This window comes from Streptomyces sp. NPDC058637 (assembly GCF_042717325.1).
GTDB lineage: Bacteria > Actinomycetota > Actinomycetes > Streptomycetales > Streptomycetaceae > Streptomyces.
In genome coordinates this window covers 77,274-133,663 of record NZ_JBHXRD010000012.1, presented here as the reverse complement: position 1 = coordinate 133,663, position 56,390 = coordinate 77,274, and the positions used below count along the sequence as shown (strand labels likewise).

51 protein-coding genes and 1 pseudogene (1 of these 52 only partly in view) are annotated in these 56,390 nt (G+C 72.1%); 19 read left to right on the top strand and 33 right to left on the bottom strand.

Going from position 1 to position 56,390, the window contains the following annotated elements:
- The 4 genes from ACFWVP_RS14865 to ACFWVP_RS14850 form a co-directional block, all read right to left on the bottom strand.
- On the bottom strand, positions 1-181 hold the 5' portion of the coding sequence (locus tag ACFWVP_RS14865; RefSeq protein WP_384496706.1) for a hypothetical protein. 179 nt of this gene lie to the left of the window's left edge; only the first 181 of its 360 coding nucleotides appear in the window; it begins with the start codon at positions 179-181; its stop codon lies off the left edge, out of view.
- Entirely contained in the window at positions 178-546 is a 369-nt protein-coding gene (locus ACFWVP_RS14860; protein ID WP_056794033.1) for a WhiB family transcriptional regulator, read from the bottom strand. The genes ACFWVP_RS14865 and ACFWVP_RS14860 overlap by 4 nt, the downstream gene beginning before the upstream one ends.
- 172 nt (positions 547-718) lie before the next feature.
- Entirely contained in the window at positions 719-1,042 is a 324-nt protein-coding gene (locus ACFWVP_RS14855) for a hypothetical protein (RefSeq protein ID WP_384496704.1), read from the bottom strand.
- Between the two features lie 168 nt (positions 1,043-1,210).
- Entirely contained in the window at positions 1,211-3,439 is a 2,229-nt protein-coding gene (locus ACFWVP_RS14850) for an ATP-dependent DNA helicase UvrD2 (RefSeq protein WP_384496703.1), read from the bottom strand.
- 249 nt (positions 3,440-3,688) lie between these two features.
- Here ACFWVP_RS14850 and ACFWVP_RS14845 point away from each other — a divergent pair, with 249 nt between their 5' ends.
- Positions 3,689-3,931, top strand: a complete 243-nt coding sequence (locus ACFWVP_RS14845) for a mycoredoxin (protein WP_014154194.1) — start codon at positions 3,689-3,691, stop codon at positions 3,929-3,931.
- A gap of 264 nt (positions 3,932-4,195) precedes the next feature.
- Here ACFWVP_RS14845 and ACFWVP_RS14840 read toward each other — a convergent pair whose 3' ends face one another.
- From ACFWVP_RS14840 to ACFWVP_RS14815, 6 genes are all read right to left on the bottom strand, one after another.
- Positions 4,196-5,023 (bottom strand): hypothetical protein, encoded by an 828-nt coding sequence (locus ACFWVP_RS14840; protein ID WP_384496701.1) that lies wholly within the window; start codon positions 5,021-5,023, stop codon positions 4,196-4,198.
- A 70-nt stretch (positions 5,024-5,093) separates the two neighbouring features.
- Entirely contained in the window at positions 5,094-6,041 is a 948-nt protein-coding gene (gene nudC, locus ACFWVP_RS14835) for an NAD(+) diphosphatase (protein ID WP_384496699.1), read from the bottom strand.
- 46 nt (positions 6,042-6,087) lie between these two features.
- A complete protein-coding gene (locus tag ACFWVP_RS14830; protein WP_384496698.1) occupies positions 6,088-7,482 on the bottom strand; it encodes a dipeptidase in 1,395 nt (464 codons plus the stop codon).
- 10 nt (positions 7,483-7,492) lie between these two features.
- The gene (locus tag ACFWVP_RS14825; protein WP_384496696.1) at positions 7,493-11,014 is read right to left on the bottom strand and encodes a UvrD-helicase domain-containing protein; all 3,522 of its coding nucleotides are present in this window, start codon (positions 11,012-11,014) and stop codon (positions 7,493-7,495) included.
- A 146-nt stretch (positions 11,015-11,160) separates the two neighbouring features.
- The gene (locus ACFWVP_RS14820) at positions 11,161-14,619 is read right to left on the bottom strand and encodes an ATP-dependent helicase (RefSeq protein WP_384496695.1); all 3,459 of its coding nucleotides are present in this window, start codon (positions 14,617-14,619) and stop codon (positions 11,161-11,163) included.
- 294 nt (positions 14,620-14,913) lie between these two features.
- The gene (locus ACFWVP_RS14815; protein WP_384496694.1) at positions 14,914-15,327 is read right to left on the bottom strand and encodes an MGMT family protein; all 414 of its coding nucleotides are present in this window, start codon (positions 15,325-15,327) and stop codon (positions 14,914-14,916) included.
- 221 nt (positions 15,328-15,548) lie between these two features.
- Between ACFWVP_RS14815 and ACFWVP_RS14810 the strand changes: the two genes are divergently transcribed.
- From ACFWVP_RS14810 to ACFWVP_RS14800, 3 genes are all read left to right on the top strand, one after another.
- A complete protein-coding gene (locus ACFWVP_RS14810; protein WP_384496692.1) occupies positions 15,549-18,278 on the top strand; it encodes a YbhN family protein in 2,730 nt (909 codons plus the stop codon).
- A gap of 80 nt (positions 18,279-18,358) precedes the next feature.
- A complete protein-coding gene (locus tag ACFWVP_RS14805) occupies positions 18,359-19,957 on the top strand; it encodes an alpha/beta hydrolase (RefSeq protein WP_384496691.1) in 1,599 nt (532 codons plus the stop codon).
- 136 nt (positions 19,958-20,093) lie between these two features.
- Positions 20,094-21,596, top strand: coding sequence for an alpha/beta hydrolase (locus ACFWVP_RS14800; protein ID WP_384496690.1), 1,503 nt, complete (start codon positions 20,094-20,096; stop codon positions 21,594-21,596).
- An 87-nt stretch (positions 21,597-21,683) separates the two neighbouring features.
- On the opposite strand, the gene moeZ is transcribed toward ACFWVP_RS14800, so the two are convergent.
- From moeZ to ACFWVP_RS14760, 8 genes and pseudogenes are all read right to left on the bottom strand, one after another.
- Complete coding sequence (gene moeZ / locus ACFWVP_RS14795) at positions 21,684-22,862, bottom strand: adenylyltransferase/sulfurtransferase MoeZ (RefSeq protein ID WP_384496689.1); 1,179 nt, start codon at positions 22,860-22,862, stop codon at positions 21,684-21,686.
- Positions 22,863-22,946: 84 nt separating this feature from the next.
- Positions 22,947-23,774 (bottom strand): spherulation-specific family 4 protein, encoded by an 828-nt coding sequence (locus ACFWVP_RS14790; protein WP_384496688.1) that lies wholly within the window; start codon positions 23,772-23,774, stop codon positions 22,947-22,949.
- Positions 23,762-24,727 carry an NAD-dependent epimerase/dehydratase family protein gene (locus ACFWVP_RS14785; RefSeq protein WP_384496687.1) on the bottom strand — a complete coding sequence of 322 codons (966 nt, stop codon included), beginning with the start codon at positions 24,725-24,727 and terminating at the stop codon, positions 23,762-23,764. Before ACFWVP_RS14785 ends, ACFWVP_RS14790 begins: the two co-directional genes overlap by 13 nt.
- 136 nt (positions 24,728-24,863) lie before the next feature.
- Positions 24,864-26,132 carry a hypothetical protein gene (locus ACFWVP_RS14780; protein ID WP_384496686.1) on the bottom strand — a complete coding sequence of 423 codons (1,269 nt, stop codon included), beginning with the start codon at positions 26,130-26,132 and terminating at the stop codon, positions 24,864-24,866.
- 34 nt (positions 26,133-26,166) lie between these two features.
- The gene (locus tag ACFWVP_RS14775) at positions 26,167-27,933 is read right to left on the bottom strand and encodes a DUF3492 domain-containing protein (RefSeq protein ID WP_384496685.1); all 1,767 of its coding nucleotides are present in this window, start codon (positions 27,931-27,933) and stop codon (positions 26,167-26,169) included.
- A gap of 190 nt (positions 27,934-28,123) precedes the next feature.
- A pseudogene (locus ACFWVP_RS14770) lies at positions 28,124-28,628 on the bottom strand (ATP-binding cassette domain-containing protein); the annotation flags it as partial.
- Between the two features lie 100 nt (positions 28,629-28,728).
- Positions 28,729-30,066 (bottom strand): DUF3152 domain-containing protein, encoded by a 1,338-nt coding sequence (locus ACFWVP_RS14765; protein WP_384496684.1) that lies wholly within the window; start codon positions 30,064-30,066, stop codon positions 28,729-28,731.
- Positions 30,067-30,074: 8 nt separating this feature from the next.
- Positions 30,075-31,040, bottom strand: a complete 966-nt coding sequence (locus ACFWVP_RS14760; RefSeq protein ID WP_384496682.1) for an alpha/beta fold hydrolase — start codon at positions 31,038-31,040, stop codon at positions 30,075-30,077.
- Positions 31,041-31,150: 110 nt separating this feature from the next.
- On the opposite strand from ACFWVP_RS14760, the gene ACFWVP_RS14755 reads away from it, so the two are divergent.
- The 4 genes from ACFWVP_RS14755 to ACFWVP_RS14740 all read left to right on the top strand — a co-directional run bounded on the left by ACFWVP_RS14755 (position 31,151) and on the right by ACFWVP_RS14740 (position 33,016).
- The gene (locus ACFWVP_RS14755; RefSeq protein ID WP_384496680.1) at positions 31,151-31,375 is read left to right on the top strand and encodes a hypothetical protein; all 225 of its coding nucleotides are present in this window, start codon (positions 31,151-31,153) and stop codon (positions 31,373-31,375) included.
- 168 nt (positions 31,376-31,543) lie between these two features.
- Positions 31,544-32,185 (top strand): TetR/AcrR family transcriptional regulator, encoded by a 642-nt coding sequence (locus ACFWVP_RS14750; protein ID WP_384496679.1) that lies wholly within the window; start codon positions 31,544-31,546, stop codon positions 32,183-32,185.
- A 147-nt stretch (positions 32,186-32,332) separates the two neighbouring features.
- Positions 32,333-32,560: a DUF3107 domain-containing protein gene (locus ACFWVP_RS14745; RefSeq protein WP_167526138.1), complete on the top strand. Its 228-nt coding sequence runs from the start codon at positions 32,333-32,335 to the stop codon at positions 32,558-32,560.
- A 183-nt stretch (positions 32,561-32,743) separates the two neighbouring features.
- Positions 32,744-33,016 carry a hypothetical protein gene (locus ACFWVP_RS14740; protein ID WP_384496677.1) on the top strand — a complete coding sequence of 91 codons (273 nt, stop codon included), beginning with the start codon at positions 32,744-32,746 and terminating at the stop codon, positions 33,014-33,016.
- A 9-nt stretch (positions 33,017-33,025) separates the two neighbouring features.
- Here the strand turns inward: ACFWVP_RS14740 and ACFWVP_RS14735 are convergent, their stop codons facing one another.
- Positions 33,026-33,781, bottom strand: coding sequence for a ferritin-like fold-containing protein (locus ACFWVP_RS14735; protein ID WP_384496852.1), 756 nt, complete (start codon positions 33,779-33,781; stop codon positions 33,026-33,028).
- Between the two features lie 442 nt (positions 33,782-34,223).
- Between ACFWVP_RS14735 and ACFWVP_RS14730 the strand changes: the two genes are divergently transcribed.
- Together ACFWVP_RS14730 and ACFWVP_RS14725 are read left to right on the top strand one after the other, a co-directional pair.
- On the top strand, positions 34,224-36,233 hold the full coding sequence (locus tag ACFWVP_RS14730; RefSeq protein WP_384496676.1) for a DEAD/DEAH box helicase: 2,010 nt from the start codon (positions 34,224-34,226) through the stop codon (positions 36,231-36,233).
- Positions 36,234-36,340: 107 nt separating this feature from the next.
- Complete coding sequence (locus ACFWVP_RS14725; protein ID WP_384496674.1) at positions 36,341-37,192, top strand: alpha/beta fold hydrolase; 852 nt, start codon at positions 36,341-36,343, stop codon at positions 37,190-37,192.
- A 10-nt stretch (positions 37,193-37,202) separates the two neighbouring features.
- On the opposite strand, the gene ACFWVP_RS14720 is transcribed toward ACFWVP_RS14725, so the two are convergent.
- Positions 37,203-38,114, bottom strand: coding sequence for an NYN domain-containing protein (locus tag ACFWVP_RS14720; RefSeq protein ID WP_384496672.1), 912 nt, complete (start codon positions 38,112-38,114; stop codon positions 37,203-37,205).
- 211 nt (positions 38,115-38,325) lie between these two features.
- Between ACFWVP_RS14720 and ACFWVP_RS14715 the strand changes: the two genes are divergently transcribed.
- On the top strand, positions 38,326-38,478 hold the full coding sequence (locus ACFWVP_RS14715) for a hypothetical protein (RefSeq protein ID WP_384496671.1): 153 nt from the start codon (positions 38,326-38,328) through the stop codon (positions 38,476-38,478).
- An 80-nt stretch (positions 38,479-38,558) separates the two neighbouring features.
- Here the strand turns inward: ACFWVP_RS14715 and ACFWVP_RS14710 are convergent, their stop codons facing one another.
- The 4 genes from ACFWVP_RS14710 to ACFWVP_RS14695 all read right to left on the bottom strand — a co-directional run bounded on the left by ACFWVP_RS14710 (position 38,559) and on the right by ACFWVP_RS14695 (position 41,597).
- A complete protein-coding gene (locus ACFWVP_RS14710) occupies positions 38,559-39,164 on the bottom strand; it encodes a MarC family protein (protein WP_384496669.1) in 606 nt (201 codons plus the stop codon).
- A 117-nt stretch (positions 39,165-39,281) separates the two neighbouring features.
- Positions 39,282-40,148, bottom strand: coding sequence for a PHP domain-containing protein (locus tag ACFWVP_RS14705; RefSeq protein ID WP_384496668.1), 867 nt, complete (start codon positions 40,146-40,148; stop codon positions 39,282-39,284).
- Between the two features lie 141 nt (positions 40,149-40,289).
- On the bottom strand, positions 40,290-40,934 hold the full coding sequence (locus ACFWVP_RS14700) for a DUF6758 family protein (RefSeq protein WP_384496666.1): 645 nt from the start codon (positions 40,932-40,934) through the stop codon (positions 40,290-40,292).
- Between the two features lie 78 nt (positions 40,935-41,012).
- On the bottom strand, positions 41,013-41,597 hold the full coding sequence (locus ACFWVP_RS14695; protein ID WP_384496664.1) for a suppressor of fused domain protein: 585 nt from the start codon (positions 41,595-41,597) through the stop codon (positions 41,013-41,015).
- Between the two features lie 407 nt (positions 41,598-42,004).
- On the opposite strand from ACFWVP_RS14695, the gene ACFWVP_RS14690 reads away from it, so the two are divergent.
- Both ACFWVP_RS14690 and ACFWVP_RS14685 read left to right on the top strand, forming a co-directional pair.
- Complete coding sequence (locus tag ACFWVP_RS14690; protein ID WP_384496662.1) at positions 42,005-43,120, top strand: magnesium and cobalt transport protein CorA; 1,116 nt, start codon at positions 42,005-42,007, stop codon at positions 43,118-43,120.
- Between the two features lie 12 nt (positions 43,121-43,132).
- The gene (locus ACFWVP_RS14685; protein ID WP_384496660.1) at positions 43,133-43,651 is read left to right on the top strand and encodes a hypothetical protein; all 519 of its coding nucleotides are present in this window, start codon (positions 43,133-43,135) and stop codon (positions 43,649-43,651) included.
- Between the two features lie 13 nt (positions 43,652-43,664).
- Here ACFWVP_RS14685 and ACFWVP_RS14680 read toward each other — a convergent pair whose 3' ends face one another.
- Entirely contained in the window at positions 43,665-44,435 is a 771-nt protein-coding gene (locus ACFWVP_RS14680) for a hypothetical protein (protein WP_384496658.1), read from the bottom strand.
- A 172-nt stretch (positions 44,436-44,607) separates the two neighbouring features.
- Here ACFWVP_RS14680 and ACFWVP_RS14675 point away from each other — a divergent pair, with 172 nt between their 5' ends.
- From ACFWVP_RS14675 to ACFWVP_RS14665, 3 genes are read left to right on the top strand one after another with little or no spacing between them, the layout of a single operon-like run.
- Positions 44,608-45,882: a magnesium transporter MgtE N-terminal domain-containing protein gene (locus ACFWVP_RS14675; protein ID WP_384496656.1), complete on the top strand. Its 1,275-nt coding sequence runs from the start codon at positions 44,608-44,610 to the stop codon at positions 45,880-45,882.
- On the top strand, positions 45,872-46,432 hold the full coding sequence (locus ACFWVP_RS14670) for a DUF1003 domain-containing protein (protein ID WP_384496654.1): 561 nt from the start codon (positions 45,872-45,874) through the stop codon (positions 46,430-46,432). Before ACFWVP_RS14675 ends, ACFWVP_RS14670 begins: the two co-directional genes overlap by 11 nt.
- Positions 46,433-46,475: 43 nt before the next feature.
- A complete protein-coding gene (locus ACFWVP_RS14665; protein ID WP_384496652.1) occupies positions 46,476-47,609 on the top strand; it encodes an Mrp/NBP35 family ATP-binding protein in 1,134 nt (377 codons plus the stop codon).
- A 56-nt stretch (positions 47,610-47,665) separates the two neighbouring features.
- Here the strand turns inward: ACFWVP_RS14665 and ACFWVP_RS14660 are convergent, their stop codons facing one another.
- The 5 genes from ACFWVP_RS14660 to sigE all read right to left on the bottom strand — a co-directional run bounded on the left by ACFWVP_RS14660 (position 47,666) and on the right by sigE (position 52,653).
- A complete protein-coding gene (locus ACFWVP_RS14660) occupies positions 47,666-48,328 on the bottom strand; it encodes a hypothetical protein (protein ID WP_384496650.1) in 663 nt (220 codons plus the stop codon).
- Between the two features lie 124 nt (positions 48,329-48,452).
- Entirely contained in the window at positions 48,453-48,905 is a 453-nt protein-coding gene (locus tag ACFWVP_RS14655) for a sec-independent translocase (RefSeq protein WP_384496648.1), read from the bottom strand.
- A gap of 119 nt (positions 48,906-49,024) precedes the next feature.
- Entirely contained in the window at positions 49,025-50,830 is a 1,806-nt protein-coding gene (locus tag ACFWVP_RS14650; protein WP_384496647.1) for a trypsin-like peptidase domain-containing protein, read from the bottom strand.
- Between the two features lie 90 nt (positions 50,831-50,920).
- Positions 50,921-51,895 carry an anti-sigma factor family protein gene (locus ACFWVP_RS14645; RefSeq protein ID WP_384496646.1) on the bottom strand — a complete coding sequence of 325 codons (975 nt, stop codon included), beginning with the start codon at positions 51,893-51,895 and terminating at the stop codon, positions 50,921-50,923.
- Positions 51,892-52,653, bottom strand: coding sequence for an RNA polymerase sigma factor SigE (gene sigE, locus ACFWVP_RS14640; RefSeq protein ID WP_384496644.1), 762 nt, complete (start codon positions 52,651-52,653; stop codon positions 51,892-51,894). The genes ACFWVP_RS14645 and sigE overlap by 4 nt, the downstream gene beginning before the upstream one ends.
- A 178-nt stretch (positions 52,654-52,831) precedes the next feature.
- Between sigE and ACFWVP_RS14635 the strand changes: the two genes are divergently transcribed.
- Positions 52,832-53,497: an O-methyltransferase gene (locus ACFWVP_RS14635; RefSeq protein WP_384496643.1), complete on the top strand. Its 666-nt coding sequence runs from the start codon at positions 52,832-52,834 to the stop codon at positions 53,495-53,497.
- A gap of 74 nt (positions 53,498-53,571) precedes the next feature.
- Here the strand turns inward: ACFWVP_RS14635 and ACFWVP_RS14630 are convergent, their stop codons facing one another.
- A complete protein-coding gene (locus ACFWVP_RS14630) occupies positions 53,572-53,739 on the bottom strand; it encodes a DUF3117 domain-containing protein (RefSeq protein ID WP_003966491.1) in 168 nt (55 codons plus the stop codon).
- Between the two features lie 335 nt (positions 53,740-54,074).
- Here ACFWVP_RS14630 and ACFWVP_RS14625 point away from each other — a divergent pair, with 335 nt between their 5' ends.
- Positions 54,075-54,875 carry an enoyl-CoA hydratase/isomerase family protein gene (locus ACFWVP_RS14625; protein ID WP_384496851.1) on the top strand — a complete coding sequence of 267 codons (801 nt, stop codon included), beginning with the start codon at positions 54,075-54,077 and terminating at the stop codon, positions 54,873-54,875.
- 18 nt (positions 54,876-54,893) lie between these two features.
- On the opposite strand, the gene ACFWVP_RS14620 is transcribed toward ACFWVP_RS14625, so the two are convergent.
- Together ACFWVP_RS14620 and ACFWVP_RS14615 are read right to left on the bottom strand one after the other, a co-directional pair.
- Positions 54,894-55,472, bottom strand: coding sequence for a DNA-3-methyladenine glycosylase I (locus tag ACFWVP_RS14620; RefSeq protein WP_384496641.1), 579 nt, complete (start codon positions 55,470-55,472; stop codon positions 54,894-54,896).
- Positions 55,469-55,861, bottom strand: a complete 393-nt coding sequence (locus ACFWVP_RS14615) for a cell division protein DivIVA (protein WP_384496639.1) — start codon at positions 55,859-55,861, stop codon at positions 55,469-55,471. Before ACFWVP_RS14615 ends, ACFWVP_RS14620 begins: the two co-directional genes overlap by 4 nt.
- A 92-nt stretch (positions 55,862-55,953) precedes the next feature.
- On the opposite strand from ACFWVP_RS14615, the gene ACFWVP_RS14610 reads away from it, so the two are divergent.
- On the top strand, positions 55,954-56,390 hold a 437-nt coding region (locus ACFWVP_RS14610), incomplete at its 3' end, for a dihydropteroate synthase (RefSeq protein ID WP_384496637.1).

Here is a 56,390-nt window from a genome sequence, read left to right as displayed (position 1 = left end):
TCCTGTTCTGGCGCGAGTCGTTCGCGCCGATGATGGTGACGTCCGGGGTCGCGGAGCCGACGGGCTCCCTCGTGGGCGTGGTCATTGGTGCCTGATTCCGGGGGTCATGGGTCTGGGGACGGTCGATGGTTCCGATGCGCTTCGTCCGTGTGGGGGACATGACCCCCAGGCCGGCGGTCACGCCGCGACCGGGTTCTTGCGCGGGCGGCCACGCGGGCGCTTCCGGGCCACGACGACGCCTTGGACGAAGAGCTCGCCGCCCCAGACTCCCCACGGCTCTCGCCGCTCCTTGGCGCCGGCGAGGCAGGCCTCGACGAGCGGGCAGGTACGGCAGAGGGACTTGGCGTACTCGACGTCGGCGGGCGACTCGGCGAAGAAGACCTCCGGGTCGTACGAGCGGCAGGGGACGGGCACACCGAGGTTCTCGATGGCGTCGTCGAGCGCGGTGAGCGCGGTGAGGGGGATCAAGGTGGAGTCCTCCGTGAGACCGGGCGGGGAGATCGTGTCGGAAAGCGGTACGGACGGGGCGTGCGTCTCGAGTTGCACGGTGGTGTTGTCCTCGTCTGGTCGTGCCGGCCTGTTGGCCGGTTGGCGGCTGGTACCAGGTCCTGCTTGTCCCGAGGCTCCTTCGTCTCGTCTCATCCGTTCGGACAAAACAAAAGGGCCGCGGATCCCGAGTGGGGTTCCGCGGCCCTGAAGGCGCCGGCCTGATTCTGGATCAGGCTGGATCGCTCCAGGGTTCAGGCCCACGGAAGGCCCACATCGTGTGATGCTGCGTCGCGTGCTTCTTGGCTCCGGCACCGGCTGCCGTAAAGGCATAGGCCTGGGCCTGTGCCTTCGCTACTGCTGCTGCCGGTGCCTCGGTCGGTCGCTCATTGCGTTCCCGCACGGGCAGGCTCGCCAGGGACAGCGGGCTGACGGCGCGGACGCCGGACACACCGGTGCCACGAAGCGAAAGATCCGAAGAGCAGGTGAGACCGCGCGAGTAGGCGGAGACGACCGAGAGATCGGTCATTTTGGTGGTCTGAATGATGCTGATCACTGGAATCGCCTCCTCTCGGCGTCTCGGGGGGACCGGCCGGGACCGGTCCTGCGGTATTCGGATAAGTACAGCACGGAGTCAGGGCTTCAGAGAAGTCGCTGTTCCCGTGGTTAAGAACCTATGGTGATGACTGCTGCGGGCGCAAACTATTTTTTCGACGAGTTTTTCTCACACGTCGCCGTCGCCCTCCGCGGAGCCCCTGCCCAGCGTCCGACCTGCACAGATGGCCAGCACATCGGCCCCGAACCGGGTCAGTTTCCGGTTGCCGACACCGGCGATGACGACGAGCTCGCCCTCGGTGTCCGGCACCGTCTCGGCGATCGCCATCAGGGTCTTGTCGGTGAACACGCAGTAGGCGGGCTGGCTGATCTCCTTCGCCCGGTCCGCCCGCCACTCGCGCAGCCGCTCGTAGAGCCCTTCGTCCATGTCCGAGGGGCAGTCCTCGCAGCGCATCAGCTTCATCTCGCCGGCCTCGGTGAGGGTCTTGCGGCAGACCCTGCACAGCACCGGGCCACGGCGCCGGCCGGCCGCCGCCGGTCCCGCGCTGCCTCCGCGCGTGCCCGTGCCCGTGCCGGAACCTCGGTCGATTCCGCCGCCTCCACCCGCGCCGCCCCGGGCGCCGAGCGCGGTCGAGCCGGGCCGCAGCCCGTTCAGGAAGCGGGTAGGGCGACGGCCTCCGCGGCCGCCGGGCGAGCGGGACAGGGACCAGGACAGTGACAGGTGGAAGCGGGCCCGGGTCACACCGACGTACAGGAGCCGGCGCTCCTCCTCGACCTGTTCGTCGGTCTTGGCGTAGGCGATCGGCATCATGCCTTCGGTGAGCCCGACCAGGAACGCGGCGTCCCACTCCAGGCCCTTCGCGGAGTGCAACGAGGCCAGCGTGACGCCCTGGACGGTGGGGGCGTGCTGGGCGGCGGCCCGTTCGTCGAGCTCGGCCACGAGGTCGGAGAGTGTCGCACCCGGCTTGGCCTGTTCGAAGTCCTCGGCCAGACGCACGAGGGCGGCCAGCGATTCCCAGCGGTCCCGAACCGCCCCGGAGCCGGCGGGCGGCTTGGACGTCCAGCCCTTGGTGGAGAGCACCGCCCGCACCTCGGAGGGCAGGTCGTCGGCGCCGTCGAGCAGTGAGTCGTTGCCCCCGGCGCGGGCCGCGCCGCGCAGGGCGACACCGGCCTCCCGCACCTCGGCGCGGTCGAAGAAGCGCTCCGCGCCGCGCAGCTGGTAGGGCACGCCCGCGTCCGCGAGGGCCTGCTCGTAGACCTCGGACTGGGAATTGACCCGGTACAGCACGGCGATCTCCCCGGCCGGGACACCCGCGGCGATCAGGTCGCGGATCCGCCGGGCGGTGCCCTCGGCCTCCGCGGGCTCGTCCGCGTATTCCGCGTAGACGGGCTCGGGGCCCTTGGCACGCTGCGAGACCAGCTCGAGCCGGTGCTCGGCCGCCCGGCCGCGGGCCTGGCTCAGCAGTTCGTTGGCCAGGTGGACGACCTGGGGTGTGGAGCGGTAGTCCCGCACCAGCTTGACCACGGTCGCCTGGGGGTGACGCGTGCGGAAATTCAGCAGGTGGTCGGGGGTGGCCCCGGTGAAGGAGTAGATCGTCTGGCTGGCGTCGCCGACGACGCAGAGATTGTCCCGGTCACCGAGCCAGAGGTCGAGAAGCCGCTGCTGGAGCGGGCTGACGTCCTGGTACTCGTCGACGACGAAGTGCTGGTACTGGCGGCGTACGTGATCGGCGATGTCGTGGCGGTCCTGGAGTATGCCGACGGTGAGGAGCAGCACGTCCTCGAAGTCGATCACGGAGCGGTCGCGCTTGAGCTGCTCGTACATCGCGTAGATCTGCGAGAGCTCGGCCGGGTCGCGCGGGACGTCCCGCTGGGTCTTGGCCACCGCGGCGGGGTAGTCGGCGGGGACGGTCTGGGTGACCTTGGCCCATTCGATCTCGCTCGTGGCGTCCCGCAGCTCGTTGCGGTCGAGCCGGATCCCGCAGCGGGCCGCCGCCTCGGAGACCAGCTGGACCTTGCGCTCCACCAGCCTCGGCAGCTCACCACCGACGGCTTTCGGCCAGAAGTACTGGAGCTGGCGCAGGGCGGCGGAGTGGAAGGTCCGCGCCTGCACGCCGGTCACGCCGAGCTGCCGGAGCCGCCCCCGCATCTCGCCCGCCGCCCGGTTGGTGAAGGTGACGGCGAGCACCGTCGCCGGCTGGAGGATGCCTGCCCGCACCCCGTAGGCGATGCGGTGCGTGATGGCACGCGTCTTCCCCGTACCGGCTCCGGCCAGCACACACACAGGTCCGCTCAGGGCCACCGCGACCTCGCGCTGCTCCGGGTCGAGCCCGTCGAGCACGGCGTCCGCGGACTCGGGGACCTGTGGGAAGAGGGTGGAATGCGTTGCTGCTGTCACCCCGCCATGCTGCCAGGTCGCAGGGGGCTGATGCGGAGGTTGTCCACAGGGGGTGCCGTTCGTCATACCGGCCGGACGGCTAAGGGGAATGGTGGCCACGTCCCGGACGTTCCCCCCATGCGGGAGCGTCCCTCCATGCGGGAGCGGACGTTTCCAGGCGGGAACGGACGTTCCCTCCGGGCGGGAGCGTACGGATGCGTGCGGTTCCTTCACCCAGCGAGACGGACGAGACAAGGGAGCACCAGCGACATGCCGGGCACTGTGACGATGTACAGCACCACGTGGTGCGGCTACTGCCGTCGGCTCAAGGGCCAGATGGACCGCGAAGGCATCGCGTACACCGAGGTCAACATCGAGCACGACCCGGACTCGGCAGCGTTTGTCGAGAAGGCGAATGGCGGAAATCAGACGGTTCCGACCGTGCTCTTCCCCGACGGTTCGACGCTGACGAACCCCTCGCTGGCCCAGGTCAAGCAGAAGATCGGCGCCTGACACGGACACGAACGGCGATGGTGACGGCCCCGGGCGGAAGCCCGGGGCCGTCACCATGTCCGGCCGTCACCATGTCCGGCCGTCACCATGTCCGGCCGTCACCATGTCCGGCCGGCAGACCGCCCGGCAGACCGTTCCGTAGAGACGTTCGGTCGACAGTTCGGTGGAGGCGTACAGCAGGCCGCTCGACAGAAGGGCCCTGGGCGGGCACGCGGCCCCCCGAGCAGGAGGCCCGAACGGCCCCAGGCACCCGGGCGGCGGCGGTCAGCGGTTGCGGGGCTTCCTCCGCCACCAGCTCGTGCGTCGTTCCGCCTCCCGGTCCGGGCCCGCCTCCGTCACCGAATGCGAGAACGGTTCCCGCTCCGGTCCGCCCGCCGACGCGGCTTCCCGTATCCCGCTCCTGACGCGGTCGAAGGTCGCTATCCGGTTCTGCTTCTCACCGGGCAGGACGAGTCCGACGCAGATCAGCTTGCACCGTCCGCCGCCGAGGTCCTCCCCCACGAAGACCGGACCACCGGCGCAACCCTCGGGCACGGTGGTGCCCCAGTGCACGTGGCCGTCGTCGCCGCGTGCCACCTGGCCGACGATGACGGCCAGCGGTCTCTCCCCGTCCGTCTCCCCCACGTCGTGGCCCAGGACGTAGGCGGGCCGGGGCTCGGTACCGATCCGGGCGATGTCGTCGTCGTGCGCGGCCAGACCGGCGGTGATCTCGTCGGTCGCCCAGCTCCAGCCCTTGCGCGTGCCGTGGGCGTGCAGCCCGGCCGTGGGCATCACGGCGACGCCCGAGTCGCCGAGGACGGTCCACCCGTCGGCGAAGTCCGTCATGAGGAGCTTGTCCGCGCTCATCGCGGGTGCGCACAGTTCGGGACGCAGCGTCAGCTCGCCCAGGTCGTAGCGCGTCACCTCCGCCGCTGTCACGAGGTACTGGCTGATGACCTCCGCGCCGGGAGTGGAGTCGACCAGGTCGTTGAACCAGAAGGCCGTTCCGTGCCGTTCGTCCCTGTTCGCCTGTTTGAAGGCCAGGGTCGAGCGGCCTGCGTTGGCCATGACGGCGTTGATGATCGCGTCGTGGCCGACGCTCGCTTCGGACATGGTCGCGGACTCTACCCAGGCATCCCGGCACACAGCCGCCCAGGGGTGCCCCGGCGGCCCCGCCCCGCCGTCAGCCGGCGCTGCCCGGCCTGGGGAGCGGCTTGCCGTACCAGAGCTCGATGAGGCGTGCCGCGATCGAGACGCCGAACGGGGGCAGGACCTCACCCGATTCGAAGGCCGCCGCCAGGTCCTCGCGGGAGAACCAGCGGGCCTCCTCGATCTCCTCGCCGTCCACGTTGATCTCCGAGGACGTGGCCCGCGCCATGAATCCGAGCATCAGGCTGGACGGGAACGGCCAGGGCTGGCTGGCGATGTACTCGACCTCGCCGACGGTGACGCCCGCCTCCTCGAACACCTCGCGGGCCACGGACTGCTCGATCGACTCCCCGGGCTCGACGAAGCCGGCGAGCGTCGAGAAGCGGCCCTCCGGCCAGTGCACCTGGCGCCCCAGCAGGGCCCGGTCCTGGTCGTCCGTGACCAGCATGATCACGGCGGGGTCGGTCCGCGGGTAGTGCTCGGCCCCGCAGGCCTGGCAGCGCCGGATGTGACCGGCCGCGGCGATGACGGTGCGGTCGCCGCAGCGTGAGCAGAAGCGGTGCAGCCGCTGCCAGTTCTCCAGAGCCACGGCGTGCACCATCAGACCGGCGTCGCGCGGGCCGAGGAGCAGTCCGGCCTCGCGCAGGCCGGCGGGGCGCGCGGACTGGTCCATGCGGCCCGGGAGGGAGTCCTTCTGGAGCGCGAAGTAGCGCACCCCGTCCTCGTCGGTACCGAGGAAGTAGCGGTGGGTCTCGGTGAGCGGCGCCTCGAAGGACGGCGTCATGACGAGTACGGTGCCGTCCTCAGGGGTGTCGTCGATGAGCGCCTGACCGCCGGAGACGACGAAGACCCTGGTGGTCGGGTGGCTCCAGGCCGCGGCGAGCCAGGCCTCGTCGAGCCGGTGGTGCGCGGCACGGTCGATGCCGCTGGGCGCGGTGAGACCGATCGGACGGTCTGCGGTGGCGTTGTCGAAGGTGCTCACAGGTGCTTCCCACTCCCCCGGGGGATGGATCGGGTGTTCACAGGATTCAGCGAAGTGCCGCGGACAGCTCGCCCCACAGATGGGCGGTGGTCTCCACGCCCTTCAGGAGGAGGTCGAGCTCGACCTTCTCGTTCGGGCCGTGCCAGCCGTCGGACGGTACGGAGATGCCCAGGAAGAGGACGGGTGCGCCGAGCACGTCCTGAAGGTCGGCGGCGGGGCCCGAGCCTCCTTCACGGGTGAAGAGGATCTTCTTCCCGAAGGCCTTTCCCATGGCGCGGGCGACCGCCTGGAGGGCGGGGTGGTCCAGCGGGGTCAGGCAGGGGCGGGTGGCCGGCGCGAAGGTGATCCGGTGGCGGATTCCGGCCGGGACCTGCTTCTCGGCCCAGGTGCGGACCGCGTCCTGGATCCGGTCGGGGTCCTGGCCGGCGACCAGCCGGAAGCTCAGCTTCACCAGGGCGGACGCGGGGATGACCGTCTTGCTGCCCGCGCCCTGGTAGCCGCCGCCGATGCCGTTCACCTCGGCGGTGGGGCGGGCCCAGACGCGCTCCAGCGTGGAGTAGCCGGCCTCGCCCGCGGTGGCCCGCGAGCCGGCGGTGCGCAGCCAGGCGGTCTCGTCGAAGGGCAGTGCGGCGAAGAGGGCCCGCTCGGTGTCGGTGAGTTCGGCCACGTCGTCGTAGAAGCCGGGGACCGTGACCCTGCCCTCCGTGTCGTGGAGTGCGGCGACGAGGCGGGCGAGGGCCGTCGCGGGGTTGGGGACGGCTCCGCCGAACGACCCGGAGTGGATGTCCTGGCCGGGGCCGTGCAGCTCGATCTCGCATTCGGCGAGGCCGCGCATGCCGGTGCAGACGGTCGGGGTGTTCTCGTCCCACATGCCGGTGTCGGAGACGATCACCACGTCGGCGGCGAGGCGGTCGGCCCGCTGTTCGGCCAGCTCACGGAAGTGCGGGGAGCCGGACTCCTCCTCGCCCTCGACGAGGAGCTTGAGGTGCACGGCCGGGGTGCCGCGGCCGGTCGCGGCGAGGTGGGCCCGGACGCCCAGGGTGTGGAAGAAAACCTGGCCCTTGTCGTCGGCGGCGCCGCGTCCGTACATCCGGCCGTCGCGGATCACCGGTTCGAAGGGGTCGGTGTCCCAGCCGTCCTCGCGGGCCGCGGGCTGCACGTCGTGGTGGCCGTAGACGAGGACGACCGGTGCGTCCGGATCGTCGGACGGCCACTCGGCGAAGACCGCCGGGGCGCCCGGTGTCCCCCAGATCTCGGTGACCGGGAAACCGGTCTCGGCGAGCTTGGCGGACAGCCACTCGGCACTCTTCCGTACGTCCCCGTCGTGCTCCGGCTGAGCGGATACGGACGGGATGCGCAGCCACTCGGCGAGGTCGTCGAGGAAGGCCGTGCGGTGCTGCTCGATGTACGTACGGACGGCGCTGTCCGGGGTGTCGCTCATGCTCCTGAGCCTATCGGCCCCGCGGAGCCGGCTCGTCCAGCAGGAGCTTTTCGAGCTCCGGCCGGCCGGGCAGGGCGGTGGGCCGGGCGGTCTCCCCGGTGCGTACGTAGAGGAAGGTGGCGGTGACCGCCTCCAGTGGCAGCTCGTTCAGTTCCGCCCAGGCCAGACGGTAGACGGCGAGCTGGAGCGGGTCGGCCGTGCGGTGCCGGCTGGTCTTCCAGTCGACGATCTCGTAGGTGTCGCCCGTGCGGTACACCGCGTCGATCCGGCCCCTGATCACCCGGCCCGCGAGGGTGATCTGGAAGGGCGTCTCGACGCGGTACGGAGTGCGCCGGGCGTACGCGGTGCGCTCGAAGGCTTCCTTGAGTTCGGCGAGGTCGCGTTCGTCGGCGATCTCCGCGTCGTTGTCCTCGCCGCCGGGGAGTTCGTCGGGGCCGAGCATGGGCAGCGGCAGTTCCTCGAACCGGGACTCCACCCAGGCGTGGAACCGGGTCCCGCGCCGGGCCGCGGGCTGCGGGGGCCGGGGCATGGGGCGGGCCAGCTCCCGGGCGAATCCTTCGGGGTCATCGGCGAGGTGCAGCAGCTGGGTGGCGGAGAGCGTGGCCGGTACGAGGACGTCGCGCACGGTCGCGCGGGCGCGGCGCAGCTCTCCGGCGAGGGCGTCGAGGTCACGGTCCCAGGAGGCCAGGGCGCGGGACTCCTCCGGGGTGAGGCCGGTGTCCACGGGGGCGCGGGCGGCGGGGATGTGCGGGGCGTGCGGTTCCGGGGCGGACGGCGGGGCGGACGGCGGGGTGCTCGGAGAAGTAGCCGGAGGGGTGGGCGACCCGTCGGGGAACGGGTCCGCGTAGGGCGCCTCGGCCTCCTCGTACGCAGGCTCCTGTTCGTACGGGGGCTCCTCCTCCCAGTACGGCGGCTCGGCCTCGTCGGGCTCGTGGAACTCGTCGGACTCGCCGAACGCCCCGTACGGAGTCTCCGCGGGCGCGGGCACCGCGTCGTGCACGTCGTCCGGCACCGGCGTGGCCGCCAGGGCCTCCAGGTGGGCCAGCACCGTGTCCCTCGCGGCGCGGCGGCGGGCCATGGCGGTGTCGTCCAGGGGGAGCGGCCAGGCCTGGTCGGCGTCGTTCTCCTGGAGCGCCGGGTTCTCCTCGTCCTCCTCGGGCTCGTCCGCCCAGACCTCGATCTCCCCGTGTCCGGCCACACAGTGCTCGTACAGCGCGTCCAGGAAGGCGGACGGGCCGCGGGGCTTCTTCTGGGACGAGCCCCACCAGTGGCCGGAGCCGAGGAGCAGGCTGCGGGGGCGGGTGAAGGTCACATAGCCGAGGCGGAGCTCCTCGGTGTGCTGGTGGGCCTTCATCTCGTCCTTGAAGGCCTTGAGGCCCTTGGCGTCCCAGGAGTCGACGACCGGGAGCGTGGCCGTGTCGCCGCGCAGGGCGTGCGGCAGCACCTGGGACTGCGAGGTCCAGGCCTCCCGGGACCGGCTGCCGGGGAACTGGCCGGTGACCAGGCCGGGCACGGCGACGACGTCCCATTCCAGGCCCTTGGACTTGTGGGCGGTCAGGACCTTGACGGTGTCCTCGCCGCCGGGAAGCGCGTTGTCCAGGCCCTTCTCGTACTGCGCGGCGGTACGCAGGAAGCCGAGGAAGGCGAGCAGGGACGCTTCTCCGTCGACCGCGGCGAAGCCCGCCGCGACGTCCAGGAAGTTGGCGAGGGTCTCACGGCGGCGGGCCGCCAGGGCGTGCGGTGACGCGGAGAGCTCCACTTCGAGGCCGGTGGTGGCCAGGACGCGGTGCAGCACGTCCATGAGCGGGTCGGCCAGCGAACGGCGCAGGTCCCGGAGCTCGGTGGCGAGGCGGGCGAAGCGGACGCGGGCCTCCGCGGAGAACGGCAGCCGGTCGTCCTCGGTGCCGCCGGACTCCAGGAAGGTGTCGAGGGCGTCGGCCAGCGAGATCACCTCGGCGGGGTCGATGCCCTCGACGGCTTCGGCGAGACGCCGGTCCGGGTCGAAGTCGTCGTCGCCGTGGGAGGAGCGGTGGACGAGGAGACGGGCCCGCCGTCCCAGGAGCGCGAGGTCCCGGGGGCCGATCCGCCAGCGCGGGCCGGTCAGCAGCCGGACCAGGGAGGCGTTGGCGCCGGGGTCCTGGAGCACTTCGCAGACCGCGACGAGGTCGGCGACCTCCGGGAGGTGCAGCAGGCCGGACAGACCGACGACCTCGACCGGGACGTCCCTGGCGACGAGGGCGGCCTGGATCCGGGGGAAGTCCCCGGCGGTCCGGCACAGGACGGCGATCTCCCCGGGCGGGGTGCCTGTCCGCACGAGGTGGGCGAGGGAGTCGCCGAGCCAGTCGATCTCCTCGGCGTGCGTGCGCAGCAGGGCGCACCGGACCGTGCCGTCCCGCTCGGCGCCGGGTGCGGGGCGCAGGGCCTCGACCCCCTCGTGCATGGCGCGCAGGGGGTCGGCGAGGCCGTTGGCGAGGTGCAGGAGGCGCCCGCCGCTGCGGCGGTTCTCGCTGAGGGAGTAGCGGGTGGCGGGGGTGCCGTCGGCGTGCGGGAAGTGGTGCGGGAAGTCGTCGAGGTTGGCGACCGACGCGCCGCGCCAGCCGTAGATCGCCTGGCACGGGTCGCCGACGGCGGTGACCGCGTGACCGGCCGTGCCTTCGCCCGACCCGCCGAACAGCCCGGCGAGGAGGAGGCGCTGGGCGACGGAGGTGTCCTGGTACTCGTCGAGCAGGACGACCCGGAATTCGTCGCGCAGGATCGCGCCGACCTCGGGCCGGGTGAGCGCCAGCTCGGCCGAGAGGGCGATCTGGTCGCCGAAGTCGAGGAGGTCGCGGCTGCGTTTGGCCGCCCGGTAGCGCCGGGTCAGTTCGAGGAGTTCACGGCGGGCCTGGGCCGTCTCGGGGATCTTGCGCAGCTCGGCGTTGGTGAGCCTGGCCGTTTCGAGCGTGTGGAGGAGCTCGGTGTCGTACTCCGCGAGCTCCTCGGGGCGTACGAGGTGCTCTGCGAGCTCGGCGTCCAGGGCCAGCAGGTCGCTGACGAGCGTGGGGAAGGACCTGGTCAGCGCGGGGTAGGGGCCGGGGGCCTCGCGCAGCACCCGGGCGGCGAGCTGGTAGCGGGTGGCGTCGGCGAGGAGGCGTGTGGTGGGTTCGAGACCGATCCGCAGACCGTGCTCGGTGAGCAGCCGTCCGGCGAAGGCGTGGTACGTGGAGATGCTGGGTTCGCCCGGCGGGTTGTCCGGGTCGATGACGTCGGGGTCGGTGACCCCGGCGGCGACGAGGGCCCTGCGGACCCGCTCGGAGAGCTCGCCCGCCGCCTTGTTCGTGAACGTCAGGCCGAGGACCTGCTCGGGGGCGACCTGCCCGGTGCCGACCAGCCAGACCACCCGGGCGGCCATCACGGTGGTCTTCCCGGAACCGGCTCCGGCCACGATCACCTGCGGGGCGGGCGGCGCGGTGATGCAGGCCGTCTGCTCCGGGGTGAACGGGATCCCCAGGAGCTCCTTGAGCTGCTCGGGGTCGGTGATACGCGGGGACACCCCAGAGAGGCTAACCGGAAACACTGACAGAGCCGCCCTGACCGGACGTCACCCGAAGCCCCGCCCGCCGGCCCGGACGTCACCCGCAGCCCCGCCGGCCCGTGCGGACTCCGGCGCCCCGCCCGCCGCCCCGTGCGGGGCGGGCGTCACTCGATGACCTGTCGGCCTTCCGGCTGTGCGCTGCACGAGGCACGGAATGTGCAGTGGCCGCAGTGCTGGCCGGTCGTGGGCGTGAACCGTTCGTCCAGGACCTTGCCGGCCGCCGTCGCCAGCAGGCCCGAGACCCACTCCCCCGACAGGGGTTCCTGGGCCTGCACCTTGGGAAAGGCGTCGCCACCCTCCTTCTTCGGGGCCGGCTGGCGCAGCTGTACGAGTTCGGCGCCGCCGGACTCGGGGCGGTGGCCGTCGAAGACCTCGTCCACGGCCCCTTCCCTGACCGCGAGCTGGTACACGGCGAGCTGGGGGTGCGCGGCCACCTCGTCCTTGGTCGGCGCACCCTTCCCGGTCTTGAAGTCGACGACGTACGCCCGGCCCTCGGTGTCCTGCTCGACCCGGTCCATGGAGCCCCGGATGCGTACGGCGTACTCACCCGCCTCGAGGGTGACGTCGAAGTCGTGCTCGCTGGCGGCGGCGGTCCGGCCGGACCGGTCCATGACGTGCCAGCGCAGGAAGCGCTCCAGGGCGGCGCGCGCCTGGTCCTTCTCCTGCCGGGACTTCCAGGGGGCGTCGAAGACCAGGCCGTTCCACACGGAGTCCAGGCGCTCCATCAGGACGTCGAGATCGGCGGCGGTACGCCCGGAGGCCACCTCGTCGGCGAGCACGTGGACGACGTTGCCGAAGCCCTGCGCGGCCGTCGCCGGGGCGTCGGCCTTCACCTCACGGCCGAGGAACCACTGGAGGGCGCAGGTGTTGGCGAGCTGGTCGAGCGCGCTCCCGGAGAGCGCGACGGGGTGGTCGCGGTCGCGCAGCGGGATCTCGGAGCGGGTCGGCTCGTCGAGTCCCCACCAGCGGTACGGGTGGGCCGCGGGCACGAGCGGCTGGTCCTCGTCGTCGGTGAGTGCGGCGAGCCGCGCGAGCCGGTGGGCGGCGGCGTCGCGCAGGGCGGCCGAGGCCCCGGGGTCGACGGTCGTCGCCCTGAGCTCGGCGACGAGCGCGGCCACGGCCAGGGGGCGCCGCGGCCGGCCGGTGACGTCGCGGGGCTCGGCCCCGAGTTCGGTGAGGAAGCGGGAGGGCTGGTCGCCGTCGTCGGCGGGGGCCTTGACCGCGGTGACGACGAGACGTTCCCGGGCACGGGTCGCCGCGACGTAGAAGAGGCGCCGCTCCTCGGCCAGGAGCGCTCCCGGGGTGAGCGGTTCGGCCAGTCCGTCGCGCCCGATCCGGTCCGCCTCCAGGAGCGAGCCGCGGCGGCGCAGGTCGGGCCAGAGGCCTTCCTGGAGGCCTGCCACGACGACCAGACGCCACTCCAGCCCCTTGGAACGGTGCGCGGTCATCAGACGTACGGCGTCGGGGCGCACATGGCGACGGGACAGGGTGTCGGCCGCGATGTCCTGGGCGTCGACCTCTTCCAGGAAGTTGAGTGCGCCGCGTCCCCCGGTGCGTTCCTCGGCACGGGCCGCGGTCTCGAAGAGGGCGCAGACGGCGTCGAGGTCCCGGTCGGCGTTCCGGCCGCCGGCACCGCCGCGCAGCGCGGCCCGCTCCAGCCTGCCCGGCCAGGGGGTGCCGTTCCACAGGGTCCACAGGGCTTCCTCGGCGGTGCCGCCGCCCTCCAGGAGTTCACGGGCCTTGCGCAGGAGTGCGCCGAGGCGCTGGGCGCCGCGGGCGTACGCCGGATCGTGCGTGACGAGCCGCTCGGGCTCGGCGAGCGCCCGGGCCAGCAGTTGTCCGGAGGGCGGCGGTACGCGGTTGCCGGCGGCCCGTTCCTCGTCGCGCAGCGCCCGGCCGAGACGGCGCAGGTCGGCGGCGTCCATGGAGCCGAGGGGCGAGGTGAGGAGTGTGAGAGCGGTCTCGGTGTCGAACAAGCTCGTGGCCGCATCCGGACCCGCGCCCCCGTCCGGGTCCGCGACCCCGTCCGGGTCCGCGACCGTGGCCTCGCCGGGATCCACGCCGGGTTCCCCACCCGAGTCGCCGTCGGACGACACCGCACCGGCATCGACGACCGCACCGGCCGACCCGCCCGTACCGTTCAGGGCCGCCGTGGCGACCGTGCGCAGCGCGGTCAGCAGCGGGGCGACCGCCGGCTCGTGGCGCAGCGGGAGATCGTCACCGTCCACCTCCAACGGCACGCCCGCGGAGGTGAGCGCCCGGCGCACGGCGGGGATCGAACGCCCGCCGGCGCGTACGAGGACGGCCATGTCCCGCCACGGCACACCGTCCTCGAGGTGCGCGCGCCGCAGCAGGTCGGCGATGTTCTCCAGCTCGGTGGAGGCCGTCGGGTAGGTGTACGCCTCGACGCGGCCGCCGTCCCGCACGGCGGTCAGCTCACGGTGGGCACGGACCTTGTCCGAGGGCAGGCGCGTGAGCGGCATCCGGCGGGTGAGCAGCCGGGTGGCGGCGACAAGCCGGGCGCCGGAGCGCCGCGAGGTGGTGAGGACACCGACCGGGGCGGGCGCGCCGTCGGCCCTGCGGAAGGTGTCGGGGAAGTCGAGGATGCCGTTCACGTCGGCACCCCGGAACGCGTAGATCGACTGGTCGGGGTCGCCGAAGGCGATCAGGGTCCGGCCTCCCCCGGTGCCCGGGCCCCTTCCCCGGTTGCCGGCCAGCGCGTGCAGCAGCCGCACCTGGGCCGGGTCCGTGTCCTGGTACTCGTCGACGAACACGGCGTCGTAGCTCCGGGCCAGCAGCGACGCCACCTCGGGCCGTTCGGCGAGCAGGACCGCCCGGTGGACCAGTTCCGCGTAGTCCAGCACTCCCTGGGCGTCGAGGATGTCCAGGTACTCGGCGAGGAACTGCGCGGCGGCGCTCCAGTCCGGCCGGCCGGTGCGGCGGGCGAAGGCGGCGAGGGCGTCCGGGCCGAGGCCCAGTTCGCGGCTGCGGGCCAGCACGGCACGTACCTCGTCGGCGAAGCCCCGGGTGGTCAGGCAGGCCCGCAGCTCGTCGGGCCAACGGACGTGGGCGAGCCCCGCCTTTTCCAGGCCGAGCTGTCCGGCGAGCAGTTCACGGACCGTGACGTCCTGTTCCGGTCCGGAGAGCAGGCGCAGCGGGTCGGCGAACAGGTCGGCGTCCTGGTGGGCGCGGACGAGGGCGTAGCAGTACGAGTGGAAGGTGGTGGCCTGCGGGCCACGGGTGCCGCCCATCCGGGAGGCCATCCGGTCCCGCAGCTCGACCGCCGCCTTGCGACTGAAGGTGAGGACCAGGATGCGGGCGGGATCGGTACCCGCGGCCACCCGCGCCGCGACCGCCTCGACGAGCGTCGTGGTCTTGCCCGTGCCCGGTCCGGCGAGGACCAGCAGCGGGCCGTCCCGGTGATCAACCACCGCGCGTTGCGGTGCGTCCAGGAGAGGGGGGTCCACCGAACCCGGCGGCGTACGCACCAGCCGGTACGCGCCCGGGGCCCGCCGCCGTGTCTGACGGTGCGGGCTGTTCCGGGTGGTGGAGGAGGAGCTCACGTGGATCGCCGGTCCTGGTGGGTGTGCGAGGGTCTGCCGCCGGGTCTGCTCGGTCGCCGGACACGCCGCTACGGCGGGTGGCCGGGACGACGGGCGCGCGGGGAGACGAACGGAACCGATGGAACGAACGGTACGAGGGTGGGGAGCGCGGTGCGCGTGGACGACGCTACGCCAGCGGCGGGGCGGAACGCGGTGGATGCGCCGCGTCGCTCGTCACGTGCGCGTGCCGACAACCCCCGGCGTTCCCCGTACCGGCCCGGCGCCCGGCCCGGTGGGGTCCGATGGCCGAAGCTGTCAGGTGTGAGCTTCCTCGCCCCCGTCCGGACCGTCTCCGCCGTCCCACCTGGCGCGTTTCATGTCGAGGCGCGGCAGGTGCCCGTCCGCGCCCGGCGGGGCTTCGCGCAACGGCGTGCCCTCCGCGCGGTAGTGGTCCAGCGCCCGCAGCTCGTGTCCCGGCAGGAGCGCCCCGTCGGCCCGCACCACGCGCCACCACGGCACCGCGGAGCCGTACAGCGCCATGACCCGGCCGACCTGTCTCGGTCCGCCGTCCCCGAGCCACTCCGCGACATCGCCGTACGTCATCACGCGGCCGGCCGGGATCAGGTCGGCGACGTCCAGGACCCGCTCGGCGTACGGAGGCAGCTCGGCGGTCTCCGGGGCCGCGGGTGCGGCGTCCGCGGATCCGCCGCTCTTCCGGTTCTCGCTCATCCGCCCCATCCTGCCGTACGCCACCGACAGTCGTACCGGTTCGGTATCACCCTGGTCACGCAGCGTGCGCGCGGGAGTGAAGCAGCGTATGTTGCCCATCTCGCGCCCGCGCAATGCACCCTGATGCCCCCCTCTGTCTGCAGGCCGTGCCACCATCATGCGGGCGGTGACCGGTGATACGAGAACACGAAGACCAATCAGAGGCGACGAAGGAGCAGGGCGTGCAGCCACCGAAGGCGGCCGACGCCTCTGACGCCGAGCCGCGTCCGACGGGCGCGGACACCCCGGGCGCCGGGAGCGCTTCCGAGGAGTCGGAGGAGCACCTCGCGGGCTCGACCCTGGCATCGGCCGACGGGGCGCTGACGGACCGGGTGTCGGGCGACGAGCCGCTGCTGCCCGCCCGGGTGCACCGCCCCTCCGATCTGCTGCGGCTCCTGGTCGGTGTCCTCGCGATCGCCCTGCTCTTCTCCATCGCGGCCTTCGCCCAGGGCACCACCACCGGCCTCGAGGACGACATCTCCAAGGGCACGGACCAGGCGCCCGACCTGCTGATCAAGCTCGCCGGGCTGGTGTCCAGCATCGCCGTGCTGCTCGTGCCGGTCGCCTTCGCGATCGAGCGGCTCGTCAAACGTGACGGGCTGCGCATCGCGGACGGCGTGCTCGCCGCCGTACTGGCCCACGGGGTGACCCTGGCCACCGATCTCTGGGTCGCCAGGTCGGCCTCCGGGACGATCAGGGACGCGCTGACCCAGCCCCAGCCCGGTGACGCGCTCACCGACCCCGTGCACGGCTATCTCGCGCCCGTCATCGCCTACATGACGGCGGTCGGGATGGCCCGCAGACCGCGGTGGCGGGTCGTGCTGTGGGTGGTGCTGCTGCTGGACGCCTTCGCGATGCTGGTCGGCGGGTACACCACACCGTTCTCGATCGTCCTCACCGTGCTGATCGGCTGGACGGTGGCGTACGGCACGCTCTACGCGGTCGGCTCGCCGAACGTCCGGCCGACCGGCCAGCACCTGATGGCCGGTCTGCGCCACGTCGGTTTCCGTCCGGTCGCCGCGATGCGCACCGAGGACGCGCCCGACAACATCGACCAGATCGACCGGGGCCGCAGCTATCTGGTCACCCTGGAGGACGGTCCACCGCTGGACGTGACGGTCGTCGACCGTGAACAGCAGGCCCAGGGCTTCTTCTACCGGGTGTGGCGCAGGCTCACCCTGCGCAGCATCACCCAGCGCCGCTCCATCCAGTCGCTGCGCCAGGCCCTGGAGCAGGAGGCGCTGCTCGCGTACGCGGCGATCGCCGCCGGGGCCAACGCGCCCAAGCTCATCGCCACGTCCGAGCTGGGCCCCGACGCCGTGATGCTGGTGTACGAGCACATCGGCGGGCGTTCGCTGGACGCCATGGAGGACGAGGAGATCACCGACGAGCTGCTGCGGGGCGCCTGGCGGCAGGTGCGGGCGCTGCAGTCGCGGCGGATCGCGCACCGCAGGCTCACCGGGGACGCGATTCTGGTGGATCGTTCCGGCACGGTGTTCGTCACGGACCTGCGCGGCGGGGAGATCGCCGCCGGTGACCTGATCCTGCGCATGGACGTCGCCCAGCTGCTCACCACCACCGGGCTGCGGGTGGGCGCCGAACGGGCCGTCGCGGGCGCCCTCGCGGTGCTCGGGCCGGACGCCGTCGCCGACTCCCTGCCCCTGCTCCAGCCGATCGCGCTCAGCCGTTCCACCCGGGCGACGCTGCGCCGGACCGCCCGGGAGCGCTCGCAGCGCGAGCGGGAGGCCGTGCTGGAGGCGTCGCAGGCCACCAAGCAGGCGAAGGCGGGGGAGCACGGGGCGGCCGGCGACGACCGCAAGACGGCACGCAAGTCGCTGCGCACGGAGAAGCAGGCCGAGAAGCGGGCGATCGACGATGCCCTGGACGAGGCGCGCGAAGAGGATCTGCTCGCCCAGATCCGCCGGGAGGTACTGCTGATCCGGCCGCAGGCGCCGGTCGAACCGGTGCGGCTCGAACGCATCAAACCACGCACCCTGTTCAGTTTCATCGCAGGTTCGATCGCCGCGTACTTCCTGATCTCACAGGTCACCGAGGCGAACTTCAGCACGGTCGTGGAGCAGGCGGAGTGGGGCTGGGTGGCGGCGGCACTGGGCTTCTCGGCCCTGAGCTACATCGCCGCGGCCATGAGCCTGCTGGGCTTCGTGCCCGAGCGGGTGCCGTTCAGGAAGACCGTGGTGGCACAGGTCGCCGGGTCCTTCGTGAAGATCGTCGCGCCGGCCGCGGTCGGAGGCGTGGCGCTGAACACGCGCTTCCTGCAACGCGCCGGAGTGCGCCCGGGGCTCGCCGTCGCGAGTGTCGGCGCCTCCCAGCTGTTCGGCCTCGGCTGCCACATCCTGCTGCTGGCCCTGTTCGGTTATCTGACCGGTACGGAGAGGACACCGGACTCGCTCACCCCGTCGAGAACGGTCATCGCGGGGCTGCTCACCGCCGCGGTGCTCGTGCTGGTGGTGACCGCGATCCCCTTCCTGCGGAAGTTCGTCGTGACCCGGGTGCGGTCGCTGTTCGCCGGGGTCGTACCGCGCATGCTCGACGTCGTGCAGCGCCCGCAGAAGCTGGTCACCGGCATCGGCGGCATGCTGCTGCTGACCGGCCTGTTCGTCCTCTGCCTGGACGCGTCGATCCGCGCGTTCAGCGGTCCCGATGTGCCGCAGCTCAGTTATGCCAGCATCGCGGTGGTCTTCCTCGCGGGCAACGCCATCGGGTCGGCGGCACCCACCCCGGGCGGTATGGGCGCGGTCGAGGGCGCGCTGACCCTGGGGCTGATCGCGGTCGGCCTGCCGAGCGAAGTCGCGGCGCCGGCGGTGCTGCTGTACCGCGTGATGACGCTGTGGCTGCCGGTGCTCCCGGGCTGGATCTGTTTCAACCAGCTGACGCGCAAGGGAGAGCTCTAGGACCGACGGAGCGGGCGCGCGGGCCACTCGCATGGACCGCGCCCCGCGCGGTCCCCGGCGCCCCGCCGCACGATGGGGTCATGAGGACCTCCCCCGCCCTGCGCGCCGCTGCCCTCGCCGCCACCACCGCCGTGCTCCTGCCCCTGGCCGGCTGTTCGGACGGAGACGACGGCGGGGGTACGGACCGGGACACACCCTCCGCCGCGTCGACGGCGTCCCCCACCGCGACACCGCGGAAGCTGGCGGACCAGAAGCTCGACTGGGAGCCCTGCACCGCCCCGAGCGAGGCCCAGGGCAGCGGCACCACGCCCTCCCCCCTGCCGGGCGGCACGACCTGGGAGTGCTCCTTCATGGACGCGCCGCTGGACTACGGGGATCCGGACGGCAGGACCATCGAGCTGGCGCTCATCCGCGCCGCGGCCAGGAACCAGGACCGGCGGATCGGCTCCCTCGTCTTCAACTTCGGCGGTCCGGGCGCCTCCGGTGTCGCCACGCTGCCGTCCTTCAACACCGCGTACGACTCGCTCCGCACCCGGTACGACCTGGTGAGCTTCGACCCGCGTGGGGTCGGCCGCAGCGAGGGAGTCGAATGCTCGGACGACGACGCGCTCGACGCGCGGTACGAGAGCGACGGCACCCCGGACGACGCGAAGGAGGAGCAGGCCTTCGTCGACGACCTGAAGTCCTACATCGCGGACTGCGAGGAGAACTCCGGGGACGAACTGCCCTACGTCGGCACGACGAACGCCGCCCGGGACATGGACCTGATGCGCCATGTGCTCGGCGACGACAAGCTGTACTACTTCGGGATCTCGTACGGCACCGAACTGGGCGGTGTCTACGCCCATCTGTTCCCCCGGAACGTCGGCCGCGCCGTCCTGGACGCCGTCGTCGACCCCACGGAGGACTCCGAACAGTCCTCGCTCGGCCAGGCCGAGGGCTTCCAGCTCGCCCTGGACAACTTCACCGCCGACTGCGCGGAGCGCGACGACTGCAAGCTCCCCGGAACCACGGCGCAGGAGGTCCAGGAGTGGATCGCCGATCTCCTGGCCGAGCTGGAGAAGAACCCGGTCCCGGGGCTCGGCGAACGGGAACTGACGCAGACCCAGGCCACCACCGGCATCGCGTCCGCCCTGTACTCGAAGGAGACCTGGCCGCTGCTCGAACAAGGTCTCGACGAGGCGGACGGTGACAACGGCGGGCTGCTGCTGGCCCTCGCCGACTCGCTGAACGGCCGCACCCAGGACGGCCACTACGACAATTCGAGCGCCGCCAACGTGGCTGTCAACTGCGCCGACTCCGAGCAGCGGTTCACGCTGGAGCAGACGAGGGCGGCACTTCCCGCCTTCCGGAAGGCGTCCCCCGTCTTCGGCGACTACCTGGGCTGGGGGCTGATGTCCTGCACCGGCTGGCCCGTCGCCGGCGCCTGGGAGACCCCGGACGTCAGCGCCCCGGGCTCGGCCCCGATCCTCGTCATCGGCAACACCGGGGACCCGGCGACCCCGTACGCGGGCGCGAGGGCGATGGCCGCGGAGCTGGGCAAGGGGGTCGGGATCGAGCTCACGTACAAGGGCGAGGGCCACGGCGCCTACAACGGGGGCAGTGCCTGCGTGCAGAAGGCCGTGGACGGCTATCTGCTGGAGGGTGAGGTACCGGCCTCGGGCACGGTCTGCGAGTGAGCCCCCGCACCCGGCCGTCACCAGTGGACCGTCGCTGTCGGTAGCGGCGATTAGCATGACCGGACGTCGGTAGCGCCCGGTACCCGTCCCACCGCCCAGGCGGTACCGGCCATCGGGCATCGGGGAGGGAACGCACATGCGCGTACACGGACGGGCGAGCCGGGTCGCGGTCCTGACCGGAGCGGCCCTGCTGGTGACGGGGGTTCTCGCCGGGTGCGACAGCCTTGCCCCGCCGCGGTCCGGCTCGTCCGGTGCCGGGCAGCTGGACTGGAAGCGCTGCGAGGCCCCGGAGGGTGGCAGGGAGCCCGGCGCGGACTGGCGGTGCACCACCGTCGAGGTGCCGTTGGACCACGCGAAGCCGGACGGTGACACGATCGGCATCGCGCTGATCCGCAAACAGGCGACGCGCGGGAGCGAGCGGATCGGGTCGCTCCTCTTCAACTTCGGCGGGCCCGGTGGTTCGGGCGTCGACATCCTGCCGCGCGCCGCCGGTTCGTACGGGGACCTCAACACGCGCTATGACCTGGTGAGTTTCGACCCGCGCGGTGTCGCGGGCAGCAGCGGGGTGCGCTGCCGCAGCGACGAGGAGCAGGAGCGGGCCTCCCGGGCGATCGACATGACCCCGGACACACCGGCGGAGGAGGCCGCGTTCGTCGAGGACGGCGCGGACTTCGGCGCCGGCTGCGAGCGCCTGTCCGGCACGGTGCTCCCGCACGTCGGCACGACGAACGCCGCCCGGGACATGGACGCGATCCGCGAAGCGCTCGGCGACCGGAAGCTGTCGTACTTCGGCGTCTCGTACGGTACGGAGCTCGGCGGGACGTACGCCCATCTCTTCCCGGAGAAGGTGGGACGGGTCGTGCTGGACGCCGTCGTCGATCCGACCGCCGACACGGTGGGCCATGCGCGCAACCAGGCGAGGGGCTTCCAGCGGGCGCTGGAGAACTACCTGAAGGACCGCGGTCAGGACCCCGGGGCGGGTACGCGGCGGATCACGGACCTGCTGCGGGAGATCGACCGGGCCCCGCTGCCGACCTCCTCCGGCCGGCGGCTCAACGAGACCCTCGCCCTCACCGGCATCGTGACGCCCCTCTACTCCGAGAGCAGTTGGCCACAGCTGACGAAGGCACTCGACGAGGCCGGGAACAGCGGTACGGGCGACGGACTGCTCCAGCTGGCCGACTCGTACAACGGCCGTGACGAGAGCGGGCACTACGACACCCAAAGCCACTCCCAGCGTGCGATCTCCTGTGCCGACACCAAGGCGAGGCCGACGGCGGCCGAGGCCCGGGCGCTGCTCCCCGAATTCCGGGAACTGTCGCCGGTCTTCGGCCCGTTCCTGGCGTGGGACACGGCCGGCTGGTGTGCCGACTGGCCGGTCGACGGGGAGCACGACACCCCGGAGGCGAGCGCCCCGGGGGCCGCTCCGGTACTCGTCGTCGGCACGACCGGTGACCCGGCGACACCGTACGAGGGGGCGCGGAAGATGGCCGACGAGCTGGGCGAGGGTGTCGGTGTGATGCTGACCAACGAGGGCGAGGGGCACGGCTCGTACGGCGGCAGCGATTGCGTGACGTCACTCGTGGACGCCTACCTCCTGGACGGGAAGGTCCCGGCGGACGGGCGGACCTGCTCCTGACGGTCCGCCGCACGCGGAAGGCGCGCGAACGCGGGAAGGGGCCGGCTCCCTGCGGAGCCGGCCCCTTCCCGTGCTGGTGGCGTGGTTCTAGTAGACCGGCTTCTCGGGCTCGATCTGGTGGACCCAGCCGATCACGCCGCCGCCGACGTGCACCGCGTCGGCGAAGCCCGCCGACTTGAGGACCGCGAGGACCTCGGCACTGCGGACACCGGTCTTGCAGTGCAGGACGATGCGCCTGTCCTGCGGCATGTCCTGCAGGGCGCTGCCCATCAGGAACTCGTTCTTCGGGATCAGCTTGGCGCCCGGGATCGAGACGATCTCGTACTCGTTCGGCTCGCGGACGTCGATGATCTCGATCTTCTCGTCCCCGTCGATCCACTCCTTGAGCTGCTTGGGAGTGATCGTGGAGCCGGCCGCCGCCTCCTGGGCCTCCTCGGACACGACGCCGCAGAAGGCCTCGTAGTCGATGAGCTCGGTGACGGTCGGGTTCTCGCCGCAGACCGCGCAGTCGGGGTCCTTGCGGACCTTCACCTGGCGGTACTGCATCTCCAGGGCGTCGTAGATCATCAGCCGGCCGACCAGCGGGTCACCGATACCGGCGAGCAGCTTGATGGCCTCGTTGACCTGGATGGAGCCGATGGACGCGCAGAGCACGCCCAGGACACCGCCCTCGGCGCAGGACGGGACCATGCCGGGGGGCGGCGGCTCCGGGTAGAGGCAGCGGTAGCAGGGACCGTGCTCGGACCAGAAGACGGACGCCTGGCCGTCGAAGCGGTAGATCGAACCCCACACGTAGGGCTTGTTCAGCAGGACCGCGGCGTCGTTGACGAGATAGCGGGTGGCGAAGTTGTCCGTGCCGTCCACGATCAGGTCGTACTGGGCGAAGATGTCCATCACGTTGTCGGCTTCGAGCCGCACCTCGTGAAGGATCACGTTCACCAGGGGATTGATCCCCTGCACGGTCTCCTTGGCCGACTGGGCCTTGGACTTGCCGATGTCGGCCTGGCTGTGGATGATCTGGCGCTGCAGGTTCGACTCGTCGACCTCGTCGAACTCGACGATGCCGAGCGTGCCGACACCGGCCGCGGCCATGTACATCAGGGCCGGCGAGCCGAGGCCGCCGGCACCGACACAGAGCACCTTCGCGTTCTTCAGCCGCTTCTGCCCGTCCATCCCGACATCCGGGATGATCAGGTGGCGGGAGTACCTGCGGACCTCGTCGACGGTGAGCTCAGCAGCTGGCTCGACCAAGGGTGGCAGCGACACAGGAACCTCAACAATGCAGGTGGTCGGTTTCTACGTACTTCATCTACGTACGGTTGTTTTCCCGTAACACTGCCACGCCCCTCCTCATTCCGAGATACCGGGTCCGATCCGCGAGACGAATTCGTCCCAGTAGCTGGGCAGTGCCTCGAATGGATCGGTTTGTCCCCGCGCGCCGTCCCGGTCCGTGAAGAAGATCGTGCCCGCGCCCTGCCACCGGGCGATGCGCAGGGCCTCCTCCAGGTGGGTGCGCGCGACCCCGTGGACGAAGTGCGCGAAGCGGCCGGGTTCGTACGCCGCCGTCCACTCGGGCACCTGCGCCCAGCGGTAGTCCGTCCAGGGGCCCCGGAAGGTGACCAACTGGTCGGCGGCCTCGGCGTAGCCCGGGTACGGGTGCGTGCCGTGCGCCAGGACCAGCCTGCCGCCCTCCTCGTCCGCGCTGTCGCTGTCCTCCAGGAGCGCGGCGAGGGTTGCGGTGAGCCGGCGGACGGCGTGGAGCCCGGCGCGCTCGGCCGGGCAGCGGTCGAGGTAGAAGCCGCCGACCCGGTACCAGTCGAGGAAGGACCGGGCGTCGGCGATCAGTTCGTCGAAGGGCCGGCTGCCGAAGGCCAGGTCGAGGTGGCCGAGCAGCCTGCCGCCCGCCGCCCGGACGGCGTCGTCCGGGGCCTCGCCGTGCAGGGCCCGCGCGCGGGCGTTGCGGAGCCGGCCGGCCGCCTCCAGGCAGTGCGGGTCGGGGCGGGCGCCCGGCCCGTCGTCGATGTTGAGCACCGCCCAGTGCAGCGGTGTGCCGGGGCGGCTGAGCCCCGCCCACTCGGTGGGGGCGAGCAGCGGATGGGCGTAGCCGGGGACACCGACGCCGAACCGCTCGGCGCCGCTGGTCCGCACGGCGGCACCGGCACTGGTCAGATACGGCATGCCGCCTCCATCCAGATGTCGGCGAGCGACTCCTCCAGGTTGATCCGGGGGCGCCAGCCGAGGCGGTCCCGGGCCGTGCGGACATCCGCCTGCTGCCAGGCGCCGCAGCCGTCCGGGTAGGGGGACGGGGTCGCCGAGAGGTGCTCGACGACGGACTCCGTGGAGGCGCGGGGGGCGCCGATGGGCAGCCGGGCGGGCGGCGTGTCCAGCTCGTGGAGTGCGCCCGTGTATCCGGCGACCCGGGCAAGGACGGCTGCCGCGTCCCGCAGCCGTACGGCCCGGCCGGTGCCGATGTTGACGACGCCCTGCGCGGCGGAGAGCGAAGCGGCGTGCACGGCGCGCGCCACGTCCCGTACGTCGACGAAGTCGCGCTGCACGCCGAGGCCGCTGAGCCTGAGTTCGGGATCGCCGCACTGCATGGCGCGGCGCATCGTCTCGGCGAGCCGGCCGAGCGGGGAGCCCGCCGGGGTGCCGGGGCCGACCGGGGAGAAGACCCGCAGGACGACCGCGTCCAGGCCCGAGCCGAGGACGAGTTCGGTGGCGGCGAGCTTGCTCACGCCGTACGGGCCCCCGGGCCTGGGCACGGCGTCCTCGGCGGTGGACGAGCCGGGCTGGGAGGGCCCGTACTCGGAGGCACAGCCGACCTGGACGAGCCGGGCGCTGCAGCCGCTGCGGCGCATGGCCTCGCAGACCGTGGCGACGGCGACGGTGTTGTGCCGGGTCAGGTCCCGGGCGCCCCCGCGGGTGGCACCCGCGCAGTTGACGACGACGCCGGGGTGGACCGCGTCCAGGAAGCGGGTGAGCGCCCCCGGGCTGCCGCCTGCGAGGTCGAACCGTACGTCGGCGTCGTCGCCGCGGCCGAGCGCCGTGAGGTGTACGGCGGGGTCGGCGAGCAGGCGGTCGGCGACGAAGCGGCCGAGGAATCCGTTGGCTCCGAGCAGCAGAACCCTCATCGCGCGCCCCCTCGGTGCCGACGGCGGCCTGCCGGTGCGGGGGATTGGGGGGTCATGTCCGGTGTCTCCTTGAGGAAGGGGTGTGCGGTACGGGGGTCCGCGGCGTCGGCTCCGCGGCGTGGGTGGGCGGTTCCGGCTACGCCGTGGCGTGTGCGGAGGCCCGGGAGAGGGTCACGGATGCGTGGATCAGCAGCCCGAGGGCCGCGGTGCCGCAGGCGAGCGCGGGTACGCCGCCGGTGCCCGCCACCGCCACGACTGCCTCGACCGGCCGGGCGAGGAGGTCGAGGCCGGGCAGGCGCCCGGCCAGGACGAGGAACGGGGCGGCCACTTCGACGGCGCAGGCGGCGGCGAGCCCGGTGGCGGCGGGTTCGGGGAAGCCGTGGACGGCGAGGAGCCGGGCCAGGAAGAGCAGGACGCCCAGGGCGGCCGGGGCCACGGGGGCACCGTCGCCTCCGTAGCCGAGATCGGCGAGGAGGAGCAGCGCGGCCAGGGCACACAGGAAGAGCGTGACGATGCCGAACAGCAGGGGGCGCACGCCGGCGCCGAACTCCGCCAGTACATGGCTTCCGGCCAGCCTGTGGCGCGCGTGGACCGCGAACAGGTGTGCGCACCAGGCGGCGGGGGCCACGGCGAGGGCCAGCCCGAGCAGCGGGGCGGGTGCGGCGGTCCAGTGGCCGTCGGTGCCGCCGCTGATGACCTGGGCGAGCAGGTCGTCGCCGTAGACGACATAGCCGAGGAGCCAGCAGACGTAGGGCGTGACGGTGCCGATGTCCGCCTGGGCGCGCAGGGGGCCGCTGCGGAGACAGAGCCGGAGCGCGAGGAGGACGAGCAGCGCTCCGACGGCGGTCGTCGCGAGCCGGGCCTCTCCGCCGAGGACCCCTTCGGTGCTCCGGAGCACGCCGGCGGTCGCGAGGCAGGCGGCGCCGGGCAGCAGGGCGAGCAGCGTCCATCCGGCGCGCGCCGCCGTGTCGGGCCCCGGGCCCGGCCGCGGGGGACGGGCAGCCTCGGACCGGTCGGCGCCGGGGACGCGGGCGTAGAGCTCCTCGGCCAGCGAGAAGACGTCACGGTGCCGGTAGCGGGCGGCCGTGCGGTCGGTGAGCCCGTGCGCCTCCAGGCCGGCGGCGATCTCCAGCGGGTCGACGGCCCGTTCGCAGAGTTCCCGGTGGCGGTGCATGAGCACCTTCACGGGGTCGGCCGGTCCGCGCCGCGCGGCGGGCCGACGTGCCGGGTGGTAGGCGATCTCGGGGGCGCGGACAGCGGCGGTCGCGCCTCCGGTGCGCGCCCCGGACGCGCCGTCGGCCGTCCGGGGCGCGTCCGCGGGACCGAGCTCCGGCTCGTGCCCGGTCGCACTCCCGCCGCCGGAGGCCGGAGCCGGGACGGCCGGGGGGTCGTTCGGTCTCCCCATGGGGGCTCCTCCGTGGTCATGGCCGGTCATGTCGTCACGCATCGCCGTCCCCCGCTCCGTGTGCGCCCGCGCACACGCCGTCGGCGCCCACGGCCCAGCTGGGCAGCCGTGCGGCGCCGGAGCCGACGGGTGCGGGTGACAGGTGGCCCAGCACATGGGCCTCGGGGGGTGTGGCGAACGGGCGCGGCGGGCCCTCGTGGTCCCCCACGCGCACGTCCGCCGTCCACCTGGCCGGGGCGTGCGCCACCAGGTCCAGGTAGATGCCGCGAAATGCCACCAGATTCTGTTCGACGGTGAAGAGTTCGAGCGCCCGGGCGCGCGCCGCCGCGCCGAGGCGTGCGCGGCGCTCGGGGTCGCGCAGCAGCGTGACGCAGGCGTCGGCGAGCGCCCGCGGGTTGCGCGGGGGCACCACGAGCCCCGTACCGCCGACGACTTCCACCACGGCGCCCACGTCGGTCGAGACGGTGGCCCGGCCGCAGAACATCGCCTCGACCAGGCTGATGGGGAAGCCCTCGACCACACTGGACAGGACCACGACACCGCCCGCCGCATAGGCCCCCGCGAGATCGGGCGCCTCGGGGCCGCCGACCTCCTCGAAGGTGACCGGGTCGTCGCCGACCGCGTGCGCGTCGGTGGCCGCGTCGGGGAAGAGCTGGGCGGCGAGTGCCCTGCAGTGGGCGAGGTACGCGTCGCCCTCGCCTCCCTGTACCGGCGCGCCGAAGATCCGCAGCCGGGCGTCCGGTTCGGCCCGGCGCACCTCGGCGAAGGCGTGCAGCAGCGCGATCAGGTCCTTGGCCGGCTCGACGCGCCCGATCCACACGAGCGTGTCAGGACCGCCGCCGTCGTCGCCCTCCCCCACCGGCCCGAAGCGCTCGGCCTCCATGCCCGGGTAGACCGTGCGCAGCTTCGCGCGGTCCGCCCCGCAGCGCTCCTGCCACCGGCGTACGTGGGCGTTGCCGGGGGTGATGACCGCGGCCTGGCGGTACACCTCGGAGGCCAGCCGTCCGTGGAAGTTCGCGAGCAGGGCGCGCACCGGCGCGCTGAACGGCGCGTCGGGCGCCGCGAGATAGTGCGCCCGCAGCGGCACACCGTGCTCCGTCACCAGCAGCGGCACTCCGAAGAAGCGTTTGGCCAGCAGTCCCGGCAGGGCAGCGGCGCCTCCGGAAGCCGCGTGGCAGAGGTCCACGGCGCCGAGGCTCGACTCGTCGTACCAGTCGAGGGAGAGGGGGCGCAGGGCGCGTTCGAGTTCGGCCGCGAAGGCGAGGTGGTCGGGGACGGTGGCGCCGTGGACGGTCCGGCCGGCTCCGGGGGCACGGCAGGCCGACTCCACCAGGCGCGCGGTCGCCTCCGAGCGCAGGGCCGCGTGCAGACCACCGCGCTCCCTGGCCAGTTCGGCGAGGCCGTAGAGGCCCTCCGTGAAGAGGTCCGCCCCGGCGCCCTCGGAGCGCCCGGGGCCCGTACCCGCGCAGACCGCGCCGACGAGCGCCGTCACGTGCGCCGTGAAGCGCCGTCGGTCACGCCGTCCGTACGAGCGCCCCAGGCCGGTCGCGAGCCGGCTCGGCAGGCCTCTCGGGCGCGCTGGGTGCGTGTCCGCGTCGTGCGCCCACAGCGGCGCGGTACGCACCCGGCCGACCCGGTCCGGGAGCCTGACCCTGCCCTGTTGTTCCTGGTGGGCGGAGCGGCTGAGCGCGAAGAGGTCGAACTCGTGCTGAGGGAGGCCGCGCACCAGACGGTCGCACCAGAGCCTGGACTCACCGGTCGCATACGGATAGCCACCGTCCGTGAGGAGTCCGATCCGCACGAGCACACCCCTCGATCTCCCTTGTGAGCAGCCACCGTTGATCGGCGACTCGCAGCGGGACGACCGTAAGCGGACGCACCGGTGGCGCGACGGACGGTTGTCCGTCGCACCACCGAAAGGGGTGAACCGTCGTAACTTTCCCGCCCCGGTAGCGTTCTGTCGCGATAGGGGGGACGGGAGTTACGCAGGGTCAGGCTGCGGCCAGATCCTTGCGGGCCGCGCGGCGCACCCCGCCGAGGGCCGGGACGGCGGCCAGGAGCTGTCGCGTGTAGGGGTCCTGCGGCGATCCGTACACCTCGCCGACCGCGCCCCGCTCGACGATGCGGCCCTGTCGCATCACCGCCACCCGGTCGCCGACCTGGCGTACGACCGCGAGGTCGTGGGCGATGAGGACGAGGCCGCCGCCCAGCTCACACCGGAGCTCCGGCAGGAGGGCGATCACCTGCGCCCGGGTCGTGACGTCGGGCGCGGAGACCGGTTCGTCGCACACGATCGGCTTCGGTTCGGCGGCGAGCGCACGGGCGATCCCGACCCGTCGCCGCCTCCCGCCGCTGTATTCGCGCGGGTAGCGGTCGTACGTCGTTCCGGTCGGCGTCGACCCCGACCCGTACCAGCGGTGCGCGCACCCGGTCCCGGATCCGGGTCTCGCCGCCCTCCCCCGCCACGCGGAGCGGACCGGCCACGGACTCGCCGATCCCCGTTACCGACGCGGAACGAGACGCTCGTCCCACGATGCGGACCGAGCGGCCCATCCGCCGGTCGCCGGCGACCCCGGCCGCCCGGCCCTCCGAAGCATCAGCTACCCGGATACACCCAGGGGTTGGGACGGCATTTGATGCCCTCGATCTCCAGCGTCTTGGTCTGCTGCTGCATCACGGGAGCCAGTGCGCCCGGAGTGCCACAGCTCACGTGGTTGTGCCCGAGCCGGTGCCCGACCTCGTGGTTGATGAGCATCTGACGGTAGGCCAGGAGTTTGTCGGGGCCGAATGTCGAGGCGCCCTGCGCCCATCGATAGGCGTTGATCATGACGCGGTCGGTCGCGGCGGAATCACAGGAGACGTTGTCCTCCGTGGTGTCCAGGCCGGATTTCTCGCACCAGACCCCGGTGGTGCCGGGACTGGCGAGCGTGATGACGAAAGCGGGTTCCCCGGAGGAGATCCGCTCGAAGGTCATGGCGCCGTCGTGCGCCCAACTGCGGTCGTCGTTCAGCGTCTTCTGCACGGCTTCGGCGAACAGCCCCGCATCGAGACCGAGGCCCTTCTCGACATCGATCCGGTACTTGTACTTCTGCCCCTTGCCCGGCGCCTTCGCCAGCCCGGGAACCGCTTCGAACGACCCGGTCGCCTCGAGGTCGGGAGCCAGCGGATAGGCCTTGGCCATCTTCTCCGCGTACGACATCGGCTTGACCTGCGGCTGCGGCACCTGCGGCGTCGCGCGTTCCACCGAGCGGGAGGCGTCCTCGGCGTCCTCGCGGTCGACACCCGCGGCCTGCGGGACGACCGAACCGCCGGAGTCCTGCGCCACCTGCCCGGCCACCACGACCGCGAGCACGGTGGTCACCGCGGCTGCGGCGATCCCCGTGAAGGTGCGGCCCCTGCCCGCCCTGCCGTCCCGGTCGCCGTCGAGGGCGGCCTCGTCAGGCCCGGGGGGTACGCCGTCGCCCTCGGAGCCTGCGGGTGGTGCGGGTCGCGACGGTTTGGTGTCGAACGCGTCGACGAATTCCCTGCGCGGGCCCGGTATCAGCGGGACGCCGCCGGTCCGCTGACCGCCGGGTCCCGGCGCACGCCGCTCGGCGGCACGCTGCGCGGCCTGTTGGGCCGACAGCTGCCGCGCCACGGCCTGCCGCGTGTAGGCGTCCCGGGCGGCACCCTCCGGGCCCTGCCCGCCGTCGTACCGCGGCTGCGGGCCGGTTCCCCATCCGCCGCCGGGCTCACGCTGTTCGGGATGGCCGCCCCGCGTGTGCGGGACATCGCGGAACGGCGTGTGGCCCTCCCCGGAGGGCGGTGCGGCGGAATCGCGTCTGCGCCGGCCGCCGCCGGACCCGGAACGAGGCGTGCCGCGTTCGCCGTCGCCGACGGCGGCCCCGGTGTCGCGCCCTTTGGCCTCGGCGCCCTTTCGGCTGTGTCGTCCCACGCCCCGGATCAGCTCCTGCCGCGTTCGTCGAGCAGATCCCGGAACGCCTGGGCGACCGTTTCCGGGTACTCCATCATCGCCACGTGCCCGGCATCGGGCAGTGTCAGCAGACGCGAGTCGCGGAAGGCCGCGCACGCTCTGCGTGCCATCCGGAACGAGACGAGCTGGTCCCGTCCGCCGTACACCAGCAGGGTCGGTGCGAGCACCCGCTCGCACTGGCGCCACAACCCGTGCTGCCCGCCCAGTGTGTAGGCATCGACGATGCCCCGTGCCGAGCGTGTCATGGCGTCCCAGAAGTACGGCAGCTCCAGCCGTCGCTCCATCTCGGCCACCGCATGGCGGAAGGCCTCCTCGGAGATCCGTGCCGGATCGCCGTAACAGAGTGCCATGACCCCGCGTGTGCGCTGCTCCGCGGTCCACTCCCGGGTGAGCCGGGAGAACAGGGATGCGACGCCCGGGAGTGCCAGCAGCCCCGTCGGTACGGCCGGCCGCTGCACCCGGATCTCGGGCAGGGCCGGTGAGACCAGCGTCAGGGTGCGCACCAGGTCGGGGCGTGCCGCCGCGACCCGGGTGGCAACGGCGCCGCCCAGAGAGTTGCCGAAAAGGTGAACGGGCCCCCGCCGCCCCGCGTCGAGCAGCCGGATCACCGCCCGGGCGTGTCCGGTGACCGAGTAGTTGCCGTCGTCCGGCGGCGGGGAGTCCCCGAAACCCGGCAGGTCGACCGCCTCCCCGTCGACCACGTCGGCCAGCATCGGCATCAGCGCCGACCAGTTCTGGGAGGAGCCGCCCAGGCCGTGCACATAGAGGGCGGGCGCGAGCCCGGCCGTCCGCGCGGGGCGGGCCCGCAGCGTCAGGGTGAGCCCCGGCAGCTCGACGGAGCGCAGCTTCTCACCCTCCGCGACCCGGACGGCACTGACCGTGGGCGCCACCGCGGCGGCGGCGGCGCGGATACCCGGCAGCTCGGTCGAAGACATGCGGCGATGTTACGAGACGATCACGCGCCGGTTCATGTGTTCGCGCTCACAGGCCGCATAGCGCCTGTGGAGGGATGCTCCTAGGCTTCAAGGGAAGGAAGGGAGCCACCATGACGGTCGACCCGAGCGACCCGGACACCTTCGAGGACACCGAGGACGTCCAGCCCGAGGAACGGGACCACGAGGCGCCCGAGGCGGACTCCGCCGAACAGCGCGCCGAGGTCCTGCAGAAGCGCGACGAACCGCTCACGGACATCGACCGGGACAGGGCCGACGAGGCGGACGCGGCGGAACAGGCGCGCGTCGTCGCACAGGATGAGGACGATTACCGGTAGTCCGCCCCGCTTTGCGGCATCGGTCGGCCCGCCCGTGGCTACCGGAGTGGTCCGGTCCGTGAAATTCTGCGTCCGCGCCGCGCACACCCGGGTTACTCAAAAGTACGATGGCCCGACGGCGCAGCGTGCACGGTACGACTGTGTTCGATCACGAATTTGGGAGGCGGCGTGACAGCCATCGAGCAGACAGAGGCAGCGCGCCCGCGGGGCACTCGCCTGCCCCGCCGTGCCCGACGCAATCAGCTGCTGGGCGCCGCGCAGGAGGTCTTCGTCGCGCAGGGCTACCACTCCGCCGCGATGGACGACATCGCCGAGCGGGCGGGCGTCAGCAAGCCTGTGCTCTACCAGCACTTCCCCGGGAAGCTGGAGCTCTACCTGGCGCTGCTCGACCAGCACTGCGAGTCGCTGCTGCAGGCGGTCCGCACGGCGCTCGCCTCGACGACGGACAACAAGCTGCGCGTCGAGGCGACGATGGACGCCTACTTCGCGTACGTGGAGGACGAGGGCGGCGCCTTCCGTCTGGTCTTCGAGTCCGACCTGACCAACGAGCCGGCCGTGCGCGAGCGGGTCGACCGGGTCTCGCTGCAGTGCGCGGAGGCCATCTCCGACGTGATCGCCGGCGACACGGGCCTGTCCAAGGAGGAGTCGATGCTCCTCGCGGTCGGTCTCGGCGGTGTCTCCCAGGTGGTGGCGCGCTACTGGCTGTCCAGCCGGTCCGCCATTCCGCGTGACACGGCGGTGCAGCTGCTGACCTCGCTCGCGTGGCGGGGCATCGCGGGATTCCCGCTGCACGGCATCGATCAGCACTGATCTCCGGCACCGGCGCGGACGGGTGCGGCGGCGGTGTTCGCTGCGGGCGTTGCCGGTCGACCCGTGGTCCGTCCCTTCACCGGGCTAATGTGTGCTGCGTACGGCGCGGTTCACCGCGCAGAGACGGACCGTCGGAGGGACATAGCCGTGGAGGTCAAGATCGGGGTGCAGCACACGCCCCGGGAGATCGTTCTGGAGAGCGGGCTTTCCGCCGAAGAGGTCGAGAGCGCGGTCGGCGAGGCGCTCAACGGCAAGGCGCAGCTGCTCAGCCTCACGGACGACAAGGGCCGCAAGGTTCTGGTGCCGGCCGACCGGATCGCGTACGTGGAGATCGGCGAGCCCAGCACCCGGCGGGTGGGGTTCGGCGCGCTGTAGGTCGCGCGACGCAAGGACAGAGGTGGAGGCCCGGCGGATGTCCGCCGGGCCTCCACCTTCTTTTCACCGGATCTTCCCTCGGGAGGGTTCCCGGGGACCCGGGGAGGGTTGTATTCCGCAGGCCCCGGGTAGTAGCGCCTTCGACCGAACTGCCCGCCGCGCAATCAAGCGAGGTGACCTTCTGTGCTCTGGGAATCCATCAGCTCCGTCGTGCTCGGACTCGCCCTTTCATGGGTGGCCTTCCGCACCCTGCCGGGCCGGCTCCCGTCCCACCGCACGGTGCTCGTCACCGGTACGCTCGGCGCCCTGTTCGGCGCGTATCTGACGCATTCGACGCTGGGCTCCGGCCACGTCATGGCGACGCCGACCGGTGCCCTGCTGGTCGGGGCGGTGACCCTCTCCCTGCTGATCCGTCCACGCGGCAGCCGACCGGTGCGGTCCGCACCGGCCCAGTAGGGCGGCCGGTCAGGCCGCGAGACCGAGTGCGGCCATCCGCTTGGTGTGGGCCTCGGTGATCCTGGAGAACATCCGGCCGACCTCGGCCAGGTCGAAGCCGTCGGCCACACCGCCCACCAGCATCGTCGACAGGGCGTCGCGGTCGGCGACCACGCGCTGGGCCTGCGAGAGCGCCTCACCCATCAGCCTGCGTGCCCACAGGGCGAGCCTTCCGCCGACCCGGGGCTCCGCCTCGATGGCGGCGCGCACCTTCTCGACCGCGAAGTTCCCGTGTCCCGTGTCGTCGAGCACGGCCAGGACGAGGGAGCGGGTGTCGATGTCGAGGCGGGCCGCGATCTCGCGGTAGAAGTCGCTGGCGATCGAATCGCCGACGTACGCCTTGACCAGGCCCTCCAGCCAGTCCGACGGGGCGGTCTGGCGGTGGAAGTCGTCCAGCGCCTTGGCGAAGGGCTCCATGGCCGCCGTCGGCTCCTCGCCGATCGCCGTCAGCCGGTCGGTCAGCGTCTCGAAATGATGGAATTCGGCGGACGCCATCTTTGCCAGTGCCGCCTTGTCGCCCAGTGTCGGCGCGAGTTTCGCGTCCTCGGCGAGCCGCTCGAAGGCCGCCAGTTCCCCGTAGGCGAGTGCGCCGAGCAGATCCACGACCGCGGCGCGGTACTGCGGCTCGGCGGACGCGGTCACCCAGTCCTGGGCGGCGATTCCGGTGGGTGCGGGCGCTTCGTCGGTTGCTTCATTGGCGTTGTCAGGCGTCTCCATGGAGCGCAGAATAGCCCGCTTGTGGGAGGGTGGAAGGGCCTGGCCGACCGAAGACATCACACCCTTCCGATGAATTCGCCCAACACACATGCGCGAATCCGGGGTACAGTGGTATTGCGCTTACTGAGCATTTTCTTGTGCCAGGAGCGCGATCTTGAATGAGGATGCCCGGTCGGTGGCCCGATCGGCTCCGACCCGACAGCCCTCCACGCGGTGTGTGCGATAGGCACGATCCGCAGATGAGGGGCCCCCTCAGCGGCACGAGCGCTCGAGCGACGGCAGTGGTCCCGCGCCACCCGGCCCATCCACGGCCGGATGACCAACCCCGGCACGGTACGACCCCCAGCGTTCGCCTCGGGCCGCGTCTCACAGAAGAGGCAGCACCCTGACTACGTTCCGCGACCTCGGAATCCTTACCGAGACGGCCGAAGCCCTCGAGGCGGTCGGCATCATGTCCCCCTTCCCCATCCAGGAGATGACGCTCCCCGTAGCGCTCTCCGGCTCCGACGTCATCGGCCAGGCCAAGACAGGCACCGGCAAGACGCTCGGCTTCGGTCTTCCGCTCCTGGAGCGTGTGACCGTCCCCGCCGACGTCGAGGCGGGCCGGGCCGCGCCCGACAAGCTGACGGACGCGCCGCAGGCCCTGATCGTCGTTCCCACCCGCGAGCTGTGCCAGCAGGTCACCAACGACCTGCTCACCGCCGGCAAGGTGCGTAACGTCCGCGTTCTCGCGATCTACGGCGGCCGTGCCTACGAACCCCAGGTCGAGGCACTCAAGAAGGGCGTCGACGTGATCGTCGGCACCCCGGGCCGTCTGCTCGACCTGGCGGGCCAGCGCAAGCTCGACCTGTCGCACATCCGGGTCCTCGTCCTCGACGAGGCCGACGAGATGCTGGACCTGGGCTTCCTGCCCGACGTCGAGCGCATCATCACCATGCTGCCGCCGAAGCGCCAGACCATGCTGTTCTCGGCCACCATGCCGGGTGCGGTCATCAGTCTCGCGCGTCGCTACATGTCGCAGCCGACCCACATCAACGCGACCTCGCCCGACGACGAGGGCACGACCGTCAAGAACACGGCGCAGTACGTCTACCGCGCCCACTCGATGGACAAGCCCGAGATGGTCTCGCGCATCCTGCAGGCCGACGGCCGCGGGCTCGCGATGATCTTCTGCCGTACGAAGCGGACGGCGGCCGACATCGCCGAGCAGCTGGAGAAGCGCGGCTTCGCGTCCGGCGCGGTCCACGGCGACCTGGGCCAGGGCGCCCGCGAGCAGGCGCTGCGCGCCTTCCGCAACGGCAAGGTGGACGTCCTCGTCTGCACCGATGTCGCCGCGCGCGGCATCGACGTCGAGGGTGTGACCCATGTCATCAACTACCAGTCGCCGGAGGACGAGAAGACGTACCTCCACCGCATCGGCCGTACCGGCCGCGCGGGCGCCAAGGGCATCGCGATCACACTGGTGGACTGGGACGACATCCCGCGCTGGCAGCTGATCAACAAGGCCCTGGACCTGAAGTTCCCGGACCCGCCGGAGACGTACTCCACGTCCCCGCACCTGTACGAGGAGCTCAGCATCCCGGCCGGCACCAAGGGTGTCCTGCCGCGCATCGAGCGGACCCGTGCGGGTCTGCGCGCGGAGGAGATCGAGGACCTCGGCGAGACGGGCGGCCGTGGCCGCAAGTCCGCCGCGCCCGCGGCGGCGGCCCCCCGTGAGGAGCGTCCGCCGCGCACGCCGCGTCAGCGTCGTCGCACGCGGAGCGGCAGCACCCCCGAAGAGGGCGCCGTGACGGTGCCCGCACCGTCCACCGAGGTGTCGGGCGACGATCCGGCGGAGCCGCGTACCCCGCGTCGCCGTCGGCGTACCCGCGCCGTGGTGCCCGAGGCCGCCGTCGAGGCCGCGGTGGCCGTGGCCGAGGCTCCTGCCGTCCCCGAGGCCGCGCCCGTGGCCGAGGCGGAGCCTGTGGCCGAGGCGGAGCCTGTGGCCGACGCGAAGCCGCGCCGCCGCCGGGCCCGCGCCACGGCCGTGCAGCCGGCCGACGAGGCGGGGGCTCCGGCCCCGGCCGCCGAGCCGGTGGTCGACTTCCAGACCGTGGCCCTCGCCGACCCGGTGGCGGAGCCCGTGGTCACCAAGCCGCGTCGTCGCACCCGGGTGGTCAAGCCGGCCGACGAGGTCGACTTCCAGATCGCTCCGGTGTCCGAGCCCGTGGTCGAGACGAAGCAGCGACGCCGGCCCCGTGCCGCCGTCAAGCCGAAGACCGAGGCGGTGGACGCGGTGACCGCGTCCCCGGCGGGGTCCGAGGACGCGGCGGAGGCCAAGCCGCGCCGCCGTCGGCCGCGCGCCGCCGTGAAGGTGGAGACGGCCGCGGTGTCCGAGGCCGTGACGGCCGAGGACGCGGCCGCCAAGCCGCGCCGCCGCCGGGCCCGCGCCGCGTCGACCGCCGAGGCGACCGAGGCCTGATCCGGCCGCAGTACCACGGTGCCTACGGCCCCGGTCCCCGCGAGTGCGGGGGCCGGGGCCGTAGGCCTGCCCGGGCAGGGTCCGGTCCCCGGCGATAGCCTCGCTCCATGAGCCGGCCGCCCACTTTCACCCCGCCACCCTGTGCCCGTGCCCGCGTGCTGCACACCGAGCGCGGCGACTTCGCCGTGCTGGACGCCGCACCGCCCGCCGGGGCGCACTCCACCGCCCTCCTGCTGCCCGGGTACACCGGCAGCAAGGAGGACTTCATCGCGATGCTCGGCCCGCTGGCCGCCGCCGGCTACCGGGTGGTCTCCGTCGACGGCCGCGGCCAGTACGAGACCGAGGGGACGGGCCGTCAGGAGTCGTACGCCCAGGGCGAGTTGGCCCGTGACGTACTGGCCCAGGCCGCCGCGCTCGACGGCGCGGGCGGACCCGGCGGCATCCATCTGCTCGGACACTCGCTGGGTGGCCAGATCGCCCGCGCGGCGATGCTGACCGACGCCGGGCCGTTCCGTTCACTGACCCTGATGTCGTCCGGACCCGCCGAGATCACCACCGACCAGCAGAAGAAGGTACAGCTGCTCGGCGACGCCCTCTCCCGCTGGACCATGGCCGAGGTCTGGGAGGCGATGCGCGCCCTGGACCCGCCCGAGGACGCGGACACCGGCGGCGAGGAACTGCGCCGCCGGTGGATGCTCCACGACCCGGCGCAGCTGATCGCCACCGGCGCGCAGCTGTCCGCCGAGCCCGACCGGGTGGCCGAGCTCGCCGCCCTTCCCCTCCCCTTCCACGTGATGTCGGGCGAGAGGGACGACGTCTGGCCCGTGCCCCTGCTGGACGACATGGCCCGGCGCCTGGGGGCCCGCCGGACCGTGATCGGGGGAGCCGAGCACTCCCCCAACACGGCACGGCCGCTGGAGACGGCGGCGGCCCTCGTCGCGTTCTGGGACAGCCTCTGACCCCGTGGGATCAGAACTGCGCCTGCAGGTGCTGCCAGAAGCCGTCACGCAGTGCGCGGCGCAGCGGGGCGTGGCCGCGCAGCGAGTGCTGGAGGAGCCGTTCGGCCTCGACGAGGAGGTCCTGGTCGACGGAGCCCGGCAGGTAGGGGTGTCCGGGAAGCAGGTCGGCGAGGGATTCACGGCCGCGCGAGGAGAGCCAGGTGGCGGCGATCTGCGCGCCGACGAAGCGGACGTCCTCGCGCGCCGGGGCCGGGCCGTCGTCCTCGTACATCGTGACGGAGCGGCGGGTCACGTAGGGGCGCCAGAAGTCGAGGTCGAAGGTGCGCTGGCTGTCGACCTCCCAGAGCAGCGGCTCGGCCTGGTTGCGCCCCTCGCCGGCTTCGATGCCCCAGAGGTGGACGCGGGCTCCGTAACCCTGCGCGGCCTCGACGGCCGACACCAGGTCCTCGTCGCCGCCGACGAGTGCCGCGTCGCTGATCGCGCGGTGGCGGGCGAGTGATTCCAGGTCGGTGCGGATGAGTGAGTCGACGCCCTTCTGCTGGTTGTTGGCGTTGAGGTTGCCGAGCCTGACCTTGACGTCGGGGAGCTCGGCGATGGACTGCTGCTCGACGGTGTGGATCCGGCGCCGGGCACCGTCGTACCAGTAGACCCGCAGCAGCCGGCTGTCCGCGAAGATCGTGCGGGCCTTGTCGATGAAGGCATCGATCAGCCCTTCCGCGTCGAGGTCGAAGGACCGGCGGTCCTCGGTGCCGGTGACGAGCAGTCCGGCCGCGGCGTACACATAGCCCGCGTCCACGAAGATCGCGTGGGTGGAGGGGGTCTTCGACACCTCCGCGAGCACGCGCTGGAGCAGCTCGTTGGTGCGGTCCAACTGCTCCCGGATGCCCGGTCCTTCGTCCGGCTGTGTGTCCACGTGATTCATACGGACCTCGTTGTCTGCGTATGTTCCATTACCGGCGGGTACTTAGACATCCAAAAAATTTCCTTAGCGTAGGGAATGTTTGCAGAGGGCAAGCCGTTGAACCCCCTGTGGAGCACGAGGCGCCGACGCCTCGCGCTCCCCGACCTTTTCGGACGGCCAGCCCGTCCTACAAGCAGTTCTCCAGCAGGAGGATCAGACGAAGGGAAGCCATATGCGCTTCGAGATCATGCGACTCGACGATGTCGACGGTACCGCCGTGGACAGCACCGTCGTGGACGCCGCCTCCGTCAACCGGATCGTGCAGCAGGCCGCCTCCATAGGCCAGCGCATCTACATCCGGCCGGCCGACGCGTCGGCTTCGTAACGCCTTATATCGCTTTGCGCCGCTGAAAAGATGCGCCCCCGCACGGAAGGTCCGTGCGGGGGCGTCGTGCTGTCCGGGCGTCAGGAGTTCTGGATCACCTGTGTGACGCCGTTGATGATCTGCTGGACGGCGATGGCCGAGAGCATCATTCCGGCGAGGCGGGTCACCAGCACCACGCCGCCGTCCTTGATCACGCGGATGATCAGCAGCGAGTACCGCATGGCCAGCCAGAGCACGAGGTGCATGACGAGGATCGCGGACCAGACCGCGATCTGACCGCTGACGCCGTCGGCGTTCTGCACCGCCAGGATGACCGAGACGATCGCACCGGGTCCGGCGAGCAGCGGCATGCCCAGCGGCACGAGGGCCACGTTGACGTCCTTGGTCTGCGTCGGTTCGTCCGTCTTGCCGGTGAGCAGGTCCAGCGCGATCAGCAGCAGGAGGAGCCCGCCCGCGATCATCAGCGCCGGTACGGAGACATGCAGGTAGTCGAGAATCTGCTGGCCGAGCAGACCGAAGACGGCGATCACACCGAAGGCGACGGCGACCGCCTGCAGAGCCATCCTGCGCTGCACCTTGGCGGGGCGGCCCGCGGTGAGGGCCAGGAAGATCGGGGTGATTCCGGGCGGATCCATAATCACAAAAAGGGTGAGAAAGAGGGATCCGAAGACAGCGACGTCGAACACAGTGAGCCTTGCGAGAGAAGAGCGGGGTGAACAGGGGGCGCGCGGCCACGACGGCGGCATGCGCGGGTGCGCGCCGGGGTACGGCGCAGAACGGGAAAGGAGTCGCGCGGGAGCGCGTTACGCGAGGAGCGCTCCGCCGGCGCCCGGCACGGGGAACGCTCCCGTGGCGCGCCGGGTGATCTCGCCGTAGATCTCGGGGTCGGTGGTGTACTCCCCGAGCCGGACGGTCTTGCGGGTGCCGTGGTAGTCGCTGGACCCGGTGGGCAGCAGCCCCAGTTCGGCCGCGAGCCCGCGCAGCCGGGCCCTGGTGGGCTCGTCGTGGTCCATGTGATCCACTTCGATGCCGTCGAGGCCCGCGGCCGTCAGGCGGGCGATCACGGCTTCGGGGACCACTTCGCCGCGCTTGACGGCGAGGGGGTGGGCGAAGACGGTGACGCCACCGGCGGCCTTGACCAGCCGGATCGCGTCGAACGGGTCGAGTTCGTGCTTCTCGGCGTACGCGCGGCCACCGTCGGCGAGCCAGTCGGAGGTGAAGGCGTCGGAGACCGAACCGACGACGCCGAGCTCCACGAGCGCGGTGGCGATGTGCGGGCGGCCGACCGAGCCGTCCCCGGCGATCCGCGCGACCTGCTCCCAGGCGACCGGGACGCCGAGCTCCTGCAGCTTGCGCACCATGGCCTGCGCGCGGGGCACCCGGTCGTCCCGGACCAGCTCGCGCTCACGGGCCAGTTCGGGCTCGGAGGGGTCGAAGAGGTAGGCCAGCATGTGCAGACCGACGCCGTCGATACGGCAGGAGAGCTCGGCACCCGTGACGAGGGTCAGCCCCTCGGGCAGCGCGGCGACCGCTTCCGCGTGGCCGCGCACGGTGTCGTGGTCCGTGAGGGCGACGACGTCCAGACCCGCCGCGGCGGCGTTGGCCACCAGCTCGGCGGGGGTGTCCGTGCCGTCCGACGCGGTGGAGTGGGTGTGCAGATCGATGCGCACGACGCGTACTCCAGTGCTGGGGACGGAAAGGGGACGCTCCAGGATAACCGGCGGCCACCGTGCCCCCGGCCCTCTTCGCCCATTCCCCCAGCCCTCCCTGCCCGAGCCCCCGGGCCGTCGTCGCCCCGGCCGGTCGCCCGCTCAGGGCGTCGTGAGCAGCCGGGGGGTGAGCGCCCCGCACGGCAGGAGGTCCACCTCTCCGCCGGCGTCACGCAGATCGGTCAGCACCAGTTCGTCGTACATCAGGAGTCCGGACTGTTCGGGCCAGACGATCGCCCAGAGCCACAGGCCGCGCGCCTCCCCCGCGAAGACCGCCCGGTCGGCCGGGGCGTCCTTGACGTGCCAGAGCGGGGTGGGGCGTCCGGCGGCGAGCACCTTGGCGTCCGGTGCCCCGTCGGCGCACAGTCCGGAGCCGGGGTCGGGGCCGTCGATGCCGGCGTAGCGGGCACCGAGCCCCACGCCGAGCTCCTCGGCGACCAGCAGCAGCTCACCCATGCCTCCGAGGGGCGCCGGCCCGGAGCAGGCCACGGCCGTCGCCCGGCCGCCGCTGCGGTCGTCGCCCGCGTACGCCGCGCCCGTGAACAGCCAGCCCACCGGGAGCGGCCAGGGCATCCACACCGGCACTCTCGCCCGGTGCACGACCACACCGAGCGCCTCGACGCCGGGCGGGATCACCGGCTGCATCGGGTACACCTGGCCGTGCGCGGAGCACTGCCAGGCATCGGCGAAGAGACCGGGCGCCCTGACCCGGCCACCGCACTTCGGGCAACTGGGTTCGCCCCTCATACCCCCCAACGGTCCTCTTCGGGCGTCGTGCCGTCAAGGACGATCACCCGTCCGCAGCGCGCCGCCCCGCGGGAGGGCTCAGTCGAGGGCGACGGAGGCGCGCAGCGGGTCCCGCAGATCCGTGCCCTGCGACAGCCAGCGCTCCTGGAGTTCCTGGGCTCCCCTGACCCGCTTCCAGGCGGCCTCGTTGTGCGTCATCGGCAGGAGCGGCAGGAAGCGGACCGGGTCCATCGGGGCGTCCAGCTCCAGGTCCTCGACGAGACCGCCCGGCTCGGCGACCAGGACGGAGCTGAAGGGTGCCCCGGACCAGAGCGGCGTGCCGAGGTCCAGCGACGCCCCGGGGGCCACGATCAGCCCTTCGACCTGCGGGGACGCGGCCAGTACGGCGAGGGGCCTGAGCACCTCGTCGGTGGCGGCGAGCCCCATCCGTACGGACAGGAAGAGCTCCGCGCGCGGGCCCTTTACGGGGTCGGCCAGCGGCGAGGTGGGGTCGGCCATCGGCTGGGCGGACATGCCCAGCGTGGCGTAGCGCACCACGTCGCCGTCGACGAAGCGGAGCACCTCGATGCGGTCCGTGCCGAGGAAGGTCACATCGGCGCGCGCGTCCGGCTCCCCCAGGGCCGTGCGGAGCCGGGCCTCGACCAGATCAAGAATTTCTCCCATGCCGCGAGCATAGAACGGGTCTCCAACGGGCAAGGAAAGGGATTGACCCCGAGTCGACTGATAGCCTGGGCCGTCGGTCGGGACAGCACGCCAAGCGTCGCTCTCAGTCCCGACAACACGTGATCCCCCACGGGGGACCGGCCGGAGGAGGTGGGGCTGCGGTGGATCCAAGTCGACCGTGCAGTACCAACCGCCCTTCCGCGCGACACCGTCCTTCCGTGATCTGACGCCCTCCCAGGACGTATTCGCGGCAGTTCGCGCACCGGAAGAGCCCCTCGTTTTTGCCTGTCTGTAGCGAACGCCGTCATCGCGCCCGCGCGGTGCCGCCCGCTTTGCGGACGTGAGCGCACGTCCCCATTCCGGGCTGTTCCACGCCCCGCCGACGGCCCTCCGTGAAGGAGTCAGCCTTGTCGATGATCCGCGACCTGCGCGCCGCCGTGCGCCCGTCCCTACGCAAGAGCAACACCCCGTACAACAGCTACGACACCACCCGTGACCCGACCGTCTCCAGCGCGGTCGTCGACTGCGCGGTCTACCGGGACGGGAGCCGTCTCGCGGCCGACGCCTGCCAGACCCCGCATGAGGCGATGCTGCGCGTGCGGGAGGGCGGCGGCTTCGCCTGGATCGGACTGCACGAGCCGACCGAGGAGGAATTCGCCGGTATCGCAAGGGAGTTCGGCCTCCACCCGCTCGCCGTGGAGGACGCCGTCCACGCCCACCAGCGGCCCAAGCTTGAGCGGTACGACGACACGCTGTTCACCGTCTTCAAGACGATCCACTACGTCGAGCACGCCGAGCTGACCGCGACCAGCGAGGTGGTGGAGACGGGTGAGGTGATGTGCTTCACCGGACGGGACTTCGTCATCACCGTCCGGCACGGCGGGCAGGGCTCGCTCCGCGCCCTGCGCCAGCGGCTCCAGGACGACCCGGAGCTGCTCGCCAAGGGCCCCTCGGCCGTGCTGCACTCGATCGCCGACCATGTCGTCGACGGGTACATCGCGGTGGCGGCCTCCGTGCAGGACGACATCGACGAGGTGGAGATCGACGTGTTCTCCACCCCGGCGAAGGGCGGTCCGCGCGGTTCGGACGCGGGGCGGATCTACCAGCTGAAGCGCGAGGTGCTGGAGTTCAAGCGCGCCGTCTCGCCGCTGCTGCGGCCGATGCAGCTGCTGAGCGAGCGCCCCATGCGGCTGATCGATCCCGACATCCAGAAGTACTTCCGCGATGTGGCCGACCACCTGGCCCGGGTGCACGAAGAGGTCATCGGATTCGACGAGTTGCTGAACTCGATCCTCCAGGCCAACCTGGCACAGGCCACCGTCACGCAGAACGAGGACATGCGCAAGATCACGTCCTGGGCGGCCATCATCGCCGTACCGACGATGATCTGCGGCGTCTACGGCATGAACTTCGACCACATGCCTGAACTGCGGTGGACCTACGGTTATCCGATGGTGCTGGCCGTCATCGGCGTCGTCTGTTTCTCCATCCACCGCACCCTCAAGCGCAACGGCTGGCTCTAATAGAGTGCGGGCATGACTGCTGCAGACGTGTTGCTGGGCCGGGCTCTCGTCGAGGAGGCCACCAAGAAGTCCGGCCTGATCTGGGTGCGGGGCTCCGGCTCCGCCCGGGCCCTGTGGCACGTGTGGCACGAGGGTGCGGCCCTGCTCGTCGGCGACGGGCCCGGGGAGCAGCCGCTGTCCGCGGGGCTGGACGCGGGCGGCACCGCCGAGGTGACGGTGCGCAGCAAGGACAAGGGCGGCCGGCTCGTCGCCTGGACCGCCGCCGTCGCCGTCCTGGAGCCGCACTCCGAGGAGTGGGAGGCAGCCGTCGCCGAGCTCAAGGGCAAGCGGCTGAACGCGCCGGACGCCGAGCGGATGACCGAGCGCTGGGCGCGTGAGTGCCGGGTCGTACGGCTGACGCCCGGCGCGTCCCGTACGGATCTGCCGGATACCTCGCTGGCCGCGGTGCCGCTGCCCACGGGGGCGACCACGCGCCGCCCCGCACCCGCCGCACTCCCCCGGCTGCTGCTGAAGCGCCGCGGGAGGAAGTGACGGACGCCTTCCGTCAGCCGGAGGACTTGGGCAGCTGCCCGCCGTAGTCGACGGTGTCGTCCTCGGCCGGCGGCTCCAGCACGAAGTCCTGGCCCCAGTCGGCGAGGGTGACGGTGCCGCCTCCCCCGCCGCGGGCCACCCGCAGGGGATAGGGCGTGCCCTTCAGGGAGACGTGGAGTGCGCCGCCCTCACCCTTTCCGCCCGTGATCTGCACGGTGCGGATCCCGCCGATCGTGCTCCGGTCACCCTTGTTGATCGTGCCGTGCAGGGTGAGCATTCCGTCGAGCAGCGTCTTCTTCTCGGTGAAGCCGCGCAGCTGCTTGTAGGTGGGGTCGTCCTCGGGGACCTTCACGTACTTGCCCTGGAGCTTGTCGGCGGCGGCCTTGTCGCTCGCGTCGTCGCCGTCGGCCGTGTCGTCCGTGGCATGGTTCCAGAAGCCCGCGTCGGCCTTGAGGAAGAGCTCGTCACCGATCCGCAGCAGCGCGAACGTGCTCTGCTTGGAGGTGACCGATCCGGTGCCGCCCTCGGCGCTGAGCTGCATGTTCAGCGTGTACGTGCCGCCCTTGCTGACCAGTTTGCCCGTCAGCCGCACCGCGTCGGAGGCGTCCGCGGCGGCCCGTGTCCTCTTGTCGATCTGCGCCGCGGTCAGCTTGCCGACGCCGTTGGTCCCCTTGTCCGGGTCCTCCTCGGCACAGGCCGTGAGCGCGGCGGTCAGCCCCGCGCAGAGCACAGCGGCGAGAGCGGTCCTGCGACGGGCGCGGACGGCCGGGGCGGAAGAGGTCACGGGCGCACTGCCTCTCGTCTGTGTGTCGGGGGGTGGCAGACGGCAGCGTACCCGTGCCGCGTACGCCTTTCGGCAGAGCACCGTACGGACGGTCCGCCGGGGCGGCGCGGAGCGGGACGGGCTAGCCTGATCTCGGCAAAGGAGGACGTCGGGGTACAGGGAGGCGCACGGAATGGCGGCAGGCGCACCCAGGGTCTTCGTCTCGCACCTGTCCGGGGTACCGGTGTTCGACCCCATCGGTGACCAGGTGGGCCGGGTCCGCGACTTCGTGGCGATGCTCCGGGTCGGCGGCAAGCCGCCGAGGCTCCTCGGCATGGTCGTCGAGGTGGTCAGCCGGCGGCGGATCTTCCTGCCGATGATCCGGGTGACCGGGGTCGAGTCGGGCCAGGTGATCACGACCGGGGTCGTCAACATGCGGCGCTTCGAGCAGCGCCCGACCGAGCGACTCGTGCTGGGCGAGATCCTTGACCGGCGGGTGCGCCTCGTGGACACCGACGAGGAGGTCACCGTCCTCGATGTGGCCATCCAGCAGCTTCCGGCCCGCCGGGACTGGGAGATCGACAAGTTCTTCGTACGCAAGGGCCGGGGCGGTGCGCTGCGTCGCAAGGGCGAGACGTTGACGGTGGAGTGGTCGGCGGTCAGCGGCTTCTCCCTGGAGGAGCACGGGCAGGGTGCCGAGAGCCTGGTCGCCACCTTCGAGCGGCTGCGCCCCACGGACGTCGCCAACGCCCTGCACCACCTGTCGCCCAAGCGCCGGGCCGAGGTGGCCGCCGCGCTGGACGACGACCGGCTCGCGGACGTCCTGGAGGAGCTCCCCGAGGACGACCAGGTGGAGATCATCGGCAAGCTCAAGGAGGACCGCGCGGCGGACGTCCTGGAGGCGATGGACCCCGACGACGCGGCCGACCTGCTGTCGGAGCTGCCGGAGGCGGACAAGGAACGGCTGCTGGCTCTGATGCGGCCCGACGACGCCGCCGACGTACGGCGGCTGATGTCGTACGAGGAGCGGACCGCGGGCGGGCTGATGACGACCGAGCCGATCATCCTGCGGCCGGACGCGACGGTCGCCGACGCGCTGGCCCGGGTCCGCCAGCAGGACCTCTCGCCCGCGCTGGCCGCCCAGGTGTACGTCTGCCGGTCGCCCGACGAGACGCCGACCGGCAAGTACCTGGGCACCGTGCACTTCCAGCGCCTGCTGCGCGATCCCCCGTTCACCCTGGTCAGCTCGCTCGTCGACAGCGATCTCGTACCGCTGACACCGGACACCCCGCTGCCCGCCGTGACCAGCTACCTGGCCGCGTACAACATGGTCTCGGTGCCGGTGGTCGACGAGAGCGGCTCGCTGCTCGGCGCGGTGACCGTCGACGACGTGCTGGACCACCTGCTTCCCGACGACTGGCGCGAGACCGACTTCCAGGGCGAGGAGGGGATCGCCGATGGCCGCTGAGGACCGTTCGAAAGCGGCGTCGACCGGCGCGTCCGGCATCGTGCGCCCCCCTCGGCCGCGGCTCGACCAGCCGAGGGCCCCGCGGCGCCGGCTGCTGCCCGAGTACGACCCCGAGGCGTTCGGCCGGTTCTCCGAGCGGATCGCCCGGTTCCTGGGCACGGGACGGTTCATCGTCTGGATGACGCTGATCATCATCCTGTGGGTGGTGTGGAACATCTTCGCGCCCGAGGAACTGCGGTTCGACCAGTACCCCTTCATCTTCCTGACGCTGATGCTGTCCCTCCAGGCGTCGTACGCGGCCCCGCTGATCCTGCTCGCGCAGAACCGCCAGGACGACCGCGACCGGGTCACCCACGAGCAGGACCGCAAGCAGAACGAGCGCTCGATCGCGGACACCGAGTACCTCACCCGGGAGATCGCGGCCCTGCGGATGGGCCTCGGCGAGGTGGCCACCCGGGACTGGATCCGCTCCGAGCTGGAGGCCATGGTCAAGGACATGGAGGAGCGCAGGGTGCTCTTCCCCGTCGAGAGTGACGAAGGCGACCGCTGAAGGGCTACCCGCGCGTACGCACCGGCGCCGTACCATCGTCGGTATGGCTACGGAAGACGCGGTGCGTGAAGCACTGGCGACAGTGAACGACCCGGAGATCCACCGACCGATCACCGAGCTGGGCATGGTGAAATCGGTCGAGATCGATCCTGACGGTGTAGTCGCTGTCACCGTGTACCTCACGGTTTCCGGCTGCCCCATGCGCGAGACGATCACCAAGAACGTCACCGACGCGGTGGCCCGTGTCGAGGGGGTGTCCCGCGTCGAGGTCACCCTCGACGTGATGAGCGACGAGCAGCGCAAGGAGCTCGCCTCCTCGCTCCGCGGCGGCACGGCGGAACGGGAGGTGCCGTTCGCCAAGCCCGGTTCGCTGACCAGGGTCTACGCGGTCGCGTCCGGCAAGGGCGGCGTCGGCAAGTCCTCGGTGACGGTGAACCTCGCGGCGGCGATGGCGGCCGACGGACTCAAGGTCGGTGTCGTGGACGCGGACATCTACGGGCACAGCGTGCCCCGGATGCTCGGGGCGGACGGCAAGCCCACCCAGGTCGAGAACATGATCATGCCGCCGTCCGCGCACGGCGTGAAGGTGATCTCCATCGGCATGTTCACGCCGGGCAACGCCCCGGTGGTGTGGCGCGGGCCGATGCTGCACCGCGCACTCCAGCAGTTCCTCGCCGATGTGTACTGGGGCGACCTGGACGTCCTGCTGCTCGACCTGCCGCCGGGCACGGGTGACATCGCGATCTCCGTGGCGCAGCTCGTGCCGAACGCCGAGATCCTGGTCGTCACGACTCCCCAGCAGGCCGCGGCCGAGGTGGCCGAGCGGGCCGGTTCCATCGCCGTGCAGACCCACCAGAAGATCGTCGGTGTCGTCGAGAACATGTCGGGCATGCCGTGCCCGCACTGCGACGAGATGGTCGACGTGTTCGGCTCGGGCGGCGGACAGCGGGTCGCGGACGGTCTGACGAAGACGGTCGGCGCCGAGGTGCCGGTCCTGGGCACCATCCCGATCGACCTCCGGCTGCGCGAGGGCGGCGACGAGGGCAAGCCCGTCGTCCTGTCCGACCCGGACTCCCCGGCCGGCGCGGCCCTGCGGTCCATCGCGGAGAAGCTGGGCGGCCGTCAGCGCGGCCTGTCCGGCATGTCGTTGGGGCTCACCCCGCGCAACAAGTTCTGAAGTCCTGTACGCGAGGGGCGGCCTCCGTGGAGGCCCCGCCCCTCGCGTACGCGCGCTCAGGCCTCGTACGTCCTGATGTCGCCGATCACCGCGAAGCCCAGCCCGTAGGCGCTCATCCCGCGCCCGTACGCGCCGATGTGCACACCGTCCGGCGCCGAACCGGCGAGGACCCAGCCGAACTCGGACTCGCGGTAGTGGAATTCGACCGGCACGCCGTCCACCGGGAGCGACAGCGTCGACCAGGGAGCCTGCCCCAGGTCGTCGGCCAGCTCGAACGCGGTCTCCGTCTGCTGGTTCAGCCATTCGCCACGCAGCGTGTGGTCCATCTGCGGGGGCCATGTGTACGCCGGCAGCCCGGAGCCCGCCAGCCAGGCCGCCGAGGACACCGTGGTGGCGTCCAGGACACCCGTGCCGTCGCCGGTGTGGCGTACCGGGCTGCTGGCCACCGTCACGACCACCGCGAAGCGCGCCTTCTCCGCTCCCGCGTCGGTCCGCACCACGGGCTCCTCACCGTGTCCGGTGGAGCCGTGCTGCACCGTGCCGTCCGCGGCGGCGGCGACCTGCATCAGCCAGCGCGGGCCCGTGAATGCCTCGTCCAGCCCGTACCAGGGGAACGGCGCCTTGAGATAGCCGTCGACAGTACGCCGGGCCGTCGGCACCCCCTCTGCGGTGCCCTTGCTGGGCGCACCGTCCGCCCCTACCCGACTCGTCGTCTCCATCTGCCCGGCCGCCTCCTCGATCCCTCAGATCCGGCGCGGCCCTCCCCCCTCGGGCGTGGGCAACCTCGCGACCGGACAGATGGAGAATAGCCATACCGTCCGGACGAGCCGGGATTGACGGGTCTCAGGTGGCGTCTGCGTCGAAGGGCGGGCGCTCGTCCTTCGCGGGCTGAGCGGGCTTCTTGAGGAGGTCGGGCGTGCCGGCCGCGGCCGGCACGGCGGCGGCCGTGCCGGTGGAGGGCGCGGCCTCGCGGCCGTTCACCGCGTCGGTGACCTCGGCCATCTCCTTGCGCAGGTCGAAGCTCTCGCGGATGTCCTTGAGCCCCAGGTCGTCGTTGCCGTCCATGAGCTGCTTGCGGACGAACGTCTTGGGGTTGAGGTCCTCGAACTCGAAGTCCTTGAACTGCGGGCCGAGCTCGGAACGGATGTCGTCCTTGGCACTGTCCGAGAACTCACGGATCTTCCGGATGGTGCGCGTGACGTCCTGGATGACCTTCGGCAGCTTCTCCGGGCCGAATACGAGCACGGCGAGAACCACGAGCGTCACCAGCTCGAGTGCGCCTATGTCATTGAACACCTTGCTGCTCCTCGTGTTCTCTGCGTGTTCTCCGCGGTTCTTCGCCACCTGGGCCGCCGGGGCCGGACCGGCTCCACGGTACCCGTCGAAGCTGTCCGGGCGGTACCTGCCGGTTGCGGTCAGGTGCCGCTCGACGAGCCCAGGGTCAATGTCACGGACAGCTCCTTGCCATCGCGCGTCAGCCCGAGTTCGAGCCGGTCTCCGGGCCGGTGGGCACGGATCTTGACGATCAGCTCCTCGCCGCTGTGCACCCGCCGGCCGTCCACCTCGGTGATGATGTCGCCCGCCTCGATGCCCGCCTTGTCCGCCGGACCGTCCGCGGTGACCGCCGACCCGCCGTCTGCTCCCTTGCCGCCGACCTTGGCCCCGTCGCCGGTGTACTGCATGTCGAGTGTGACACCGATCACCGGGTGGGTGGCCTTGCCGGTGTTGATCAGCTCCTCGGCGACCCGCTTGCCCTGGTTGATCGGTATCGCGAAGCCCAGTCCGATGGAACCGGACTGTCCGCCGTCAAGGCCGGATCCGCTGTCGGCGGCCCGGATGGCGCTGTTGATGCCGATGACCCGGGCGTCCGCGTCGACCAGCGGGCCGCCGGAGTTGCCCGGGTTGATCGGGGCGTCGGTCTGCAGGGCGTCGACGTAGCTGACGTCGGTGCCGTCGCCCTTCTCGCCGCCGGCGGTGATGGGGCGCTGCTTGGCGCTGATGATGCCGGAGGTGACCGTGTTGGACAGGTCGAACGGGGCGCCGATGGCCACCACCGGGTCGCCGACCCGCACGTTGTCGGAATTGCCGAGCGCCAGGGGCTTGAGGCCCGAGACGCCGGTGACCTTGACGACCGCCAGGTCGTAGCCGCTGTCCTGGCCGACGACCTCGGCCGGCGCGGTCTCGCCGCCGCTGAAGGTGACGGTGATGTCGCCGGCGGAGCCCGCGGGGGCCACCACGTGGTTGTTGGTGAGGATGTGGCCCCTGTTGTCGAGGACGAAGCCGGTGCCCGTGCCGGACTCGGCGGAGCCGCTGACATGCAGGGTGACGACGCTGGGCAGGGCGCTGGAGGCGATTCCCGCGACGCTGTCGGGAGCGCGGCCTGCGCTGTCCCGGCCGGCCTGGGGCAGCTCGACCGTGGTCAGGCCGCCGTTGCGCTCGACGTAGGCGCCGATGCCGCCGCCGATGCCTCCCGCGACGAGGGCGAGCAGCGCCGCGCCGACGAGGACGGATCCCCGGCGGCCCTTGCGGCGCGGCCCGGCGTCGGGCCCGAGGGCGGGTCCGGGGTGACTCAGGGGCTGCTGGGGCGCGCCCCACGGGTCGTAGCGCAGCCACTGCGAGGCCTGCAGCGGACCGGGGGGCGTCGGGGGCGCGCCGTGCTGATGGGGCACCAGGTGCGGCTGGGGCGCGAGTGCGTAGGCGTCGGCGGGTGCGGGGGCCTGGCCGGGTACGGGCGCCGGGGCCTGGGCGGGCGGGTGGACGGCCGTCCCGTGGATGTCCGTCCCGTGGCCGTTCGTCCCGTCGTAGGGCGGGGGTACGGGGGTGCCGTGGGCCGGGGTCGGCTGCGGGCGCTGGACGGGCGGCGCGGGCGCCCACGGCCCCGGGCCGCCGTAGGGCGGGGTGCTGTACTCGTCGGGCGCGTGCAGCGGCCGCGTCCCCGGTCCGGGCGTGAAGGGCTCACCCGCCGGTGCCGGTACTGCCTCACCTGCGGCCGGTACGGGCACGGCCTCCGCCGGGGCGGGCGGGAACGGCTCGGCGGCCGCGGCTTCGCCGACGGGCGTTCCGGGGTCGGGGTCCGCCGTGGGTGTACCGGCGTGGAACGCGGTGGCCTCGGCCCGGTCCGTGGCGGGCTTCGCATCCTCCGGCCCGGCGGATCCGGTACGTCCCGCCGAGGGACGGCTCCACCACTTCGCCTTCGGCCCGCTGGGCTTCCCGTCGTCCATGCTCTCCCCGCCACTGGCCTCTGCACGCCCCCACAGAGGCGTCCCTCCCGGAATTCAACCAGGTTTGCGAATCCGTGCGCAGGGTCCCGGTCAGCGCAGTGGCGAAAGAGGCATCGCGCGGTCGCGCAGCGCCGGCGGGGTGGACGCCGTCGCCGACGGCTCGGCCTGCTTCGGCCTCTCCCCGCTCCCGAGCGCGGCCGTCAGCAGCGGACCCGCGTCGGTCGGACGTATCAGTGGTGGAACGGACACGTTCAGCACCGGGAACGCGAACGTGTGCCCGGTGAGTGCCGTGGTGCTGATCAGCGAGGGCGCGGCGGCGAGGACCGGCCGCGCGGACGAGGACGGTGCGGCGGTCGGTACGGCGGTGGGTGCGCCGGGGCGTTCTCCGACGGAGAGGGCCCCGCCGCCGCCACGGCTGGCCGCGGCGCTCGCGGTCCGCGCCTCGGCGTCGAGCGGTGTCCCGCTGCTGCCGGCGCCCTCGGCGCGGAGCGGGGCGTCGGGTCCGTACTGCAGGGGCAGGGCGCCGCCGAGGGCGATGGCCGCCAGCGACACGGCACTGGCGGCGGCGAACGCGAAGCGCCGGGCGCGCCAGGGCGACCGGTCGGTCTCACGGCCCACGTCGTGGATGCGGAAGGCGGACGACGGGCCGCCGGGCAGTACGGCGGTCGACCCGTGCGCGGTGGGCAGGTAGCCGAAGCCGTCGAGCGGCGAGGGGCCGGAACCCGGTTCCGAGCCACGGCCGGGGGTCGTGAGGTCGGGGAAGAGCCCTTCCCCGAAGCGACGGCCGCCACGGAAGGGTCCGCCCGAGCTGTCGCCGTCGCCTCCGGGACCCCCGGGGAGGCCCTGCAGGCGGGCCAGGAAACCCTCGGAGGGTGACGGAGGGGTGGCGGTCGCGAAGGCACTCTTCAGGCGCCGCTGGGCATCGGCCTCGGCCTTGCACCTCGAACAGGTCGCCAGGTGGGCGAGGACTCGCTCCCGGGCGTCGTGTTTGAGCTCACCGTCGACGAGCGCGGCGAGACGGTCCCCCAGATGCTGTTCCGCGGGGGTCGGACCTGTGCCACTCACGCCGTTCCGCCCTCCCCTGCCAGGACCGCGTCCGCCAGGGAACGCTGCTCGGCGCGGGCCTCGGGCGAGCGGTGCTGCAGGGCCTTGCGCAGGTGCGAGCGTCCGCGGTGGATGCGGCTGCGCACGGTGCCGAGCTTCACGCCGAGCGTGGCGGCGATCTCCTCGTACGAGAGGCCCTCGATGTCGCAGAGCACGACGGCGGCACGGAATTCGGGCGCGAGGGTGTCCAGCGCCTGCTGCACGTCCGCGTCGAAGTGGGTGTCGTTGAAGGCCTGCTGCGGGGACGGCTCACGGCTCGGCAGCCGCTCGGCGGCGTCGTCACCGAGGGAGTCGAAACGGATCCGCTGCTTGCGGCGGACCATGTCCAGGAAGAGATTCGTCGTGATCCTGTGCAGCCAGCCCTCGAAAGTGCCGGGTGTGTAGGTCGACAGCGACCGGAAGACACGCACGAAGACTTCCTGCGTGAGGTCCTCGGCGTCGTGCTGATTACCTGTCAGCCGGTAGGCGAGGCGGTACACGCGACCGCTGTGCGTGCTGACGATCTCTTCCCATGAGGGCGGGGTCCACGCCTGAGAATCCGCATCTGAGGCGAAGGTCGCGGTCGGTGCGGAATCGTTGGAAGAACGGTCAGCGATGTTGGTCACGGATTTCGGCTCACCCGCCGACCTGAGAAAGCGCCGCAGCACTCCTCCCCGATCCACAGGCGCAGCCGCACCTCCCCTATCGGCTCTGGTGGTGTCCAGTGGAGCCCCTACCATAGCCACCTCGCCCGTTAGCTCCGGATAAGCCTTTTCCCTGCTGGTGCCCGGGTGTCCCCCGGGAGCAAGGGGCACATTCCGGGCCCGGTGAGAGGGCCCGATCCATGTGTTTTCCCCTGCCCCCTCCTAACGCCCGGTCCCATCTGCGGGTTCCCGGGTTCAGCGGATACAGTCACCGTTGCGCCAACTACGGGGACAGGAGAGGGTCATTACCGCCAACCGGCAGACGAGCTGGGCGTTCGCCGACGCCTTTGTCGCCGAGGAAGAAGCTCTGCTCTGGGCCCGGGACCGGGCCCACGAGGCGGGGCTCCGCTCGGTGTCACCAGGCACCGGCGCCGCGCTGCGCCTGCTCGCTGCCACCGCGGACGCCAAAGCGGTGGCCGAGATCGGCACCGGCACCGGCGTGTCCGGCATCTATCTGCTGCAGGGAATGCGCCCGGACGGCGTACTGACCACCGTCGACCCCGAACCGGAGCGCCAGCAGTTCGCCCGTGAGGCGTTCCGCGCGGCGGGCTTCGCGACGAACAGGTCGCGGTTCATCCCCGGGCGTGCCCTCGACGTACTGCCGCGGCTCGCGGACGGCGGATACGACCTCGTCTTCTGCGACGGCGACCGGCTCGAGAGCATGGACTGCCTCGCCGAATCGTTGCGCCTGCTGCGGCCCGGCGGCCTCGTCTGCTTCGAGGGCGTCTTCGCGGACGGCCGCACGATCGACTCCGCGGCCCAGCCGGCCGAGGTGCTGCGGCTGCGTGAGCTGCTCCGGGCCGTGCGGGAGAGCCAGGAGCTCATGGCGACGCTGCTGCCGGTGGGCGACGGCCTGCTGTGCGCGGTGCGGCGCGGCTGACCCCGCGGAGACGCACGACTGCCCCGGCACGGATTCCGTGCCGGGGCAGTCGTGAAGTGTGGGCGCCTTCCGCCTCAGCCGACGACCTTCTTCAGCGCGTCGCCGAGTGCATCGGCCTCGTCCGGAGTCAGCTCGACGACAAGCCGACCGCCGCCTTCGAGCGGAACGCGCATGACGATGCCCCGCCCCTCCTTTGTCACCTCGAGCGGGCCGTCGCCCGTCCGCGGCTTCATGGCCGCCATGCTCGTTCCCCTTCCTGAAACCAGCTCATCGCAACCGGCGGCCCCATGACAGGCGCTGCCTCACCGGCGTCGAACACAATGCTTCCTCCGCATTATCCCGCATGGGAGACCCCGATGACCAACATCGGTCGGCATCGCTTACGCAACGCGCTCTCTCAAAACCACCCAATTCGGCGATCCGGCTGCGATACTGCGCCGCCATCGGCCCTCAGCCGAGAGCCAATTGTTAGACGCAGGTCACATATCCGGGTCGCCCGGAGTCGGCCATGCTTGCCTGGACAGGCACAATGCCGGAGCCGTAAGGAGACCCTGCGATGGCCGACACGGCCGACACCATGGCTGACACCGTGTTCACGGACGTGAGCGACGGGCTCGCGACGATCACGATCAACCGCCCCGACGCGATGAACGCCATGAACACCGCGGCCAAGGTCGCGCTCCGTGACGCGCTGCTCGCCGTCGCGGACGACACCGCCGTACGGGCGGTTCTGCTCACCGCGACCGGGCGCGCGTTCTGCGTGGGCCAGGACCTCAAGGAGCACGTCGCCAAGCTCACCGAGGCCCGCGAGGCGGACGGCGGCAACGCGCTGAGCACCGTGCGGGAGCACTACAACCCGATCGTGCGGGCGATCACCGAGATGGAGAAGCCCGTGGTCGCGGGGGTCAACGGGGTCGCCGCGGGGGCGGGCTTCGGCTTCGCGCTCGCCGCCGACTACCGGGTGGTCGCCGATACGGCCGCCTTCAACACGTCCTTCGCGGGCGTGGCGCTGACCGCCGACTCGGGCGTCTCCTGGACGCTGCCCCGGCTGATCGGTGCGAGCCGCGCCGCCGACCTGCTGTTCTTCCCGCGTTCGATCTCCGCGCAGGAGGCGTACGAGCTGGGGATCGCGAACAAGGTGGTGCCGGCCGCCGACCTGGCGAAGGAGGCCCTCGCGGTGGCGCGCGCCCTGGCGGACGGCCCGACGGTGGCGTACGCGGCGCTGAAGGCGTCCGTGGCGTACGGCGCCGGGCACACGCTCGCCGAGTCGCTGGAGAAGGAGGACGAACTGCAGACGAGGGCGGGCGCGTCGCAGGACCACACGATCGCGGTCGAGGCGTTCCTCGCGAAGCGGCGGCCGAAGTATCTGGGCCGCTGAGGGGCCGTGCCGGGGTCGCTAGCGGCCCCGGGCCACGCAGTCGGCCAGATGGTCGTCGACCAGCCCGCAGGCCTGCATCAGGGCGTAGGCGGTCGTGGGGCCGACGAAGCGGATCGACCGCTTCTTGAGCTCCTTGGCCAGCGCCGTGGACTCCGGGGTGACGGCCGGTACGTCAGCGGTGGTGCGCGGAGCGGGACGGGCGGCCGGATCGGGAGCGTGCGACCAGACGAGCGCGTCCAGTTCCCCCGGGGCCCAGCCGGCCAGCACCTCGGCGTTGGCCAGCGTCGCGTCGATCTTCGCGCGGTTGCGGATGATTCCGGCGTCGGCGAGCAGGCGCTCCTTGTCGGCTTCGGTGAACTCCGCGACGGCGGAGATGCTGAACCCGGCGAAGGCTCTGCGAAAGCCTTCTCGGCGGCGCAGGATCGTCAGCCACGAGAGACCGGACTGGAACGCCTCCAGGCAGAGCCGCTCGAAGAGGGCGTCGTCGCCGTGGACGGGCTTGCCCCACTCGGTGTCGTGATAGGCGAGGTAGTCCTCCGTGGACAGGCCCCACGGGCAGCGCAGATCTCCGTCCGCGGCGGGTTCGGCGCCGCTCATCGCGTGTCCTCGTCCGGCGCCCGGCCGTTCTCCCCGGTCAGCGGCTCTCCCGGCCGCTTGAACAGGTCGGGGCCGGTCACCGTGGCCGCCTGGGCACCGGCGAGCGCGGACTCCAGCTCGGCGATACGGGCGTCCCGCTCGGCGAGCTCGGCGCCGAGGCGGCCCAGCGCCTCGTCCACGTCCGTCATGCGGTAGCCCCGCACGGCCATGGGCAGCCGGAGGACCTCGACGTCGGCGCGGCCGACGGGGCGGTTCGCCGGCAGCGGGTCGGTGAGCCGCTCGGGCTCCACGTCCTGCAGCACCGCGCTTCCGCCTCCGCCTACCACCGCCATCGTGACCGCGGCCACCACCACGGCCATCGTGAGCAGCAAGAACCAGAACACGTGCATCTCCCCGGGAGCGGAAACCTGTCCGGGTCAGATCGTGCCATGCGCCACCGACAGTTAGGGTCGCAGGCGACCTACCGAGGAGGAACACAGGGATGCGAAGCGATGCGCTCAGGCTGGGGCGGCGGGAGTTCGGACCGCACGAACCGGTGATCATGGCGATCGTGAACCGGACCCCGGACTCCTTCTACGACCAGGGGGCGACGTTCCGCGACGAACCCGCGCTCGCCCGGGTCGAACAGGCCGTGGCGGAGGGCGCCGCGATCATCGACATCGGCGGGGTGAAGGCCGGCCCCGGTGAGGAGGTGACGGCCGCGGAGGAGGCGCGCCGCACGGTCGGCTTCGTCGCGGAGGTACGCCGGCGTCACCCGGACGTGGTGATCAGTGTGGACACCTGGCGGCACGATGTGGGTGAGGCCGTCTGCGAGGCGGGGGCGGACGTCCTGAACGACGCGTGGGGCGGCGTCGACCCGAAGCTCGCGGAGGTCGCCGCGCGGTACGGGGCGGGGCTCGTGTGCACGCACGCGGGGGG

Excerpts from the sequence above, each read along its gene's own strand:
- ACFWVP_RS14760 (WP_384496682.1), bottom strand. The coding sequence starts at position 31,040 with ATGTCTTCGACCGAGCTGCCGGGTATCCGCGCCGCCGCCGCCGCGGTG.
- ACFWVP_RS14660 (WP_384496650.1), bottom strand. The coding sequence starts at position 48,328 with ATGGAGACGACGAGTCGGGTAGGGGCGGACGGTGCGCCCAGCAAGGGC.
- ACFWVP_RS14650 (WP_384496647.1), bottom strand. The coding sequence starts at position 50,830 with ATGGACGACGGGAAGCCCAGCGGGCCGAAGGCGAAGTGGTGGAGCCGT.
- ACFWVP_RS14800 (WP_384496690.1), top strand. The coding sequence starts at position 20,094 with ATGCGCGTACACGGACGGGCGAGCCGGGTCGCGGTCCTGACCGGAGCG.
- sigE (WP_384496644.1), bottom strand. The coding sequence starts at position 52,653 with ATGGTAGGGGCTCCACTGGACACCACCAGAGCCGATAGGGGAGGTGCG.
- ACFWVP_RS14625 (WP_384496851.1), top strand. The coding sequence starts at position 54,075 with ATGGCTGACACCGTGTTCACGGACGTGAGCGACGGGCTCGCGACGATC.
- ACFWVP_RS14790 (WP_384496688.1), bottom strand. The coding sequence starts at position 23,774 with ATGCCGTATCTGACCAGTGCCGGTGCCGCCGTGCGGACCAGCGGCGCC.
- ACFWVP_RS14780 (WP_384496686.1), bottom strand. The coding sequence starts at position 26,132 with ATGGGGAGACCGAACGACCCCCCGGCCGTCCCGGCTCCGGCCTCCGGC.
- ACFWVP_RS14685 (WP_384496660.1), top strand. The coding sequence starts at position 43,133 with ATGACTGCTGCAGACGTGTTGCTGGGCCGGGCTCTCGTCGAGGAGGCC.
- ACFWVP_RS14830 (WP_384496698.1), bottom strand. The coding sequence starts at position 7,482 with ATGAGCGACACCCCGGACAGCGCCGTCCGTACGTACATCGAGCAGCAC.
- ACFWVP_RS14630 (WP_003966491.1), bottom strand. The coding sequence starts at position 53,739 with ATGGCGGCCATGAAGCCGCGGACGGGCGACGGCCCGCTCGAGGTGACA.
- ACFWVP_RS14695 (WP_384496664.1), bottom strand. The coding sequence starts at position 41,597 with ATGGGAGAAATTCTTGATCTGGTCGAGGCCCGGCTCCGCACGGCCCTG.
- ACFWVP_RS14785 (WP_384496687.1), bottom strand. The coding sequence starts at position 24,727 with ATGAGGGTTCTGCTGCTCGGAGCCAACGGATTCCTCGGCCGCTTCGTC.
- ACFWVP_RS14755 (WP_384496680.1), top strand. The coding sequence starts at position 31,151 with ATGACGGTCGACCCGAGCGACCCGGACACCTTCGAGGACACCGAGGAC.
- ACFWVP_RS14715 (WP_384496671.1), top strand. The coding sequence starts at position 38,326 with ATGCGCTTCGAGATCATGCGACTCGACGATGTCGACGGTACCGCCGTG.
- ACFWVP_RS14665 (WP_384496652.1), top strand. The coding sequence starts at position 46,476 with ATGGCTACGGAAGACGCGGTGCGTGAAGCACTGGCGACAGTGAACGAC.
- ACFWVP_RS14845 (WP_014154194.1), top strand. The coding sequence starts at position 3,689 with ATGCCGGGCACTGTGACGATGTACAGCACCACGTGGTGCGGCTACTGC.
- ACFWVP_RS14620 (WP_384496641.1), bottom strand. The coding sequence starts at position 55,472 with ATGAGCGGCGCCGAACCCGCCGCGGACGGAGATCTGCGCTGCCCGTGG.
- ACFWVP_RS14670 (WP_384496654.1), top strand. The coding sequence starts at position 45,872 with ATGGCCGCTGAGGACCGTTCGAAAGCGGCGTCGACCGGCGCGTCCGGC.
- ACFWVP_RS14725 (WP_384496674.1), top strand. The coding sequence starts at position 36,341 with ATGAGCCGGCCGCCCACTTTCACCCCGCCACCCTGTGCCCGTGCCCGC.
- ACFWVP_RS14730 (WP_384496676.1), top strand. The coding sequence starts at position 34,224 with ATGTCCCCCTTCCCCATCCAGGAGATGACGCTCCCCGTAGCGCTCTCC.
- ACFWVP_RS14840 (WP_384496701.1), bottom strand. The coding sequence starts at position 5,023 with ATGTCCGAAGCGAGCGTCGGCCACGACGCGATCATCAACGCCGTCATG.
- ACFWVP_RS14815 (WP_384496694.1), bottom strand. The coding sequence starts at position 15,327 with ATGAGCGAGAACCGGAAGAGCGGCGGATCCGCGGACGCCGCACCCGCG.
- ACFWVP_RS14720 (WP_384496672.1), bottom strand. The coding sequence starts at position 38,114 with ATGAATCACGTGGACACACAGCCGGACGAAGGACCGGGCATCCGGGAG.
- ACFWVP_RS14675 (WP_384496656.1), top strand. The coding sequence starts at position 44,608 with ATGGCGGCAGGCGCACCCAGGGTCTTCGTCTCGCACCTGTCCGGGGTA.
- ACFWVP_RS14615 (WP_384496639.1), bottom strand. The coding sequence starts at position 55,861 with ATGCACGTGTTCTGGTTCTTGCTGCTCACGATGGCCGTGGTGGTGGCC.
- ACFWVP_RS14805 (WP_384496691.1), top strand. The coding sequence starts at position 18,359 with ATGAGGACCTCCCCCGCCCTGCGCGCCGCTGCCCTCGCCGCCACCACC.
- ACFWVP_RS14700 (WP_384496666.1), bottom strand. The coding sequence starts at position 40,934 with ATGAGGGGCGAACCCAGTTGCCCGAAGTGCGGTGGCCGGGTCAGGGCG.